Annotated in this window: 53 protein-coding genes and 2 pseudogenes (2 of these 55 only partly in view); 33 read left to right on the top strand and 22 right to left on the bottom strand. The window is 70.0% G+C overall.

The window, feature by feature from the left end:
• Both ACZ6ZD_RS30145 and ACZ6ZD_RS30140 read left to right on the top strand, forming a co-directional pair.
• A protein-coding gene (locus tag ACZ6ZD_RS30145) for a ferredoxin reductase (RefSeq protein WP_465677296.1) crosses the window boundary here: on the top strand, positions 1-583 show its 3' portion. The gene continues 170 nt to the left of window position 1, outside the view; only the last 583 of its 753 coding nucleotides appear in the window; the start codon falls outside the window, past its left edge; its stop codon occupies positions 581-583.
• Positions 580-840 carry a DUF6510 family protein gene (locus ACZ6ZD_RS30140; protein ID WP_171673581.1) on the top strand — a complete coding sequence of 87 codons (261 nt, stop codon included), beginning with the start codon at positions 580-582 and terminating at the stop codon, positions 838-840. Before ACZ6ZD_RS30145 ends, ACZ6ZD_RS30140 begins: the two co-directional genes overlap by 4 nt.
• Here the strand turns inward: ACZ6ZD_RS30140 and ACZ6ZD_RS30135 are convergent.
• Together ACZ6ZD_RS30135 and ACZ6ZD_RS30130 are read right to left on the bottom strand one after the other, a co-directional pair.
• Complete coding sequence (locus ACZ6ZD_RS30135; protein ID WP_465677295.1) at positions 816-1,928, bottom strand: alpha/beta hydrolase family protein; 1,113 nt, start codon at positions 1,926-1,928, stop codon at positions 816-818. The genes ACZ6ZD_RS30140 and ACZ6ZD_RS30135 overlap by 25 nt on opposite strands.
• A gap of 34 nt (positions 1,929-1,962) precedes the next feature.
• Positions 1,963-2,691, bottom strand: a complete 729-nt coding sequence (locus ACZ6ZD_RS30130) for a MerR family transcriptional regulator (RefSeq protein ID WP_465677294.1) — start codon at positions 2,689-2,691, stop codon at positions 1,963-1,965.
• An 88-nt stretch (positions 2,692-2,779) separates the two neighbouring features.
• Here ACZ6ZD_RS30130 and ACZ6ZD_RS30125 point away from each other — a divergent pair, with 88 nt between their 5' ends.
• From ACZ6ZD_RS30125 to ACZ6ZD_RS30105, 5 genes are all read left to right on the top strand, one after another.
• Positions 2,780-3,997 carry an acetyl-CoA C-acetyltransferase gene (locus tag ACZ6ZD_RS30125; RefSeq protein WP_465677293.1) on the top strand — a complete coding sequence of 406 codons (1,218 nt, stop codon included), beginning with the start codon at positions 2,780-2,782 and terminating at the stop codon, positions 3,995-3,997.
• A complete protein-coding gene (locus tag ACZ6ZD_RS30120; protein WP_465677292.1) occupies positions 3,994-6,129 on the top strand; it encodes a 3-hydroxyacyl-CoA dehydrogenase NAD-binding domain-containing protein in 2,136 nt (711 codons plus the stop codon). Before ACZ6ZD_RS30125 ends, ACZ6ZD_RS30120 begins: the two co-directional genes overlap by 4 nt.
• A gap of 262 nt (positions 6,130-6,391) precedes the next feature.
• Positions 6,392-7,675: an ABC transporter substrate-binding protein gene (locus ACZ6ZD_RS30115; protein WP_465677291.1), complete on the top strand. Its 1,284-nt coding sequence runs from the start codon at positions 6,392-6,394 to the stop codon at positions 7,673-7,675.
• The gene (locus tag ACZ6ZD_RS30110) at positions 7,672-8,625 is read left to right on the top strand and encodes a carbohydrate ABC transporter permease (RefSeq protein WP_465677290.1); all 954 of its coding nucleotides are present in this window, start codon (positions 7,672-7,674) and stop codon (positions 8,623-8,625) included. The genes ACZ6ZD_RS30115 and ACZ6ZD_RS30110 overlap by 4 nt, the downstream gene beginning before the upstream one ends.
• Entirely contained in the window at positions 8,625-9,509 is an 885-nt protein-coding gene (locus ACZ6ZD_RS30105) for a carbohydrate ABC transporter permease (protein WP_465677289.1), read from the top strand. The genes ACZ6ZD_RS30110 and ACZ6ZD_RS30105 overlap by 1 nt, the downstream gene beginning before the upstream one ends.
• Before the next feature lie 269 nt (positions 9,510-9,778).
• Here the strand turns inward: ACZ6ZD_RS30105 and ACZ6ZD_RS30100 are convergent, their stop codons facing one another.
• Positions 9,779-10,309, bottom strand: a complete 531-nt coding sequence (locus tag ACZ6ZD_RS30100) for a YbhB/YbcL family Raf kinase inhibitor-like protein (RefSeq protein ID WP_465677288.1) — start codon at positions 10,307-10,309, stop codon at positions 9,779-9,781.
• Positions 10,310-10,602: 293 nt separating this feature from the next.
• Here ACZ6ZD_RS30100 and cobT point away from each other — a divergent pair, with 293 nt between their 5' ends.
• From cobT to ACZ6ZD_RS30085, 3 genes are read left to right on the top strand one after another with little or no spacing between them, the layout of a single operon-like run.
• Positions 10,603-11,643 (top strand): nicotinate-nucleotide--dimethylbenzimidazole phosphoribosyltransferase, encoded by a 1,041-nt coding sequence (gene cobT, locus ACZ6ZD_RS30095; protein ID WP_465677287.1) that lies wholly within the window; start codon positions 10,603-10,605, stop codon positions 11,641-11,643.
• A complete protein-coding gene (cobA, locus tag ACZ6ZD_RS30090) occupies positions 11,640-12,857 on the top strand; it encodes a uroporphyrinogen-III C-methyltransferase (RefSeq protein ID WP_465677286.1) in 1,218 nt (405 codons plus the stop codon). The genes cobT and cobA overlap by 4 nt, the downstream gene beginning before the upstream one ends.
• Positions 12,854-13,663, top strand: a complete 810-nt coding sequence (locus tag ACZ6ZD_RS30085) for a TrmH family RNA methyltransferase (protein ID WP_465677285.1) — start codon at positions 12,854-12,856, stop codon at positions 13,661-13,663. The genes cobA and ACZ6ZD_RS30085 overlap by 4 nt, the downstream gene beginning before the upstream one ends.
• A gap of 75 nt (positions 13,664-13,738) precedes the next feature.
• On the opposite strand, the gene ACZ6ZD_RS30080 is transcribed toward ACZ6ZD_RS30085, so the two are convergent.
• A complete protein-coding gene (locus ACZ6ZD_RS30080) occupies positions 13,739-14,593 on the bottom strand; it encodes an oxidoreductase (RefSeq protein ID WP_465677284.1) in 855 nt (284 codons plus the stop codon).
• Positions 14,594-14,693: 100 nt separating this feature from the next.
• Between ACZ6ZD_RS30080 and ACZ6ZD_RS30075 the strand changes: the two genes are divergently transcribed.
• The 5 genes from ACZ6ZD_RS30075 to ACZ6ZD_RS30055 all read left to right on the top strand — a co-directional run bounded on the left by ACZ6ZD_RS30075 (position 14,694) and on the right by ACZ6ZD_RS30055 (position 20,126).
• Entirely contained in the window at positions 14,694-15,527 is an 834-nt protein-coding gene (locus ACZ6ZD_RS30075) for a helix-turn-helix domain-containing protein (protein WP_465677283.1), read from the top strand.
• A 94-nt stretch (positions 15,528-15,621) separates the two neighbouring features.
• Positions 15,622-17,037 (top strand): aldehyde dehydrogenase family protein, encoded by a 1,416-nt coding sequence (locus tag ACZ6ZD_RS30070; protein ID WP_465677282.1) that lies wholly within the window; start codon positions 15,622-15,624, stop codon positions 17,035-17,037.
• An 8-nt stretch (positions 17,038-17,045) separates the two neighbouring features.
• Complete coding sequence (locus ACZ6ZD_RS30065; protein ID WP_465677281.1) at positions 17,046-18,350, top strand: ABC transporter substrate-binding protein; 1,305 nt, start codon at positions 17,046-17,048, stop codon at positions 18,348-18,350.
• 1 nt (position 18,351) lies between these two features.
• Positions 18,352-19,290, top strand: coding sequence for a carbohydrate ABC transporter permease (locus tag ACZ6ZD_RS30060; RefSeq protein WP_465677280.1), 939 nt, complete (start codon positions 18,352-18,354; stop codon positions 19,288-19,290).
• On the top strand, positions 19,287-20,126 hold the full coding sequence (locus ACZ6ZD_RS30055) for a carbohydrate ABC transporter permease (RefSeq protein WP_465677279.1): 840 nt from the start codon (positions 19,287-19,289) through the stop codon (positions 20,124-20,126). Before ACZ6ZD_RS30060 ends, ACZ6ZD_RS30055 begins: the two co-directional genes overlap by 4 nt.
• On the opposite strand, the gene ACZ6ZD_RS30050 is transcribed toward ACZ6ZD_RS30055, so the two are convergent.
• The 3 genes from ACZ6ZD_RS30050 to ACZ6ZD_RS30040 form a co-directional block, all read right to left on the bottom strand.
• Complete coding sequence (locus ACZ6ZD_RS30050) at positions 20,104-21,159, bottom strand: LacI family DNA-binding transcriptional regulator (protein ID WP_465677278.1); 1,056 nt, start codon at positions 21,157-21,159, stop codon at positions 20,104-20,106. The genes ACZ6ZD_RS30055 and ACZ6ZD_RS30050 overlap by 23 nt on opposite strands.
• Before the next feature lie 51 nt (positions 21,160-21,210).
• The gene (def, locus tag ACZ6ZD_RS30045; protein ID WP_465677277.1) at positions 21,211-21,810 is read right to left on the bottom strand and encodes a peptide deformylase; all 600 of its coding nucleotides are present in this window, start codon (positions 21,808-21,810) and stop codon (positions 21,211-21,213) included.
• 111 nt (positions 21,811-21,921) lie between these two features.
• Positions 21,922-22,737, bottom strand: coding sequence for an LLM class F420-dependent oxidoreductase (locus ACZ6ZD_RS30040; RefSeq protein WP_465677276.1), 816 nt, complete (start codon positions 22,735-22,737; stop codon positions 21,922-21,924).
• 71 nt (positions 22,738-22,808) lie between these two features.
• Here ACZ6ZD_RS30040 and ACZ6ZD_RS30035 point away from each other — a divergent pair, with 71 nt between their 5' ends.
• From ACZ6ZD_RS30035 to ACZ6ZD_RS30010, 6 genes are all read left to right on the top strand, one after another.
• Positions 22,809-24,308, top strand: coding sequence for an AAA family ATPase (locus ACZ6ZD_RS30035; RefSeq protein WP_465677275.1), 1,500 nt, complete (start codon positions 22,809-22,811; stop codon positions 24,306-24,308).
• Positions 24,309-24,403: 95 nt separating this feature from the next.
• Positions 24,404-24,847: an SRPBCC domain-containing protein gene (locus ACZ6ZD_RS30030; RefSeq protein WP_465677274.1), complete on the top strand. Its 444-nt coding sequence runs from the start codon at positions 24,404-24,406 to the stop codon at positions 24,845-24,847.
• Positions 24,844-25,209 (top strand): ArsR/SmtB family transcription factor, encoded by a 366-nt coding sequence (locus ACZ6ZD_RS30025; RefSeq protein WP_465677273.1) that lies wholly within the window; start codon positions 24,844-24,846, stop codon positions 25,207-25,209. Before ACZ6ZD_RS30030 ends, ACZ6ZD_RS30025 begins: the two co-directional genes overlap by 4 nt.
• Positions 25,206-25,979, top strand: coding sequence for a DUF899 family protein (locus ACZ6ZD_RS30020; protein ID WP_465677272.1), 774 nt, complete (start codon positions 25,206-25,208; stop codon positions 25,977-25,979). The genes ACZ6ZD_RS30025 and ACZ6ZD_RS30020 overlap by 4 nt, the downstream gene beginning before the upstream one ends.
• Positions 25,980-26,056: 77 nt before the next feature.
• Positions 26,057-27,001, top strand: coding sequence for an XRE family transcriptional regulator (locus ACZ6ZD_RS30015; RefSeq protein WP_465677271.1), 945 nt, complete (start codon positions 26,057-26,059; stop codon positions 26,999-27,001).
• A 92-nt stretch (positions 27,002-27,093) separates the two neighbouring features.
• Entirely contained in the window at positions 27,094-29,322 is a 2,229-nt protein-coding gene (locus tag ACZ6ZD_RS30010) for a S8 family serine peptidase (protein ID WP_465677270.1), read from the top strand.
• Here the strand turns inward: ACZ6ZD_RS30010 and ACZ6ZD_RS30005 are convergent.
• Positions 29,319-30,149, bottom strand: a complete 831-nt coding sequence (locus ACZ6ZD_RS30005; protein ID WP_465677269.1) for a helix-turn-helix transcriptional regulator — start codon at positions 30,147-30,149, stop codon at positions 29,319-29,321. The genes ACZ6ZD_RS30010 and ACZ6ZD_RS30005 overlap by 4 nt on opposite strands.
• 101 nt (positions 30,150-30,250) lie before the next feature.
• Between ACZ6ZD_RS30005 and ACZ6ZD_RS30000 the strand changes: the two genes are divergently transcribed.
• Positions 30,251-31,702: an MFS transporter gene (locus ACZ6ZD_RS30000; protein ID WP_465677268.1), complete on the top strand. Its 1,452-nt coding sequence runs from the start codon at positions 30,251-30,253 to the stop codon at positions 31,700-31,702.
• On the opposite strand, the gene ACZ6ZD_RS29995 is transcribed toward ACZ6ZD_RS30000, so the two are convergent.
• The 11 genes and pseudogenes from ACZ6ZD_RS29995 to tkt all read right to left on the bottom strand — a co-directional run bounded on the left by ACZ6ZD_RS29995 (position 31,703) and on the right by tkt (position 43,671).
• Positions 31,703-32,263 carry a hypothetical protein gene (locus ACZ6ZD_RS29995; RefSeq protein WP_465677267.1) on the bottom strand — a complete coding sequence of 187 codons (561 nt, stop codon included), beginning with the start codon at positions 32,261-32,263 and terminating at the stop codon, positions 31,703-31,705.
• Between the two features lie 86 nt (positions 32,264-32,349).
• Positions 32,350-33,171, bottom strand: a complete 822-nt coding sequence (locus tag ACZ6ZD_RS29990) for an isocitrate lyase/PEP mutase family protein (RefSeq protein ID WP_465677266.1) — start codon at positions 33,169-33,171, stop codon at positions 32,350-32,352.
• 33 nt (positions 33,172-33,204) lie between these two features.
• A complete protein-coding gene (locus ACZ6ZD_RS29985; protein ID WP_465677487.1) occupies positions 33,205-33,570 on the bottom strand; it encodes a hypothetical protein in 366 nt (121 codons plus the stop codon).
• A pseudogene (locus ACZ6ZD_RS29980) lies at positions 33,544-34,392 on the bottom strand (GTP-binding protein); the annotation flags it as partial. The pseudogene ACZ6ZD_RS29980 and the gene ACZ6ZD_RS29985, both read right to left, overlap by 27 nt.
• A gap of 96 nt (positions 34,393-34,488) precedes the next feature.
• Positions 34,489-35,103: pseudogene (locus ACZ6ZD_RS29975) on the bottom strand (GTP-binding protein); the annotation flags it as partial.
• Positions 35,104-35,294: 191 nt separating this feature from the next.
• A complete protein-coding gene (pgl, locus tag ACZ6ZD_RS29970) occupies positions 35,295-36,056 on the bottom strand; it encodes a 6-phosphogluconolactonase (protein WP_465677265.1) in 762 nt (253 codons plus the stop codon).
• Entirely contained in the window at positions 36,053-37,210 is a 1,158-nt protein-coding gene (locus tag ACZ6ZD_RS29965) for a glucose-6-phosphate dehydrogenase assembly protein OpcA (protein ID WP_465677264.1), read from the bottom strand. The genes pgl and ACZ6ZD_RS29965 overlap by 4 nt, the downstream gene beginning before the upstream one ends.
• The gene (gene zwf / locus ACZ6ZD_RS29960) at positions 37,207-38,757 is read right to left on the bottom strand and encodes a glucose-6-phosphate dehydrogenase (RefSeq protein ID WP_465677263.1); all 1,551 of its coding nucleotides are present in this window, start codon (positions 38,755-38,757) and stop codon (positions 37,207-37,209) included. Before zwf ends, ACZ6ZD_RS29965 begins: the two co-directional genes overlap by 4 nt.
• A gap of 22 nt (positions 38,758-38,779) precedes the next feature.
• Complete coding sequence (locus ACZ6ZD_RS29955) at positions 38,780-40,357, bottom strand: glucose-6-phosphate isomerase (protein WP_465677262.1); 1,578 nt, start codon at positions 40,355-40,357, stop codon at positions 38,780-38,782.
• Positions 40,354-41,463, bottom strand: coding sequence for a transaldolase (tal, locus tag ACZ6ZD_RS29950; RefSeq protein WP_465677261.1), 1,110 nt, complete (start codon positions 41,461-41,463; stop codon positions 40,354-40,356). The genes ACZ6ZD_RS29955 and tal overlap by 4 nt, the downstream gene beginning before the upstream one ends.
• Before the next feature lie 39 nt (positions 41,464-41,502).
• On the bottom strand, positions 41,503-43,671 hold the full coding sequence (tkt, locus tag ACZ6ZD_RS29945) for a transketolase (RefSeq protein WP_465677260.1): 2,169 nt from the start codon (positions 43,669-43,671) through the stop codon (positions 41,503-41,505).
• Between the two features lie 252 nt (positions 43,672-43,923).
• Between tkt and ACZ6ZD_RS29940 the strand changes: the two genes are divergently transcribed.
• Both ACZ6ZD_RS29940 and ACZ6ZD_RS29935 read left to right on the top strand, forming a co-directional pair.
• Positions 43,924-44,853, top strand: coding sequence for a heme o synthase (locus tag ACZ6ZD_RS29940; RefSeq protein WP_465677486.1), 930 nt, complete (start codon positions 43,924-43,926; stop codon positions 44,851-44,853).
• Positions 44,854-45,065: 212 nt separating this feature from the next.
• Positions 45,066-46,067, top strand: a complete 1,002-nt coding sequence (locus ACZ6ZD_RS29935; RefSeq protein ID WP_465677259.1) for a ScyD/ScyE family protein — start codon at positions 45,066-45,068, stop codon at positions 46,065-46,067.
• Here ACZ6ZD_RS29935 and ACZ6ZD_RS29930 read toward each other — a convergent pair.
• From ACZ6ZD_RS29930 to ACZ6ZD_RS29920, 3 genes are read right to left on the bottom strand one after another with little or no spacing between them, the layout of a single operon-like run.
• Complete coding sequence (locus ACZ6ZD_RS29930) at positions 46,060-46,986, bottom strand: COX15/CtaA family protein (RefSeq protein ID WP_465677485.1); 927 nt, start codon at positions 46,984-46,986, stop codon at positions 46,060-46,062. The genes ACZ6ZD_RS29935 and ACZ6ZD_RS29930 overlap by 8 nt on opposite strands.
• 19 nt (positions 46,987-47,005) lie before the next feature.
• Positions 47,006-47,803, bottom strand: a complete 798-nt coding sequence (locus tag ACZ6ZD_RS29925) for an ABC transporter permease (protein WP_465677258.1) — start codon at positions 47,801-47,803, stop codon at positions 47,006-47,008.
• A complete protein-coding gene (locus ACZ6ZD_RS29920; protein ID WP_465677257.1) occupies positions 47,800-48,525 on the bottom strand; it encodes an ABC transporter ATP-binding protein in 726 nt (241 codons plus the stop codon). Before ACZ6ZD_RS29920 ends, ACZ6ZD_RS29925 begins: the two co-directional genes overlap by 4 nt.
• A 127-nt stretch (positions 48,526-48,652) precedes the next feature.
• Between ACZ6ZD_RS29920 and ACZ6ZD_RS29915 the strand changes: the two genes are divergently transcribed.
• The 9 genes in view from ACZ6ZD_RS29915 to ACZ6ZD_RS29875 are tightly spaced (at most 25 nt apart) and all read left to right on the top strand, a layout consistent with a single transcriptional unit that may run on beyond the window.
• Complete coding sequence (locus ACZ6ZD_RS29915) at positions 48,653-49,333, top strand: helix-turn-helix transcriptional regulator (protein ID WP_465677256.1); 681 nt, start codon at positions 48,653-48,655, stop codon at positions 49,331-49,333.
• On the top strand, positions 49,330-50,742 hold the full coding sequence (sufB, locus tag ACZ6ZD_RS29910) for a Fe-S cluster assembly protein SufB (RefSeq protein WP_465677255.1): 1,413 nt from the start codon (positions 49,330-49,332) through the stop codon (positions 50,740-50,742). Before ACZ6ZD_RS29915 ends, sufB begins: the two co-directional genes overlap by 4 nt.
• Positions 50,742-51,941, top strand: a complete 1,200-nt coding sequence (sufD, locus tag ACZ6ZD_RS29905; protein ID WP_465677254.1) for a Fe-S cluster assembly protein SufD — start codon at positions 50,742-50,744, stop codon at positions 51,939-51,941. Before sufB ends, sufD begins: the two co-directional genes overlap by 1 nt.
• Positions 51,938-52,276, top strand: a complete 339-nt coding sequence (locus tag ACZ6ZD_RS29900) for a Rieske 2Fe-2S domain-containing protein (RefSeq protein ID WP_171673532.1) — start codon at positions 51,938-51,940, stop codon at positions 52,274-52,276. Before sufD ends, ACZ6ZD_RS29900 begins: the two co-directional genes overlap by 4 nt.
• 25 nt (positions 52,277-52,301) lie before the next feature.
• Entirely contained in the window at positions 52,302-53,063 is a 762-nt protein-coding gene (sufC, locus tag ACZ6ZD_RS29895; protein ID WP_465677253.1) for a Fe-S cluster assembly ATPase SufC, read from the top strand.
• On the top strand, positions 53,060-54,316 hold the full coding sequence (locus ACZ6ZD_RS29890) for a cysteine desulfurase (protein WP_465677252.1): 1,257 nt from the start codon (positions 53,060-53,062) through the stop codon (positions 54,314-54,316). Before sufC ends, ACZ6ZD_RS29890 begins: the two co-directional genes overlap by 4 nt.
• Position 54,317: 1 nt before the next feature.
• A complete protein-coding gene (gene sufU / locus ACZ6ZD_RS29885; RefSeq protein WP_465677251.1) occupies positions 54,318-54,776 on the top strand; it encodes a Fe-S cluster assembly sulfur transfer protein SufU in 459 nt (152 codons plus the stop codon).
• Complete coding sequence (locus tag ACZ6ZD_RS29880; protein ID WP_465677250.1) at positions 54,769-55,173, top strand: metal-sulfur cluster assembly factor; 405 nt, start codon at positions 54,769-54,771, stop codon at positions 55,171-55,173. The genes sufU and ACZ6ZD_RS29880 overlap by 8 nt, the downstream gene beginning before the upstream one ends.
• Positions 55,170-55,246: the 5' end (the start) of an acVLRF1 family peptidyl-tRNA hydrolase gene (locus tag ACZ6ZD_RS29875; RefSeq protein WP_465677249.1), read on the top strand. It continues 550 nt past the right edge of the window; 77 of the gene's 627 nt are visible here — the first part of the coding sequence; its start codon is at positions 55,170-55,172; its stop codon lies beyond the right edge, outside the window. The genes ACZ6ZD_RS29880 and ACZ6ZD_RS29875 overlap by 4 nt, the downstream gene beginning before the upstream one ends.

Genomic DNA, 55,246 nt, shown 5'->3' with positions numbered 1-55,246 from the left:
CGCCTCCCGGTCGTACTCGATCGCGTCCGCCTGGACGGGCGGCCACATCGAGCTGACCGTCGAAGAGGTCGAGGACGGCGAGGTCTCGCCGTACCTGGTCGAGGTGCTGAGACCCGGTGACCCGCTGGAGCTCCGGGGCCCGGTCGGCGGCTGGTTCGTCTGGAGGCCCGAGCAGGAGGGCCCAGTCCAGCTGATCGGCGGCGGCTCCGGCGTCGTCCCGCTCCGTGCGATGCTGCGCGCCCACGCGGACGCGGCCAGTACGACGCCCGTCCGGCTGCTGTACTCCGTACGCCGTCCGACGTCGGTCATCTACGTGGACGACCTGAAGGAGCTGGCGTCGTCCGACCATGTCGACGTCCGGCTCGTCTACACCCGCGAAGCGCCGGACGGCGAGCCGCGGGTCGGCCGGATCGACGCCGAGCTGATCGACCAGCTCGCCTTCACCCCGGCCGACGCGCCGACGACGTACGTCTGCGGCCCGACCCCGTTCGTCGAGGCCGTGGCCGACCTGCTCGTCGCCGCCGGCCACGACCCGGCGCGCGTCCGTACCGAACGCTTCGGCCCGACTGGAGGCCCGCAATGACCACCTACCTGGACGGCAACGCCGCGGCCGGCAAACTCAGCGAGATCTTCGCCGTCGACATCACCGCCGCGGTCACCCGGTGCGATGGCTGCGGCCAGACCGGCGTCTTCGCCGAAACGCGGCTCTACCTGGATGCACCGGGCATGGTCGCCCGGTGCCCAGGCTGCGATCACGTCCTGCTGCGCGTCGTCACGACGTCTTCCGAGACGTACGTCGACCTCCGCGGCCTCACCTACCTGCGGCTGCCCACGCCCTGATCGACCCGGACGTCGACCGGACCGGGCTTCACCGCGCCGGTCAGCAACGGCATGCCGCTGCGGTCGTTGAGCAGGTACCGCCGGAAGAACGCCGAAACGTACGCCGTCCCCGTCGACCGCTGCTGGGGCTCGGTCAGCCGCCGGTCGCCGCAGTCGGCCGGTGCGTCGTCCTCAGCGCCGACCTGACCGCTGGACGGCGACCACTGCGTGTTGAAGAAGTTGTGGTTCGCGCCGCGGACGTACCACTCGTACAGCGGCGCCTTGTTGTGCGCCTGCAGGTAGTTGTAGACCCGCCCCTGGACGGCGCCGTCGCAGCTGCCGATGATCCCGCCGACCGGGATGTTCGTGATCCGGTACGGGTCCAGCTCCGGGTTGTCCGGGTCCTCGTCGGGGGAGTAGGGCTCGGCCGGCGCGAGCGGGACGACGGCCTTGATCCGGACGCCGGCCGGCCAGTTCTTCTGGTTCTGATCGGCGGCGTAGAGCAGCGTCCCGCGGCCACCGCGCGAGTGACCCATCAGGCCGACGTTCGTCAGATCGGCGTGCCCCTTGAAGCTGACCGGCAGCTTGCCGGCCAGCGGGCCGCGACCGGTGCTCGACAGCTGCTGCCACATCCGCAGGTGCTCGTTGATCAGCGCGGCCCGGGCGGCGTCCTGCTCCTGGCCCATGAAGGCCTTCGAGCCGTTGGCGCTGATCGAGATCACGATCATCCCCTGCGCGGCGAGCTTCGCCCCGAGGTAGTCGTAACCGCGGTAGTTCGGGATCTCGGGCGTGCCGGGCGCGCACGGCCACGCGTCGAGCTTGTCCCAGTCCTCGTCCTGCCAGGCTTTCCGGTCGGCACAGCTGATCCACAGGCCGTGCGAGATCAGGACGACGGGGTAGCGGCGGCCGGTCAGGTCTTTCGGGTAGTGGACGACGGCGGTCAGCTCACCTTTGGCCTTGGTGCCGTCGGCGCCGGGCGGGAGGTCGAAGGCGGCGTCCCCGAGCGAGTAGGCGGCGACGCCGACGCGATGTCCGGTGGATGCTGTTGCCGAGGGCAAACAAACTACGGAGAGCAGGAGGGCGGCCGCGGCGGTCAGAAGTCTTTTCACGCAACGAACGACGCGGGCCTGCCCGGCCCGGTTGTCATCGCCGCTTGCTCTGCGTCCGCCGGATCGTCTCGCGCTGGGTCTCGCCGACCGCGCGCTCGTACGCGATCACCAGGCCCTGGATGGTGACGGGTTTGAACCGCTCGACGAGCTGCTGGATGTGCTCCGGCGTCCCGCCCGAGTCGCGGTAGTGCGGCCAGACCATCGTCCGGAAGACCTCGGTCAGCTCCTCGGCGATGGCGCGGCCGTGCTCGGAGAAGACCCGGCTGACGGCGAGGACGGCGTCCGTCGGCAGGTCCAGGTCGAGCAGCTCGACGCCGAGGCTCAGATGCGCGGTCGCGACCTGGAAGACGTCCTCGTCCGGCGTCGGCTCGACGACGCCGAGCGCGACCAGGGCGACGATGTCGTCGTCGGTCAGCTCGCGCCCGGTCCGGCGGACCAGGGACGCGCGGTCGAGCGTCTCCGGCAGGTCGCGCATCCAGGGCGTCAGCAGCGTGCGGTGCAGGGCGATGTCCTGCGGCGTGGCATCGGCCGGGATGCGGTCCAGGTAGCCCTCGATCGCCGACAGCGTGAACCCGTGCGCCTGCAGCTCGCGGACCAGGTCGAGCCGGGCGATGTGCTCGGGACCGTAGTACCCCACCCGGCCGCGCCGGATCGGCGGCGGGATCAGCCCGCGGCCGGCGTAGAAGCGCAACGTGCGCACTGTCATCCCGACCCGGGCCGAGAGCTCGTCGACGGTCAGGGTCGCCTCGTCGGCTTCGGACATGGCCGAGATCATAGCGAGCCGCTGTTGACGACTATGACACCAACACTGTCACAATGCGGGGGACGACTCGACACCGAACGGGATCATCATGAGCGAAGCCTTTCTGTACGACGCGATCCGGACGCCGCGGGGCAAGGGCAAACCGACCGGGGCGCTGCACGAGGTCAAACCGATCCAGCTGATCACCGGGCTGCTGGACGAGTACCGCACCCGCAACCCGGAGCTGGACCTCGCCGCGATCGATGACGTCGTCCTCGGCGTGGTGACCCCGATCGGCGACCAGGGGATGGACATCGCCCGGACGGCGGTCCTGATGGCGGGCTACCCGAACACGACCGGCGGCGTCCAGCTCAACCGGTTCTGCGCGTCCGGCCTGGAGGCGGTCAACCAGGCCGCGCAGCGGGTCCGCTCCGGCTGGGAGGACTTCATCCTGGCCGGCGGCGTCGAGTCGATGTCCCGGGTCAAGATGGGCTCGGACGGCGGCGCCTGGGCGATGGACCCGGAGACCGCGCTGGCCACCGGCTTCATCCCGCAGGGCATCAGCGCCGACCTGATCGCGACGCTCGACGGCTTCTCCCGCACCGACGTGGACGCGTACGCCGCCGAGTCGCACGCGCGCGCCGCCAAGGCCTGGGCCAACGGTTACTTCGCGCGCTCCGTCGTCCCGGTCGTGGACCGCAACGGCTTGCAGATCCTCGGCCATGACGAGCTGGTCCGGCCCGGTACGACGGTCGACACCCTCGCCGGGCTGCCGGAGTCGTTCGCCGCGATCGGTGAGCACGGCGGTTTCGACGCCGTCGCGCTGGAGGAGTACGTGACCGTCGAGCGGATCAACCACGTGCACCACGCCGGCAACTCGTCAGGCATCGTGGACGGCGCCGCGCTGGTCGCGATCGGCACCGAGAAGGCCGGCGAGGCGCTCGGCCAGGCCCCGCGCGGCCGGGTCGTCGCGGTCGGCGTCAGCGGTGCCGACCCGACGATCATGCTCACCGGTCCCGCACCCGCCGCCCGCAAGGCGCTGGCGAAGGCTGGACTCGACGCGAGCGACATCGACCTGTACGAGATGAACGAGGCCTTCGCGGCCGCCGTCCTGCACTTCATGCGCGACCTCGACGTACCGCACGAGAAGGTGAACGTGAACGGCGGCGCGATCGCGCTCGGGCACCCGCTGGGCGCGACCGGCGCGATGCAGATCGGAACCTTGCTGGACGAGCTGGAGCGTCGTGAGCTCCGCTACGGTCTGGCCACCCTGTGCGTCGGCGGCGGCATGGGCGTCGCGACGATCATCGAGAGGCTTGCGGCATGATCGACTGGAAGAACGACGCCGGTGTCATCACGTTGACGCTCGATGACCCGAACGCGTCGGCCAACACGATGAACGACGCGTACGTCGCGGCGATGGGTAAGACCGTCGAACGGCTGCAGGCCGAGAAGGCCCTGATCAAGGGCGTCATCATCACGTCGGCCAAATCGACCTTCTTCGCCGGTGGCAACCTCGACATGTTGGCGCAGATCCAGCCCGAGCACGCCCAGCAGGTATTCGACACCGTCGAGGAGGTCAAGCGCCAGCTCCGCGCGCTGGAGACCCTCGGCGTCCCGGTGGTCGCCGCGATCAACGGGACGGCGCTCGGCGGTGGGCTCGAGATCGCGCTCGCCTGCCACCACCGTATTGTTGCGGACAGCAACAAGATTGAGCTCGGCGTCCCCGAGGTCACCCTCGGTCTGTTGCCGGGCGGCGGCGGTGTCACGCGGATGGTCCGGATGCTCGGTCTGCAGGACGCGCTGATGAAGGTGCTGCTGCAGGGCCAGCGGATGAAGCCGGCCCACGCCAAGTCGGTCGGCATCGTCGACGAGGTGGTGCCCGCCGACCAGCTCCTCGACGCCGCGCGCGCCTGGATCGCGGCGTACGACGGGGACGCGAAGCAGCCGTGGGACCGCGACGGCTACAAGATCCCCGGCGGGACGCCGTCCACCCCGAAACTGGCCGCGTTCCTGCCCGCCTTCCCGGCGAACCTGCGCAAACAGCTCAAGGGCGCGCCTTACCCGGCGCCGCGGGCGATCATGAGCGCCGCGATCGAGGGGGCGCAGGTCGACTTCGCCACCGCGTCCCGGATCGAGTCCCGGTACTTCGTCTCGCTGGCGACCGGTCAGGTCGCGAAGAACATGATCAAGGCGTTCTTCTTCGACCTCCAGGCCATCAACGCCGGCGCCTCGCGCCCGGACGGCGTCCCGGCGTACCAGGCCCGCAAGGTCGGCGTCCTGGGCGCGGGCATGATGGGCGCCGGGATCGCGTACGAGTGTGCGAAGGCCGGGATGGAGGTCGTGCTCAAGGACGTCTCGCTGGAGGCGGCCGAGAAGGGCAAGGCGTACTCGGAGAAGCTGCTCGCGAAGCAGGTGCAGAAGGGCCGCAAGACCCCGGCGCAGGTCGAGGAGTTCCTCGGCCGGATCACGCCGACCGGCGACCCGAACGACCTGGCTGGCGCCGATCTCGTGATCGAGGCCGTCTTCGAGAGCGAGGAGCTCAAGCAGCAGGTCTTCGCCGAGATCGCCGGGGTGATCGAACCCGACGCGCTGCTCTGCTCGAACACCTCGACACTGCCGATCACCGGGCTGGCCGACGGGATCGACCGGCCGGACGACTTCGTCGGCATGCACTTCTTCTCGCCGGTCGACCGGATGCCGGCCGTCGAGCTGATCGTGGGGGAGAAGACCTCGGACCGGACGCTGGCCAAGGCGTACGACGTCGTCCGGCAGATCAGGAAGACGCCGATCGTGGTCAACGACAGCCGCGGCTTCTTCACCTCGCGTGTCTTCGGCACGCTGGTGATGGAGGGCGCCGCGATGGTCGCCGAGGGCGTCGACCCGGTCACCATCGAGCGGGCCGCGGCCCTGGCCGGCTTCCCGGCGCCGCCGCTGGCGATGCTCGACGAGGTCACGCTGACGCTGCCGCGCAAGATCCGGGACGCCGCGATCGCGGCCGGCGGCAGCGCCGGGCCGTTCGACGACCACCTCGGGATGGAGGTGGTCGGCCGGATGCTCGACGAGTTCGGCCGCAAGGGCAAGTCGACCGGCGCCGGGTTCTACGACTACCCGGCCGACGGCCCGAAGCGCCTGTGGCCGGGGCTGCGCGAGCACTTCACCGGCACTTCGACGGCGACCGTGACCGACCTGCAGGACCGGTTCACGTTCATCATGTCGCTGGAGACCGTGCGCTGCCTCGACGAGGGCGTGCTCCGCTCGGTCGCGGACGCGAACATCGGCTCGATCTTCGGGATCGGCTTCCCGCCGCTGCTCGGCGGCGCGCTGCAGGCGATCAACTCGTACGGCGTTCCGGCGTTCGTCGAGCGGGCCCGTGAGCTGGCGGCGGCGTACGGGAACCGGTTCGCGCCACCGGAGTCGCTGATCCGGATGGCCGCGGACGGCAAAACGTTTAACTGATCACGAGCAGATACCGTACGCGCAACATTCCACACAATCGAACAAAGAACAGCGCGCCCGGTCTTGCGCCGGGCGCGCTTTTGGGTCAGGGTGCCAGATACTTCTTCAACGATTCACCCGGTAACGTCCTCGGGTGGAGGCTGTTGTGATGTTGGATTTAGTTGTACCGTGTGCGAAATCGGAGATGCTTAACGCCGTTAAGTAACTCGGAACTCCGGGCGCCTCTACCCCTGCGGCGCTGCTCTGAGGGAAGGTGGAATTCATGCCTGCTCATGTTCCGAACGCCGGCCTGAACCGGCGGGACCTGCTCAAGCGAGCCGGTGGCCTGGCCGCACTCGCCGCGTTCACCGCGGCCTGCGGCGGCAACACCGGCCGTCCGTCCGGCGGCGGAGGCGGTGGCGGATCCAAGGTCACGCTGGCGCAGTGGTACCACCAGTACGGCGAGACCGGCACCAAGGAGGCCGCGCTCAAGTACGCCAAGGCCTACCCGGACGCGAATATCGCGGTCGAGTGGACGCCGGGCGACTACGGCAGCAAGCTCGCCTCCGGACTGCTGTCCAGCAAGGGCCCCGACGTCTTCGAGAGCCAACTGAACATCGGCATGGTGAAGAGCAACCAGGTGGTGGCGCTCGACGACATCATCGCCGACGTGAAGGACGACTTCGCGCCCGGCGACCTGGCCACCAACACCGTCGACGGCAAGGTCTACGGCATCCGGATGATCGTCGACCCGCAGGTGATCTACTACCGCAAGTCGATGCTCGACAAGGCCGGCATCAAGCCGCCGGAGACTCTCGACGACCTGGTCGCCGCGGCCAAGGAGCTGACCACCGACAAGGTGAAGGGCATCTTCGTCGGCAACGACGGCGGTAACGCGCTGGGCGGCCCGGCGGTGTTCTCCTCCGGCGGCTCGCTGCTCACCGAGGACAACAAGGTCGGCTTCACCGGCGCGCGCTCGGCGCAGGCGCTGAGCAAGCTGCGCCAGATGTACGCCGACAAGTCCGTGCTGCTGGGCGCCCCGACCGACTGGTGGGATCCGGGCGCCATCAACCAGGGCCTGGTCGCGATGCAGTGGATCGGCATGTGGGCGGTGCCGGGGATGCAGAAGGCGCTCGGCGACGACCTCGGCGTCTTCGCGTTCCCGAAGGCCGATGCCGAGGGCAAGGCCGCGGTCTACTCCGGCGGCTGGACGCAGTTCGTCTCGGCGAAGAGCGCGAACGTCGACGCGGCCAAGAAGTTCGTCAAGTGGCTGTGGATCGACCAGGCGGAGTACCAGGAGGACTGGTCACTGAACTACGGCTTCCACATCCCGCCGCGGAAGTCGATCGCCGCGAAGGCGTCGAAACTGCAGAGCGGCGTCGCGGCCGAGACGGTCAAGCTGACCACGGACTTCGGCTACACCGACAACCCGGCCTGGACGCCGAAGATGGGCACCGCGTTCACCGACGTCCTGACCAACGTGATCAAGAAGGGAGCCGACCCCGCCGCCGAGTTCAGTAAGGCCGAGAAGACGGTCAACGGCGAGCTGGCGCGGCTGTTCGGATGAGCGCACCGGTCAAGACGGCCGCGGCGTCCGCTCCTCCTGGTGAGCGACGGAAGCCGCGGCAGAAGGGGATCGCCGGGACGACGCGCTCGTTCTGGCTGTTCGTCGGGCCGTTCGTCATCGGGCTGCTGATCTTCTCCTACCTGCCGATCATCTGGAGCCTGGTCCTCAGCTTCTTCGAGGCCTACAACACGGTCACGCCGTCGAAGTTCGTCGGGCTGCAGAACTACGTCGACATGCTCACCGACAGCAACTTCATGGGCAGCCTCGGCACGTTCACGATCTTCGCGGTCTTCATCGTGCCGCTGACGTTCGTGATGTCGCTGGCGCTCGCGCTGCTGGTCAACCAGGTCAAGATCGCGAAGGCGTTCTTCCGGTCGGTGTTCTTCCTGCCGACCGCCTGCTCGTACGTCGTGGCCTGTGTGATCTGGCGGCTGTCGATCTTCAACGGCGTCCGGTTCGGCCTGGCCAACACCGTGCTCGGCTGGTTCGGGATCGACAACGTCGCCTGGCTGTCGACCGTGGATCCGCCCTGGTACTGGATCCCGATCATCACCGTGCGGCTGTGGCTGCAGCTCGGCTTCTACATGATCTTGTTCATCGCGGGCCTGCAGCGGATCTCGCCGACGCTGTACGAGGCGGCGTACGTCGACGGGGCCAAGCCCGGCTGGCAGGTGTTCCGCTACATCACGCTGCCGCAACTGCGGGCGACGTCGGTCTCGGTCCTGATATTGAATCTGATCGCGGCCTATCAGGCCTTCGATGAGTTCTACAACCTGATCGGCAACGTGAACTACGCGCGGCCGCCGCTGGTCTACCTGTACGGCATCTCCCTCGGCTCGATCCAGGATCTCGGCCACGGCTCGGCCGGGGCGCTGATCCTCGCGGTCATCATCATGCTGGTGACGCTGCTGCAGACCCGGATCTTCGGCTTCGGAAAGGCAGGCGACTGATGGCCACGGCCGAACGTACCTCGGGCACGCTGGAGCCGATCGGCTACACCCGCAGCCCACTCGGCCGGGTCGGCGTCGGCCTGCGCTGGATCGCGCTGTTCATCGCGGTGGTGCTGTTCCTGCTGCCGTTCTACCTGATCCTGCGCAACGCCCTGTCGACCGAGGCCGACATCACCGCGCCGGACTGGACGCTGTTCCCGTCCGACCTGCAGTGGGGCAACGTCGGCGAGCTGTTCAGCAACACCGAGGTCCCGATGGCGCGGGCGATGTACAACTCCGCCGTCGTCGGCATCCTCGGCACGGCCGGTCAGCTGCTGCTCGCCTCGATGGCCGGCTACGGCCTGGCGCGGATCCCGTACCGGCACGCCGACAAGGTCTTCTACTCGATCGTCGCGACGCTGATGATCCCCGGCGCGGTCACCTTCATCCCCAGCTTCATCGTCGTCTCGTCGCTGGGCTGGGTCAGTACGCTGCGCGGCCTGATCATCCCGACGCTGTTCTCGGGATTCGCCGCATTCCTCTTCCGGCAATATTTTCTGAATTTTCCGAAAGAGCTCGAAGAAGCGGCCCGCGTCGACGGCGCCGGCTATTTCGGGGTGTTCTGGCGGATCGTCGTCCCGAACTCCCTGCCCTTCTTCGCGGCCATCGCCGCGATCACCTTCATCGGCAACTGGAACTCGTTCCTCTGGCCGCTGGTGATCGGCCAGGACTCCAGCTCCTGGACCATTCAGGTCGCGATGTCCACCTTCATCACCGCCCAGACCGTCAACATCCATCAACTCTTCATGGCCGTCGCGGTCTCGATCCTCCCGCTCGTCCTGATCTTCGCCTTCCTCCAGCGCTACCTGATCCAAGGCGTCACCCAGTCCGGCATCAAGGACTGACCGCAAGGACACCGCTCCGCGGCGGCTGCCCTCGTGCCACCTCCGGTGGCGTGCTCCGGCGCCGGTCACCCCGTCCACGGCTGAACCACCGTGGACGGGGACCGGCCCGAGCCCGGGCGCCTTACCGACGAACGGGTAGTAGTCAGCGGCGTCCGCCGCCGTCACGCTCACGGTCAGGCTGTTCTGCCGCCGCAAGGCGACCATTACCCGTTCGTCGGTTCGACGCCCCGAACCCACGAGGCTCCAGGACGGTCGCGAGCGAGTCGGGTCTACTCCGCGGTTTGGTAGGTGGGGGTGAGGACGGCGCGGGCGAGGGTGTGGAAGGCGAGGTTGAAGCTGACGACGGCTGGGGTGGCGGTGTCGTCGACGTCGAGGGCCTCGATGTCGAGGGCGTGGACGACGAAGTAGTAGCGGTGGTTCTGGTCGCCGGCGGGCGGGGCGGCGCCGCCGTAGTTCTTGGTGCCGAAGTCGTTGCGGACGTGGAAGGCGCCGTTGGACAGCCGCTCGGTGGTGCCGGCGCCGGCCTCGAGCTCGGTGACGTCGGCGGGCAGGTTGACCAGGACCCAGTGCCAGAAGCCGGACACGATCGGCGCGTCGGGGTCGAAACAGGTGACGACGAAACCCTTCGTCCCGTCCGGGAAGCCGGACCAGGACAGCTGCGGCGAGGTGTTGCCGCCGGCGAACACGTGCGCGTCGGAGAGCTGCTCACCCTCCGTCACGTCGGTGCTCGTGACGGTGAAGCTGCCGACCTGCGGGAGCAGCTCGTACGGATCGGGACTGACGGGCCGGTCGAGCGACATCTGTGATCCTCCGGGATCTGACGACGTGTGGTAATCCCGACACTAGTGCCTCGCCGAGCAGCGTTCGGCACCTCCGGCGACGCCCCAGACGCCCGCTGGCTGCGTTGTTGTCGTCGCGAGATGCTCCGCATCGCGCTCCTCCTCCGCCTTGCCAGCGAACGACTGGACCGCCGCCGAAGGCACCAACGCTACTCGCCGAGACACTTGTCCACGCGATCGCATGCCGTCGCAGGGGATCCGGCCCGGGATGCGAAGATCGGTGCACGAGTGGGCACCACCGAGTGGAGGCATGTGTGGAGGAGTACCTGGCGCGGATCGGGCCGGCCGACGAGGGCGCGATGCGCGCCGCGGCGGAGCGGCAGGGCGGGCTGACCAAGCCGGCCGGGTCACTGGGCGTGCTGGAGGAGCTCTCCGTGCGAGTGGCCGGGATGAGCGGCCAGTGCCCGCCGGAGGTGCCGCTGCCGGCGGTCGTCACGGTCTTCGCCGCCGATCACGGCGTCCACGCGCAGGGGGTGTCGCCGTGGCCGCAGGAGGTGACCGCGGCGATGCTGGCCAACTTCGCCGCCGGCGGCGCCGCGGTCAACGCGTTCGCGGCCAACAACCGGGTCGACGTCCGCGTCGTCGACGTCGGCGTCGCGACCCCGGTCGAGGAGCTCGACATCGTGCACGCGAAGGTCCGCCCGGGCACGCGGGACCTGTCGGCCGGTGCGGCGCTCACGCTCGACGAGGTCTGCGCGGCGGTCGGGGTCGGCTTCAACCTCGCCGACACCCTGGTCAAGGACGGCTACCGCTGCCTGCTCACCGGCGACATGGGGATCGCGAACACCACGGCGTCCGCCGCCCTGATCGCGACCTTCACCGGCTCCACCGCGGACGTCGTCACCGGCCGCGGCACCGGGATCGACGACGCCACGCTCGCCCGCAAGACCGCGATCGTCCAGGCCGCGCTCGACCGGCACGACGTCCCGGCGTCCGACCCGCTCGGCGCCCTGCAGGCCTTCGGCGGTCTCGAGCACGCGGCCCTGGCCGGCTACATCCTCGGCGGCGCCGCGAACCGCGTCCCCGTCGTCCTGGACGGCGTCATCGCGGGCGCCGCGGCGCTCGTCGCACAGGCCTTCCACGCCAGCGCTGTCGACTACTGCGTCGCCGGGCACCGCTCGGCCGAGCCGGGGCACGCGGTCGCGCTGAAGACGCTCGGCCTGCAGCCGCTGGTCGACCTCGACCTCCGCCTCGGCGAGGGGACGGGCGCCGTCCTGGCGTACCCGATCCTGACCTGCGCCGTCCGCGCGCTGAGCGAGATGGCGACGTTCGAGTCCGCGGGGATCGAGTCGTGACCGACCAGTACCTGTCCGGCCTGGTCCTGACCGGGCGGCGCGTCGTCGTGGTCGGCGGCGGGGGAGTGGCCCAGCGGCGGCTGCCGCGGCTGCTCGAGTCCGGCGCGGTGATCGACCTGATCTCGCCGGTGATCACCCCGACCATCGAGGGTCTGCTCGCCAACCCGTCCTTGACCTGGGTCGAGCGCGGTTACCGGTCCGGCGATCTGGACGGCGCCTGGTACGTCGTCGTCGCCACCGACGACGCGGCCGTGAACGACGAGGTCTCCCGCGAGGCCGAAGAGCGGCGGATCTTCTGTGTCCGCTCCGACGACCGCTCCCGCGCGACCGCCTGGACGCCGGCGTCCGGGCAGCACGACAACGTGACCATCGGCGTCCTCGGCGGCGGCGACCACCGCCGTTCGGCCCGCGTCCGTGATGCCATCCTCGAAGGGCTGCGGACGGGTTCGCTCGGCGCCCGCGAGACCGGCTCGAAGCGCGCCGGCGTCTACCTGGTCGGCGGCGGGCCGGGCGATCCGGACCTCATCACCGTCCGCGGCCGCCGGCTGCTCGCCGAAGCCGACGTCGTCGTCGCCGACCGGCTGGCCCCCCAGCAGCTCCTCGACGAACTCTCACCGGACGTCGAGCTCTTCGACGCCGCCAAACTCCCGCGCGGCCGCGCCGCCCAGCAGGAGGAGATCAACCGCATCCTGGTCGATCGCGGTCTGGCGGGGAAGGTCGTCGTCCGGCTGAAGGGCGGCGATCCGTACGTCTTCGGCCGGGGCTTCGAAGAGGCCCTCGCGTGCGCCGAGGCCGGCGTCCCCTGGACCGTCGTCCCGGGGATCACCAGCTCCATCTCGGTCCCAGCCATCGCGGGCATCCCCGTCACCCACCGCGGCGTCACCCACGAGTTCACCGTCGTCTCCGGCCACATCCCGCCGTCCCACCCGGATTCGCTCGTCAACTGGGACGCCCTGGCTCAGCTGTCGGGCACCCTGGTCCTGCTGATGGCCGTCGAGAACCTGCCCGCCATCGCGGACCGCCTGATCGCCGCCGGCCGCCCCGCCGACACCCCCGCCGCCGCGATCGCCGACGGGACCCTCCCCACCCAGCATCTGGTCACCGCGACCCTCGCCGACATCGCCACCGCCATGCGTGACAACGGCGTCGGCGCCCCGGCGATTGTTGTCATCGGCAACGTAGTCGAGGTAGGGACGAGCGGCGGTACCGCGTGAGCTCGCTGGTCGAGGTGAGCGACGCGGGCGACCCGCGGCTGGCGGACTACGTGCAGCTGCGCGAGGTCAGCCTGCGCCGCCTGCTCGAGGAGGAGCACGGCCTCTTCATCGCCGAGGGGGACAAGGTGATCCGGCGAGCGGCCGAGGGCGGCTTCGAGCCGCGCTCGTTCCTCCTCGCCCCCCGCTGGCTGGACTCCTTGCAGGACGTCCTGGCGCGATGGCCCGACACCCCCGTGTACGTCGTCTCCGAGGAGCTCGCCGAGCAGGTCACCGGCTTCCACGTCCACCGCGGCGCCCTGGCGTCGTACCGGCGGACGGCGTCCGCTCCCCTCACCGACCTGCTGACCCCGGCTACCCGGCGGATCGCCATCTTCGACGACATCGTCGACCACACGAACGTCGGCGCCGGCTTCCGCGCCGCGGCCGCCATGGGCATCGACCTCGTCCTCGTCACCCCCACCTGCGCCGACCCGCTCTACCGCCGTTCGATCAAGGTCTCCATGGGCACCGTCTTCCAGGTCCCCTGGACCCGCCTCGACAACTGGCCCGGCGCCCTCGACGTCCTCCGCGACGCCGGCTTCGTCTCCGCCGCCCTCGCCCTCACCGACGACTCCATCACCCTCGACGCCCTGGCCGCCCGCCACGACCCCAAACTCGCCCTCATCTTCGGCACCGAAGGCCACGGCCTCAAACCCCACGTCCTCGACCAGGCCGACCTCACCGTCAAAATCCCCATGGCCGCCAACGTCGACTCCCTCAACGTAGCCAGCTCCGCCGCCGTAGCCTTCTACACCACCCGCCGCTGAGCCGTACCGAGCAACGGGTAGAGGTGGCGGCCGAGCAGGTCGGCCACGCCTGCCCGATCGGCGCCAGCCGTACTACTACCCGTTCGTCTGCGCGCCGATGCGGTTGAGTTCGTCGAGGGCGTCGGTGGGGAGGACGAGGGTGGCGGCGGCCAGGTTTTGGGCTAGGTGGGCGCGGGAGGAGGTGCCGGGGATGACGAGGGTGGTGGGGGAGCGGTGGAGGAGCCAGGCGAGGGCGACCTGTTGTTCGGAGGCGCCCAGGCGGGTGGCGACGGTGGAGAGGGCGGTGGCTTGGAGCGGGCTGAAACCGCCTAGGGGGAAGTAGGGGACGAAGGCGATGCCTTCGGCGGCGCAGAGGTCGACGAGGTCGTCATCGGCGCGGTTGGCCAGGTTGTAGAGGTTCTGGACGCAGACGATCGTCGCCTCCTTGCGTGCTTCGTCGAGCTGGTCGCGGCTCACCTCGCTGACGCCGAGGTGCCGGATGAGACCTTCCTGCTGCAGCTCCGCGAGGACGCCGATCCGTTCCGCTACCGAGCTGTCCTTCGCCTGCATGTTCCGCAGGTTCACCACATCGAGGACGTCGAGCCCCAAACGGCTCAGGTTGTCGTGTACCTGCGCCCGCAGGTCTTCCGGCGAGTCCGCCTGAACCCAGGCCCCATCGTCCGAGCGCAGCGCTCCGACCTTGGTCACGATGTGCAGGCCGTCGGCGTAGGGGTGCAGGGCTTCGCGGATCAGCGAGTTGGTGATGTGCGGTCCGTAGGCGTCGCTGGTGTCGATGTGAGTGACGCCGGCGTCGACGACGGCGCGCAGGACGGCGATGGCCTCGTCGTGGTCCTTCGGCGGGCCCATGACGCCGGGGCCGGCGAGCTGCATGGCGCCGTACCCCATCCGGGTCAGGGTCAGGCCGGGAGCGAGGGTGAGCGAAGTTGTCATGCCGCCAGCTTCCGCGATCAGGACGGCGGCAAGCAGCTACGGCTCATCCTGGTAACAGCCGTACCCCGTTCGGTTCGCCGCCACCAGGCACACTGGACCCGTGGACGGCGAACTCGCGAGTATGCTCCGCGCCTGGCGCGATCGGGTCGACCCGGCCGAGGTCGGTCTGCCGGCCAACGGTCACCGCCGCGCGCCCGGGCTGCGCCGCGAAGAGCTGGCCCTCCTCGCCGGGATCTCGATCGAGTACGTCGTCCGCCTCGAACAGAACCGCACCCGGACGCCGTCCGCCTCGGTATGCGCCGCCCTCGCTCGCGCGCTCCGGCTCACGGACGCCGAGCAGGCGCATCTCTTCCGCCTGGCCGGCCACGCGGACGACCCGGAGCGGATCAGCCGGCAGCTCCCGGCCGGCGTTCGGTGGATGCTCGACCGGCTCCGCGACCGCCCGATCGTCGTCCTGGACGCCATGTTCACGATGATCGCCTGGAACGACCTGTACGCCGCCCTGTACGGCGATCCATCCGCGTGGGACGAGCGTGAGCGCAACACCCTGTGGCGGCACTTCGTCCGCGGCACGGGCCGGCAGCGGCACACGGCCGAGTCGCTGGCCAAGTTCGAGCGGTCGATCGTCGCCGACCTCCGCGCGACCACCAGCCGCTACCCGCGCGATTCCGGCCTGCACCAGCTCGTAGACGAGCTGCTCGCCGCGAGCCCGCGGTTCGCCGAGCACTGGCGGCAGCGGCACGTCGCCGATGTCCAGCCCAGCCGCAAGGTCGTCGACCACCCCGAGGTCGGCATCGTCGAGATCGACTGCGACGCGCTGGCCACCCAGACCGGCGACCTGCGGATCCTGCTGATGACGCCCGCGGACGACGAGTCCCGCAGCCGCCTGGAGCTGCTGGCCACGCTCGGTACCCAGGCGTGGTCAATTTCCTGAACCTCGCCCAGTAGGCCCGATCCACCTCTTGACCGCCGCCTGGGAATGCGCAATCCTGCGGGGAAAGCGCATTCCGACGGTGAGGGTGAGGCGTATGGGATTGCAGGAGTACGAGGCCCAGGTGTGGATCGACGGGTGGGCCGAACCGCCCGCCTCGGACTGGTCGCCGGTCCTGGACAAGGCGGCCGGTACGCCGTTCGCCCGGTACGGGACGGCGTCGTCCGAACAGGTCGACCGGGCGGTCCGGAGCGCGCGCCGGGCGCAGCCGGGCTGGGCCGCGGTGGATGCGAACGCCAAGTGCGACATCCTGCGGGCCTTCGCCCGCGAGCTGGAGAACCGGCACGACGAGCTGATCACGCTGCTCATCCGCGAGACCGGCGGCACCCGGGAGAAGGCGGAGGAGGAGCTCGGGCAGTCGATCAACCAGCTGCTCAACTCGGCCACCCAGCTGACCGAGAACGCGGGCGCGATCCTGCCGCCGTACAAGAACGGCAAGATCTCGCTGTCCCGGGCGGTGCCGCTCGGGGTGATCGGGCTGATCGTGCCGTGGAACTACCCGATGAGCCTCGCGATGCGCGCGCTGGCGCCCGGGCTCGCGTACGGCAACGCGGTCGTGCTGAAGCCGGCCGAGCTGACGCCGATCGCGGGCGGCCAGATCCTCGCCGAGGCGGCGAAGGCGGCCGGCGTCCCGGCGGGTGTGTTCAACGTCGTCCCGGGGGACGGGCCGGAGACGGGCAAGACGCTGTCGGAGCATCCCGATCTCGACCTGATCCACTTCACCGGCAGTTTCGAGGTCGGGCAGCAGATCTCGGCGTACGCCGGGAAGAACTTCCGCGCCGCGGCCACCGAACTCGGCGGCGACAACGCGTTCGTCCTCCTGGATGACGCCGACCTGGACCAAGCGGTCAGCTGCGCGCTCTGGTCGTCGCTGTGGTACCAGGGCCAGACCTGCATCACCGCCGGCCGGCACATCGTGCTGCGGTCGATCGCCGACGACTACACGGACGCCGTCGTCGAACGCGTCGCCAAGCTGCGGGTCGGGGACCCGCTGCGGGACGACGTCGATCTCGGGCCGATCATCACCGAGCAGCAGCTCAAGCGCTTCCACGACGGGCTTGTCGCGCCGTCCGTCGCAGCCGGCGCCAAGCTCGCGACGGGCGGGACGTACGACGGTTTGTTCTACCAGCCGGCCGTCCTGACCGGGGTGACGCCGGACATGCCGGTGTTCACCGAGGAGATCTTCGGACCGGTGATGCCGATCACCGTCGTCGACACCGAGGCCGAGGCGCTCGACCTGGTGAACCGCCATCGCACGTTGATGAACTCCGTCTTCACTCAGGACCCGATGCGCGGGCTCGCCTTCGCCGAACAGGTGAAGAGCAACGAGGTGCATGTGAACGACGGTTACGCCCGGCACGGCGGCGAAGGGCAGCTCGCCGGCTACACCCACCGCCAGTGGATCGGCATCCAGACCACCCCCACCACCTACCCGGCGTGGGCTTCGAAGTGAGGACGAGTATGTACGCACGATTGAGCGCGGGTGTGCTGGTTGCCGCGCTGGCACTGACGGCTTGCTCGGGGAACGACGAGCCGAGTGGCGCGCCGTCGAGTGCGGGGAACGAGAAGGTCGAGTTGACGTTCGTCAACTGGGACGGCGGGATGGACAAGGTCGTCGACGAGTGGAACCAGCTGAACCCGAACATCCAGGTGAAGCTGAGCAAGCCGTCCGGGACCGGGTACACGCTGTACAACAAGCTGATCACCAACAACAAGGCGGGCACCAACCCCGACATCACGCAGGTCGAGTACCAGGCGCTGCCCGCGCTGATCGCGAACCAGGTCGTCGTCCCGCTCGACGACTACGTGAAGGGCCTGGACGCCAAGTACGACAAGGCCTCGCTGTCGCAGGTGCAGTTCGAGGGCAAGACGTACGGCGTCCCGCAGAACGTCTGCCCGATGGTGTTCTTCTACCGCAAGGACGTCTTCGACAAGCTCGGCCTGAAACCGCCCGCGACCTGGGACGAGTACGCGACGACCGCGGCCGCGCTGAAGAAGGCCGACCCGAAGAAGTTCATCGGTAACTTCACCGCCGCCGACCCGGGCTGGTTCGCCGGGCTCGCGCAGCAGGCCGGGGCCAACTGGTGGAAGGCCGACGGCGACACCTGGACGGTCAGCATCAACGACGCGGCGAGCAAGAAGGTCGCGGACTTCTGGGACGGGCTGATCACCAAGGGCCTGGTCAGCCCGCAGCCGAACTGGTCGGCGCAGTGGAACACCGAGATGAACAACGGCACGATCGTCGGCTGGGTCGGCGCGCAGTGGGGCCCGAACCAGCTGCCGTCGATCGCGAAGGACACCGCCGGCAAGTGGGCCGCCGTCCCGCTGCCCGCGTGGACCGCCGGGGACGCCACCGTCGGCATCTGGGGCGGCGAGACCGAGGCCGTCACGGCGAACTCCAAGCACCCGGCGGAGGCCGCGAAGTTCGTCGAGTGGCTGAACTCCTCGGAGGCCGGGATGACATCGCTGATCAAGCACGTCCAGGCCTTCCCGGCCTCGCCGGCCGGTCAGCAGCTGCCCGCGCTGAAGACCCCGCCGCCCTTCATGTCCACGCAGCCCGACTACAACACGCTGATGGCCACCGCCGCCAAGGGCGTCCGGACCTTCGACATCTGGGGCCCGAACGCCAACGTCACCTTCGACGCCTACTCCAACGCCTTCGCCGCCGCGCTGCAGAAGAAGACGCCGCTGTCCGGCGCCCTCGACACCATGCAGGAAGCCACCGTCGCCGACATGAAGAAGCTCGGCTTCCAGGTCGCCGGCTGACATGAGCAGCCGAGCAGACGAACCCGCCGCCGGGTCACCTCCGGCGGCGGCGCGCGGTGCCCGGAACGGGCGGCATGGCGGGCTGCTTCCGGCGGTGCTGGTGTCGCCGGCAGTGGTGTTGCTGTTGGTGTTCACGGTGGCGCCGGCGGTTTATGCGTTGTTCCTGAGCTTTCGGCGGTTGCAGGTCGGGCGGGGGTTGCTCGGGGGCGGGAAGCCGACCGAGGTGTGGACGGGGTTCTCGAACTACACGGCGGCGCTGACGGACGGCGAGTTCTGGGCGAGTCTCGGGCGGATGCTGCTGATCGGGGCGTTCGGCGTCCCGATGACGGTCGTCCTGGCGACGGTGTTCGCGTTGTGCCTGGACGCGAAGCGGGCCCGGCTGACCGGGTTCGCGCGGCTGGCGATCTTCTTGCCGTACGCCGTTCCGGGCGTCGTCGCGAGCCTGTTGTGGGGGTTCCTGTACCTCCCGGCGACGAGCCCGATCGGCGGCGGCACGCTCGACTACTTCGGCAACCGCGGCATCTTCTTCAGCGTCGCGAACGTCGCGGTCTGGGGTGTCGTCGGCTTCAACATGGTCATCCTCTACACGACCGTGCGCAGCCTGCCGCGGGAGTTGTTCGAGGCGGCCGAGCTGGACGGCGCATCGGAGTTCCAGATCGCCGTCCGGGTGAAGCTGCCGTTGATGGCCCCGGCCGTCGCGATGGTCGCGTTGTTCTCGGTGATCGGCGCGCTCCAGCTGTTCAACGAGCCGACCACGCTGAAACCGCTCGCCAACGCGATCTCGTCCACCTGGGTGCCGCTGATGCGCGCGTACACCGACGCCTTCGTCGACAACAGCATCTACGAGGGGGCGGCGACGTCCTTCCTGCTGATCCTGATGACGGTCGCGGCCACCGTGGTCGTCTCCGCGATCGGACGCCGGATCGGGAGGGCCCGATGACGCAACGAACCCGCTGGGTGCCGACGCTGATCCTGCTGATCGGCGCGCTGTACTGCGTGCTGCCGGTGCTCTGGATCGTGATCGCCGCGACCAAGACGAACGACGAGCTGTTCTCGACCGCGCCGTTCGTCCCGGCCTTCAACGGCGGCTTCTGGTCCAACCTGGACGCCCTGTTCGGCTACAACGACGGCATCTTCGGCCGCTGGGTGCTGAACTCGGTCATCTACGCCGTCGGCGGCGGCCTGCTCTCGACGGCGATCGCGGGCGCGGCCGGGTACGCGCTCGGCAAGTACCGCTTCACCGGCAGTATCGTCTTGTTCCGGGCGATCGTGGCCGCGGTGCTGCTCCCGCAGATCCTGCTCGCCGTCCCGCAGTTCCTGCTGCTGGCCAAGGCTGGAATGACCAACAACTACGCGGCCGTGCTGCTGCCGCAGCTGGTCAGCCCGTTCGCGATCTACCTGTGCAAGATCTACGCCGAGGCCTCGGTCCCGGACGAGATCATGGAAGCGGCCCGGATCGACGGCGGCAGCGAGTGGCGGATCTTCCGCTCGGTCGGCGCGCCGCTGATGCTGCCCGCGCTGGTGACGGTGTTCCTGCTGCAGTTCATCGGTATCTGGAACAACTTCCTGCTGCCGTTCGTGATGATCAACGACGATCAGCTGTTCCCGCTGACGCTCGGGCTCTACGGGCTGATGATCATCACCGGCGGGCAGGCCGCGCAGTACTCGATCGTGATCGCCGGCGTGCTGGTGTCGATCGTGCCGCTCGCGATTCTGTTCCTGAGCCTGCAGCGGTACTGGAAACTTGACCTGATCAGCGGTGGCGTGAAGTTGTGACCTGCGGCGTGCTGTCCCGGAGCACCGGATAAGCCGGGACAGTACGCCGTACCAGGTCGGTGTCGGTGGTGGTCGCGCGATAGACGGCCTCCTGCGCGACCGCGTTCAGCGCGACGTGGACGGTCGTCAGCCGCGGTACGACGTCCCGCAGCGTGCTGATGTCGTCGAAGCCGGCCACCCCGACGTCCTCCGGGACGCGCAGCCCGCGTTCGCGCAGGCCGGCCAGCGCGCCGAGCGCCATGTCGTCGGTGACTGCGAAGACCAGGTCGAGTTCGCGGGCTTCGGCGTCCGTGAGGCCGAGGATGTACTCGCGCGCGCCCGCCCAGCTGAACCCAGGCTGATGTACGCGGGTATTGCCGACGCCGGACTCGGTCAGCCCGGCCACGAACCCCTCGACACGCTGCTGCATCGACAGCAGGGGAGTGGCACTGCCGAGCACCAGGCAATTGCGATACCCGAGCGTCGCCAGCTCGCGGGCCAGCTGCCGCGACCCCTCGTGGTTGTCGAAGTCGACGGTCTCGAACGGCAGATCCGAACGACTGATCAGGACGACGCGCCCGCCGGTCTCCTCGTACCGCTGCAGCTCGTCGATCAGCGCCTGCTCGGACGGCGGCTCGACGTACCCGGTCCCCGCGAGGATGATCGCGCGCGGCTGCTGCCCCCGCAGCTCCCGCACGAGGTCGAGCTCGCGCTCGGCGAGCCGCTCGGTGACCGCGATCGACACGTGCAGCCCGATCGCCTCGGCCTGTTTCATGATCTCGGCGGCCATCGCGGAGAAGTACGGATCCGAGATCAGGCTGATCACCAGCGCGATCGTCCGCGAAGTACCCCGGGCCATCGCCTGCGCCGGCAGATTCGGCGTGTACCCGAGCTCACGCGCCGCCGTCAGCACCCGCTCCCGATAACTGGGCGCGACCCGCCGCGAACTCCCGTTCAGCACCCGCGACGCCGTCGGCTGCGAAACCCCCGCCGCCCGCGCCACATCATCCAGCGTCACCGGACGCCGCGGCCCGCCTTCCCCCGATCCGTTCATCGTTAGAGCTTATCGACCCGACCGACCACACGTACGCCCGAACGCCTGCCGTCAGGTGGCGGGGACTTCTTCGTGGTCGTGGTCGACCATGGGGGTGACGGGCCAGTCGGCGGGGTAGTCGGGGGCGAGCTCTTCGGCTTCGGCGAAGAGGCGTTTGCGGTACTTGCGGGAGAGGCGGTCGCCGAAGACGGTGCCCTGGGTGTGGTCGGTCTCGTGCTGGAGGCAGCGGGCGAGGAGGCCGTTGCCTTCGAAGGTGACGGGGTTGCCGTGCTCGTCGACGCCGGTCACTTTGGCGACGTCCGGGCGGGCGCACTTGGTGAAGGCGCCGGGCAGCGACAGGCAGCCCTCGTCACCCTCGTCGAGGCGGCGGTCCTTGCCCTCGGGCAGCTCGAGGACGGGGTTGCAGACGACGCCCTCGACCCGATTGCCGTCCTTGTCGGGGCAGTCGAAGATGAACACCTGCAGGTCGACGCCAACCTGGTTCGCCGCCAGGCCGACGCCTTCGGCGGCGTCCATCGTCGCGAACATGTCCGCGACCAGCGTCTGCAGCTCGGGACCGAAGTCGGTCACCGGCTGGTTGACGTGGTGCATCACCTCCGTACCCCACCGGGTCATCGGACGGACGGAACCACGCGCGTACTTCGAAGCCATGCCCGGAATCCTAACCGGCGGCGCGCCAGGCCATCACAACGCGCACCCTCGCCGCGGCCCGGGCGGGCCGGCGGTTGCGGCGGCGAATTGTGATGGCCTGGGCGGCCGTGGTTACTTGGCGTTGACCTCGTCGCGCCAGGCGACCCACTCGCGGAGCAGGCCGAGGTCGTAGTCGGGGCCGGAGGCCGAGACGGTGAACAGGCGGGTGCCGACGTCGAGGAGGCCCTTGCCGACGGCCTCGGGTGACTTGTCGCCGACGCCGGCCGACCGCTCGATCTCACCGGGGTCGCGGCCGATCGTGCGGCAGTGCTCGTCGAGGACGGCGTGCTTGTGCGCGAGTGTCTCGGCGTCGCCGAAACCGTGCCAGATGTTCGCGTGCTTGGCGACCAGCTTCAGCGTCTTCTTCTCACCGCCGCCGCCGATCAGCACCGGGATGTCCCGGGTCGGGACCGGGTTGAGCTTGGCCCAGCGCTGCTCGATCCGCGGCAGCGCCTCGCCGAGCGCGTCCAGCCGGCCGCCCGCCGTCCCGAATTCGTAGCCGTACTCGTCGTAGTCGCGCTCGAACCAGCCCGAGCCGATGCCGAGGATCAGCCGGCCGTCGCTGATGTGGTCGACCGTTCGGGCCATATCGGCCAGCAGGTCGGCGTTGCGGTAGGAGTTACAGGTGACCAGGGCGCCGATCTCGACCCGCTCGGTCGCCTCGGCCCACGCGGCCAGCATCGTCCAGCACTCGAAGTGCAGCCCGTCCGGCTCGCCGGACAGCGGATAGAAGTGGTCCCAGTTGAACGCGACGTCGACGCCGATCTCCTCGGCCTTCGCGACCGTCCGCCGGATGGCGTCGTACGGCGCGTGCTGGGGCTGGACCTGAAGACCGATCCGTACCGGGAAGGCCGAGTACGGGCGGTCGGTGGACTCGGAATCTGTCATGGTGGTGATCCTATCCCCGTTGCGGAGGACCCTCCGGATCGGCCCGGGGACCGGACAGCGGGAGGTACGGCGTGGAGCCGGACGAGATCGACCAGTTCGCACGGCTGTTCACCGGCTTCCTGGACCGGATGCAGTCGCATCGCGGCGGATCGGACCGGACCAGCCTGCGGGACACGCTGATGGCGCATCTCGGCGTCGAACCCGAGCAGGTGCCCGCCGTCGCGTCGTCGTTCCCGCCGTACGACCTGCCGAACGTCCAGCGTGCGATCGAGAGCTGGTTCGACTCCTTCGAGGTGGTCGGCCTGGCCGGCTCCAACCGCGGCCACCACTCGCTCAGCGAGGTCCTCGAGCTCGCCGTCTACGACCGGTTCGCGCTCGGCGCGGTCGACTACCAGCGCGTCCCGATCGACATCGACGAGGAGATGGACTGCGTCGCCTTCGGCTTCTACCTCGGCGTCCAGGGCGCCGACCGGTACGTCGCGCTGCTGCGCGCGCCGAACCCGCAGTACGGGCGCCGGACGGTCGATCTGGAGGTGCTCGCCGTCGGCGCCGACGGCGCGGGGGACCGCTTCCTGAGCGCACTGCCCGACCTGATCCGCACCCACAACGTCTTCCGCGGCAAGGTGGTCTCCTTCGAGGACGCCGAGTTCGACCAGGGCGTCGGCCCCTTCCGGCTGCACCCACGTCCCGGCATCACCCGGGACGACGTCGTCCTGCCGGACGGCGTCCTGGAGCGGGTCGAACGCGAGGTCGTCGGCATCGCCGACCACCGCGAGACCCTGCTCGCCGCCGGCCAGCACCTCCGCCGCGGCGTCCTGCTCTACGGCCCGCCCGGCACCGGTAAGACCCACACCGTCCGCTACCTGCTGTCGCGCCTGCCCGACTTCACCGTCGTCCTGCTGGCGGGGACGAGCATCCACTACATCTCCCAGGCCTGTGCGCTGGCCCGGATGCTCCAGCCGGCCCTCGTCGTCCTGGAGGACTGCGACCTGGTCGCCGAGGCCCGCGACTTCTCCCACGGCATGGACAACCCGCTGCTCTTCCAGGTCCTGAACGAGATGGACGGTCTCGCCCAGGACGCCGATGTCGCGTTCCTCCTCACGACCAATCGGGCCGACCTCCTCGAGCCCGCGCTGTCCCAGCGCCCCGGCCGCGTCGACATGGCCGTCGAGGTCCCGCTCCCGGACGACGACGGCCGGGCCCGCCTCCTCACCCTCTACGGCCCCGCGCTGGACCTCACGCCGGACGTCGTCGACGAGATCGTCACCCTGACCGAGAACACCACTGCCTCCTTCATGAAGGAACTCGTCCGCCGCACGATCCTCCTCGCCGCCCAAGCCGGCGAGCCACCCGCCGCGGTCCACCTCCGCAGCGCCGCCTGGGAGCTGCTCTCCGCCCAGGACGCCCTCACCCGCCGCCTCCTGGGCGCCGCTCCCGCCGCCGAACCTGCGCCGGCGCCGGCGCCTCATCCCGAGCCCGGCGTGGCCCCACCCAACATCCCCTTCAGCGGCCCGGCCGGGTCGATGCCCGCCGCGTACAGCACCCGGATGGACATCGCCTACGAGGACTGATCCGCCCGGCAATCTGCAACCAAGGGTTGCGAATAGCTCCACGAAAGCGCTACCTTTGGTTGCACATTGAGGATGCCGACGTGGAGGGCTGAACTGTGCCGGACTTGCTGATCGCGGACGAGATCGTCATCGAGGCGCCGATCGAGGTGGTGTGGCGGGTCGTGACGAAGCCGGAGCTGATGACGAAGTGGTTCGCCGACGTCGTCGAGCTGACCATCGAGCCAGGGGCGCGGGGACACCTGCGGTTCGGTGATCAGGGCGGGCCGGTGGTGGTGCGGGAGGTCGAGCCGCCGACGCGGTTCACGTTCGTCTGGAACCATCCCGAAGGCAGCGAGCCGGAGCCGGGCAACTCGATGCTGGTCGAGTTCACGCTGGCGGCGGAAGGGCCGGAGCGGACCCGGCTGCGCGTGGTCGAGAGCGGGCACGAGCTCGCCCCGTGGCCGGCCGACGACAAGCAGCGGTACGCCGACGAGCACCGCGAGGGCTGGGCGGAGTTCCTGGAGCGTCTGGCCGGCGCCGTCCCGACGGACCGGACGTGATCGCGGACGTCGACGAGGAGCTGTGGTCGGCGGTCGGGGACGTGTCCCGGCTGCGGATCATCGACCTGCTCGTCGACAACGGCGAGGTGACGGCCAGCTGGATCGCGGGTCAGGTGCCGATCTCGCGGCAGGCGGTCGTCAAGCATCTGGTGACACTCGAGCAGGTGCGGCTGATCAGCCGGCGCAAACAGGGCCGGGAGGTCCTGTGCCGGATCGACGATGCGCGCCTGGAGCAGGCAGCGCAGGCGATGGCGGCGCGCGCCGCGGGCTGGAACCGGCGCCTGCGCGCCGTCAAACGGCTGGCCGAGGCGATTCACGCCGAAGGCCTGCAAGCAATCGACGACGGGAGTGAGCAGAAATGAACGCAACAGATATCACCAGGACGGCGATCTCCGACGACGCGGCAGCAGCCTTGTGCACGCCGCGGGTGGTGGATCAGGCGACGTACGACGCCGAGCTCGAGCTCCTGCGCGCCCGGGAGAAGGCCCACACCCGCGAGGGCGACGCCATCGCGGCCGCGCGGCGTCGGCTGCCGATGATCGAGGTCGACGCCGGCCTGGAGATCACCGGTCCCGATGGCCCGGTCAGCCTCCTGGAGTCCTTCAAGGGCCGCCGGCAACTCATCGCGTACTACTTCATGTGGCACCACGACCATCCGGCGGCCGACCAGTGCGAGGGTTGCACCTGGTGCGCCGGTCAGGTTCAGGAGCAGGCCTACCTCAACTCCCGCGACATAACCTACTCGGTCTTCTGCCAGGGCCCGTACGAGGAGAGCCTCCGCTACCGGGACTTCATGGGCTGGCAGATGCCCTGGTACTCGGCCCAACCCTCCCGCGACGCCCTACTCGAGACCGCCGGCGGCACCACCAGCCTCATGCGTCTCGTCTGCTACGTCCGCGCGGGCGACCGCGTCTTCCAGACCTACTGGACGTCGAACCGCGGCGTCGAGGTCATGGACTACAACAACGCCCTCATGGACCTGACCCTCTTCGGCCGCCAGGAAACCTGGGAGGACACCCCCGAGAACTGGCCCAAAGCCTGGGCCGACGACCCCACCTGGACCGTCAACGGCCGCCCCCTCACCCACTGGCCCCGCCTGGCCGCCGGCCACCCCGACACCCTCACCCCCTGACACCGCTGAGCGCTGAGGTCTCGCCAACGGGGTTGCGAAGTGTTAGAAGGTGAACACACTTCGTGAGGGAGGTGGGAGTGGTGGAGGCTGAGGCGCGGGTTCGGCGGGAGTTGGGGCAGGCGTTGCGGGGTGGGCCGTTTCCGGCGGCGTTGCATCTGGCGATCGAGGCGAGTGGGTTGACGCTGGAGGAGATTCGCGACTGGCTGGGGGAGCGCGGGGCGCATCTGAGTATCGCGACGTTGAGTTATTGGCGGCGGGGGCGGAGCCGGCCGGAGCGGACGGCGTCGCTGGCGGCTGTGCGGTTGCTGGAGGAGTTGCTCGAGCTGCCGGTGAACTCGCTGTTGTCGTTGCTGGGGCCGCGCCGGGTGCGCGGCCGGTGGATCGGGCATGTGCCGGGGAGCGTGCCGCCGACGATGCTGTTCGCCGACGCGCGGCCCGTCGAGCTGCTGCAGACGGCGGGGGTACCGCACCAAGGGCGGTTGCGGCGGGTGAGCGTGCAGGTGACGGTCGAGCTGGACGCCGAGCGGATGGTCGAGCGGATCCGCGTCCGTGAATTGGTGCGGGCGGCAACGGACCGGGTGTCGCGGCTCGGCGTGCTCTACTTCGCCGAGGAGCGGCCCGATGCGCCGCCCGCGCTCACCTCGGTGCAGAACGCCCGCATCGGCCAGGTCGAGACCGACCGGGACGCCGGTTTGGTCGCGGCCGAGCTGATTCTGGACCGGGTGCTCGGCATCGGCGAGCCGGCGCTGCTGGAGTACGAGTGGCGGTTCACGCCGGGGACGTTGATGGTGAACTACGAGCACCGGTTCATCGAACCGGTCCGGGAGTACGTGCTGCAGACGCGTTTCGCGGCGGGCGTCGTCCCGGCGCACTGCCATCGGTACGACCGGCGTACGGTCGCCGCGCCGGAGGGCAATCACGCCGAGCTGTGGATCGGCGGCGCCGACTCCGCGCTGCTCGCGGAGACCGACGTCCCGTCGGGGATCGTCGGGATGCGCTGGTGCTGGCCTCAACAGAATTGAGCCCCGCTGTGAAAAGCGCGCTTTAACAGCCGTATCCGGGCATCCCGCCCGCTGCCTACCTTCGGTGCGTTCCCCATCGCACAGGAGGAAACATGCGCAGAGCATTACGGCGCGCCGCCATCGCGGCCACGGCGAGCCTCGCCGTCGTCGCGACCGCCCCCGCCGCGTCGGCTCAGGACCGGAAGGTCGTCAACCAGGCCAGCGATCCCGCCCCCGGCAGCTACCTGGTCACGCTCGCCCCACAGCGCAGCGCGGCCAGTACGGCGACGTCCCTCACCGACCGGTACGGCGGTGACGTCAAAAGCGTGCTGACGGCAACGATGCACGGTTTCGTCGTGAAGAATCTGAAGCCGGGCCAGGCCGCCCGGCTCGCCAATGACCCGGCCGTCCAGGAGGTCCGCCAGAGCGGCCGGATGTCGATCGGCGGTCCCGGCGGCACCCAGAGCAACCCGGTCAACTGGGGCCTGGACCGGATCGACCAGCGCGATCGCCCGCTGGACAAGAAGTACACCTACCCGAACGACGGCGCCGGCGCGACGATCTACATCGTCGACACCGGGATCCGCTACACCCACCAGGAGTTCGAGGGCCGGGCCAAGTACGGCGCCGACTTCTTCGCGACGCCGAACCAGGGCAACGACTGCAACAACCACGGCACGCATGTGGCCGGTATCGCGGCCGGCAAGACCCGTGGCGTCGCGAAGAAGGCGAACCTGGTCTCGGTCCGCATCCTCGGCTGCGACGGCCGGGGCGAGGACGTCGACCTGATCACCGCCGCCGAGTGGATCACCAAGAACGCCGTCAAACCCGCGGTGGTCAACCTGAGCGTCTACACCGACGACAAGAACATCGCCGTCAACGCGATCAAGGCATCGATCGACTCCGGCGTCCAGTGGTCGCTGATCACCGGCAACAACGGCGGCAACGCCTGCAACTACGGGCCGGGCGGCCAGACGCCGTCCGCCCTCCAGGTCGCGAACGCGACCAGCAGCGACACCCGCGCCGGCGACTCGAACGCGGGCAGCTGTATGGACCTGTTCGCCCCCGGCTCCGGTATCGACTCCGCGTTCAAGGGCAGCGATTCGGCGTACGGGCAGCTGAGCGGTACGTCGATGGCCGCGCCGCATGTCGCCGGAGCGATGGCGCTGCGGTTGTCGGAGGCACCGAACAGCACACCGGCCCAGCTTCACCAGTGGGTGATGGACAACGCGAGCACCGGCAAGATGTCCGGCCTGTCGTCGGACACCCCCAACAAGCTGCTCTACCTGGGGAACGGGACGACGCCGCCGCCGTCCGGCTGTGAAGACCTGCAGCCCAGCGTCATCGGCGGGACGACGACGTCGGTCTGCAAGTACCCGTTCATCATCTCGCAGCACCGGGCCGGGGGAGCGCGGCCGACCGAGCAGTCGTGCACCGGCAGCGTCGTCGCCAAGCGCGTCGTGCTGATCGCGGCGCACTGCAAGTTCGCGCAGGGCGACAAGTACCTGATCTACGGCCGCGACGACCTGAGCGACACCAGCAAGGGCACCCGGATCGAGATCCAGGAGTACCGCACGCACCCGAGCTACAACGCCAACGACGGCTGGCGCACCGGCTTCGACGTCGCGGTGATCATCACCAAGACCGACATCCCGACCCCGGCCGGGATGGCCTACCCGGCGATCGCCAAGTCCGGCGACTCGCTCCCGATCGGCACCCGCGGCACCGCGGTCGGCTACGGCAAGACCGATTCCGGAGACAACCAGCGCAACACCAAGCTCTACGAGGCCGTCCTGCCGACCGTCGACAAGCAGAACTGCGCCAACATCAACAACCAGTACGACGACCGCTACATGATGTGCAGCGGCTACGGCAACGGCAGCGTCGGCCTGTGCCAGGGCGACAGCGGCGGCCCGTATCTCCACCAGGGCAAGATCTACGGTGTCTTCTCCTGGCTCCGCACCGACTGCGCCTCCTACAACGCCCACGGCAAACTCTGGGGCGTCATGGGCGATTGGGCCAACGAGCAGCTCGGCAACACCGAGCCCCCGCCCGGTGGCTCCGCCCCCACCGCCTCCTTCACCGCCAACTGCGCCAGCTCCCTGAACTGCACCCTGGACGCCGCAGCCTCCTCGGACCCCGACGGCAGCATCGCCGCCTACGCCTGGGACTTCGGCGACGGCACCTCCGGATCCGGCGTGAAACCCACCCACACCTACCCGAGCCGCAACGCCACCTACACCGTCAAACTCACCGTCACCGACAACTCCGGCAAGACCGGCACCACCCAGAAACAGCTCCAGTGCTGGTCCTTCGGCACCGGCCAAGGCTTCTGCTTCTAACGAAGGAGGCGCAGCGCGTCGGCTGAGGCGGCATCGCCTGGGGTGTAGACCTCCAGGCGGTGCCCTGGGCTGTCTGGCTGTAGCCAGACTTGGTAGTCGACGTCGAGGGCGCCAACTGTGGGGTGCTGGAGGTGCATGGTGCCGACGGTGCAGTCGGCGACTTCGCCTTCGGCCCACAGGGTGGCGAAGTCCGTGCTGCCGATGGCCAGCTCGCCGATCAGCTCGGCCAGGTGGGCGTCGGTGGGGTAGCGGCCGGCGGTGAGGCGGAGGTAGGCGACGTGGATGCGCGCGTTCTCGGCCCAGTTGCGGTAGAGGTCGCGGCTGAGTGGGTCGAGGAAGTACATCCGCGGGATGGACGGACGCCGTCGCGGATCGGCCGGGGCGTCGAAGGCGTGATGCCCGGCGAAGAGGGCGTGACCGGCCCGGTTCCAGGCGAGGACGTCGCCGCGCCGGCCGAGCACCAGCGCCGGAGTCGACTCCTGCAGCGACTCGAGTAGTGCGAGCACTCTCGGATGCGGCCGTTCCGGCCGGCTGCGGACGAGTCGGGTGCTGGCCGGTCGCTGGGCCAGGTTGTGCAGGTGCGCGGTCTCGGCCGGATCGAGCCGGAGGACCTGGGAGAGCGCGTCGAGGACCTGCTTGGACGCCGTACCCGCCTGGCCTTGCTCGAGGCGCGTGTAGTAGCCCGGGCTCACCCCGGCCAGATGCGCCAGCTCCTCCCGCCGCAGCCCCGGAACCCGCCGCTGCCCGTACTCCGGCATGCCGACCTCGGACGGCGTGATCCGCGCCCGCCGGGTCCGTAAGAAGGCTCCGAGCCCTTCCAGTTCCATGTCTCGATCGTAGGCGGCCGACGGTCGCGCTGGGTGCACCTGCGAGGGATACCCACGAGCCGGGCTGGTTGGCGGGACGCCGTCCCGGCAGCGTGGAGTCCATGACGATGAAACGGCCGTGGCTCGGCCTGCTGGTGATTCTCGGTCCGGTACTGCTGGTCGCGATGGACGGCTCGATCCTCTTCCTGGTGATGCCGCAGCTGACCGCCGAGCTGCGGCCGACCGCGGACCAGTCCCTGTGGATCCTGGACGGTTACGGCTTCGCGGTCGGCTCCCTCCTGGTCGCCTTCGGCAGCATCGGCGACCGCTACGGGCGGCTGAAGCTCCTGATGGCCGGTGCCACCCTGTTCGGGCTGAGCTCGGCCGCGGCGTCGTTCGCGCAGACGCCCGAGCAGCTGATCGCGCTTCGCGCGCTGATGGGGATCGCGGGTGCGACGCTGCTGCCGTCCGCGCTGGCCGTCCTGGGGGAGCTGTTCCCGGACGCGCGGCAGCGGTCGCGGGCGATCGGCATCTTCGCGGCGTCGTTCGCGGCCGGGTTCGCGATCGGCCCGGTGGTCGCCGGGCAGTTGCTCGACCGCTTCTGGTGGGGCTCGGTCTTCCTGATCAACGTGCCGGTCGTGGCGGTCTTCCTGCTGCTCGCGCCATTCCTGCTGCGTGAGGTCCGCGCGGTCCGCCCAGGTGTGGTCGACGCCTGGAGTGTCGTCGCGTCGGCGTCCGGCCTGCTCCTGACGATGTACGCCGTGAAGCGGCTCGCGGCGGAGGGATTCGCGCTCACACCCGTCGTCGTGGGCGCGGCGGGCCTCGCGATCCTCTGGTGGTTCGTCCGCCGGCAGCGTCACCTCTCCCACCCGCTGGTCGATCTGACGCTGTTCCGCGACCGCCTCTTCACGCTCGCGATCGTCACCGGCCTGATCCCGTTGGCGGCCTGGTCCGCCACGGCCTACCTCGCCGCGATCCACCTGCAATCGGTCCTCGGCCTCCCGGTCCTCCAGGCCGCGCTGCTGGCCGTCCCCGGCGCGGCCGTCCTGACGATCACCTGCATCGTCACTCCGGCCGTCGTCGCCCGCATCGGCGTCCGCGCCGCCCTGATCGCCTGCCACACCTTCATCGCGTCCGGCCTGCTGCTCCTGCTCTTCCTGGACGCCGACGGTGGTATCGCCTGGTACGTCGCCTCGACCGTGATCGCCGGAGTCGGCTACGGCATCTCCTTCAGCGTGGTCGCCGACACGGCTGTCGCCGCGGTACCGGCCGAGCGCGGCGGATCGGCGGCCGCTCTGGCAGAAACCAGCAACGAACTCGGCAACGCCCTCGGCATCGCGCTCCTCGGCTCGCTCGCCGCCCTCATCTTCCGGTTGGCCGGCCCGGACGTGGCGAGCACCCTGACCGAGACCGTCCGGACGGACGGCGTACCGGCCGAGGCGATCGCCGACGCGAAGTCAGCCTTCGTCCTCGGCCTGCACGTCACCGTCGCCGTGACAGCGCTCATTCATGCCGCCCTCGGCGTCCTGGCCGCCCGCTGGACGCGCGAGCGGGCCGATGTGCGGGTCGGGTGATCAGCACATGGTCGGCGCCATGACCTCCTGGGGGCTGTTCCAGGTGGCGCAGCGGTAGCCGGAGTGGCCGTACCAGTCGTGGCCGAATTCGTGCGCGGCGAGGAGGGCGCCGTCGCGGACGCCGCCCAGGTAGAGCGCGATTCGTTGCCCTTGGCCCCAGTTACAGCCGACGATCCGGGCCGAGCCGTTGCAGTCGTTGATGTAGGTGTTGCGGCACTCGACCGGCGTCCCGCTGCCCTCGGTCATGCCGGCCCAGGCGCGCGCCCCGGCGCGGATGGTCGAGGCGTACGGGCGGCACGACGCTTCGAGGTAGTAGCTGCGGCGGCTCGGCACCGACCAGCCTCCCGGCGGCGGCGCGAGCACCTTGGCCCGAGCGGCCGCGGGCTGGTTGGCATCGGCGACCGAGGTGCCGTGCCCGGCCCCGGGCCGGACGTCGTCGGCGTGCGCGGTCTCGATGGCGGTGGACGCGGCTTCGGTGCTGAGTACGGTGGGGACGGCGCTGGTCGTGACGGCGACGGCCACCAGCGCCAACGCACCTGCGGCGACTAGCTTTCTGACCATGCTGGACACCTCCTGTGGGGGCGGAAATATCCCGCCACCGTAGGAAGTCTCGCCGCGCGCGGGCGAGAGCGTTTCAATCCCGCGTTTCAGTTACCGCCCAAGTCTGTGGAACGCGCGAACAGCTCGTTCAGCTCACCCTGCGGGATCTGCTCGGTCGCGAAGCCGGTCGTGCCCTGCGCGGCCAGCTCCTGCGCGCTGCGGCGGATGAACCCGAGCGCGGCCCGCGCGATCGACCCGCCGAGGCTGATCCGCCGGACGCCGGCGTCCAGCAGCGCGGGCACGGTCAACGCCGACGAGCCGAGACCGAGCACGACATTCACCGGCCCGTCGACCTCGCGGACAAGCGTGCGGACGGCGTCCAGGTCGTTGACCCCCGGCACGTAGAGGACGTCGGCGCCCGCGGCCCGGAACCGGTTGGCCCGATCGATCGAGTCAGCGAGCGTGGACGGCGTCCCCAGCAGCTGACCATCGGTCCGCGCGGTGAGCACGAAATCCGGGCCGGCGGCCGCCCGGGCGGCGGCGATCCGCTCGACCGCGAGCTCCAGCTCGTAGAGCTCGCGGCCGTCGTAGTCCTCGATGTTGCCGCCCGCGAGCCCGGCCTCACGGGCCAGCCGGATGGTGTCGGCGACCTGCTCGGGCGCGGCGCCGTACCCGTCCTCGAGATCGCCGCTGACCGGTACGCCGACCGCCGCCGCGATCTCCCGGATCCGGTCGAACATCGCGCTCCGCGAGACAGCGGGCGCGCCGGACGGCAGCGTGTGATCGCCCTTACCCATCGAGAAGGCGATCCCGGCGCTCGTCGTCGCGATCGCCGGGAACCCGGCCGCCGCGAGCAGCACCGCGCTCCCGGCGTCCCAGGCGTTCGGCATCACGAAACCGGTCGAGTGCAGCTCCCGAAATCCGCTCATACCCGGCATCCTGTCAGCGCCCACCGACAGAACTCACCGGGTCTGCAGCCGGAAGAAGGTCGCCCGGTCGTGCGGATCGGGCCCGGGCCGCGGACGCCGGGGCGGCAGGTCGTCGCAGTCGTCGTACCGGTCCGGCGTCGTCTCCAGGATCCCTTCGCCGCTGGTCGCGGCGGGCAGCCCGGAGATCAGCCCGGGCAGCCGGTCCGTCCGGATATCCCCGATCACCGTCGTCCAATCGCCCTGGTCGGTGTAGCCCAGGGCGACCGCGCGATGCGCGCGGAACAGGGCGTTGAGCTCGGGAACGGCCGACCGCGGCGCCTCGATCGAGAACCGCTCGATCGGCGTGCAGACCTGCGTCCCGGCCCGCTGCAGGGCCTCGGCGAGGACGACGGCCGTCAACAGCCGGAAGTCCTTCGCCGTACTCGACATCGACTTGTCGAAGGACCCGTGCGCATGACTCTGCCGCGCCCAGTACCCCGTCCGCGTGATCTCGACGACGGCGTCCGGAATCGCCCACCCGGACAGCCCGTACCGCAGCTGCTCGTGCACCGACTCCTCGATCGCGGTGAAGAACGACCGCGGCATCGACCCGAGCTCGACGTCCAGCTCGATCGTGATCCCGCTCCCGGGCGCCGCCGGGCCGATCCGCAACCCGAGCGTCGCCAGGTACGGATTGTCGCCCTCGGCAATCACCTCGGCCGCCGAACCCGTCCCGAGCACCCGCTCGATACACACCATTCCGGTCGCGCCGAACTCGACCGGTACGCCGTACGTCGCGCTCAGCACCTCCGCGAGCACCTCCTTCTGCACCTCCCCGAGCAGCTCGACCGTCAGCTCGCCGTCCGTGCTGCCGAGCTGGATCATCGGGTCGATCTCCGCCAGCTCGCGCAGCGCGCTTCCGAGCGCCGACTGCTGCGACGCCCGAGCCGGCCGGACCGTCGCATGCATGGTCGCCTTCCGGTTCACCGCCGTCTGCCGGAGCCCGAGCTGACCGATCTCGTCCCCGATCCGCGCCTCGGCCCAGCCGCGCACCCGCGCGATGTCCCCGGCCGCGGCCCGCCGCGCCGGCACGAACCCGTCCGGTGTGGCGACCTGGATGTCCTTCACCCGTTGCGGACGACGCCCGGCCACACTGATCCGATCGCCGACCCGCAGCGCGCCCGACCACAGCCGGACCAGCGCCGACCGCGGGATCCCTGGCTCGGCCTCGACCTTGAAGACGACCGCCGCGAGCTTCTCCTCGGACGCCGTCCGGCGCGGCGCCAGCTGCCGTAACGCCTCGTGCAGCTCGTCGATCCCGGCACCCGACCGCGCGGAACCGCGGACCACCGGCCAGACCCGCGCCCGGCGCGCCTGCTCCCAACCGAGCTCGATCAGCTCAGCCGGAGCCGGTGGCGCACCGGCCAGCCACCGCTGCAACGTCCGGTCGTCCAGATCGGCGACCACTTCGAGCAGGTCGGACGCCGGGTCGAGTAACTGCATCCCGGTCCGAGCGTGCAGGGTCGCGACCGCCCGCGCCGGATCGGTGTCCGGGCGGTCGGTCTTGTTCAGGAAGACGATGGTCGGGATGCCGAGCCGCCGCAGCGCGCGGCCGAGGACGACGGTCTGCGGCTGCACGCCTTCGACGGCCGACACGACCAGGATCGCGACATCGAGGACGAGCAGCGAGCGCTCCACCTCGGCGATGAAATCCGGGTGGCCGGGGGTGTCGAGGACATTGACCTGGACGTCGTCCAGCTGGAAGGACGCGACCGCCGCGCGGACGGTGATCCCGCGCCGGCGCTCGACGTCCATCGTGTCGGTCGCGGTCGTCCCGGCGTCGACACTGCCGAGCCGGGCGCGGGCGCCACCGGCGTACAGCAGGCGTTCGGTGAGGGTGGTCTTACCGGCGTCGACGTGGGCAACGACGCCAATGGTGATCGGCAGAGCCATCGAGAGTGATCCTTGAGCAGCGTGGGGCCGTGATCGCTGGTGGCGCACCCGATCGCCACCGGGTCGGCTGACCGGTGGGCTCACTCAAGGAATGCACGCTGCTCAAGCTGTACGACGCATGCGGGTAACCCTACCTACGCGAAAGCCGCCCGTCGCCCGATTATTCGGCGATGGACGGCTTCGGCGAACGGCTACTGGATCTGCGCGGCGGCGTCCTCGTCGAGGAGCCACAGCGTGCGGTTGCGCCCCTTCGGCCCGGACGCCGGCAGCGTGCTGCTCTCCGTCAGCGCGTCGGCGACCGCCTCGGCCTTGTCCGAGCCGGACACGACGAACCAGACCTCGCGGGACCGGTTCAGCGCCGGGAAGGTCAGCGAGACCCGGGTCGGCGGCGGCTTGGGGGAGTCGTGCACCGCGACCGCGCTCACCTCGGTGACCTCGAGCTGCGGGAAGCCCGGGAACAGCGAGGCCACATGCCCGTCCGGCCCGACGCCCAGCATCAGGACGTCGAAGGCCGGGACCGCGCGGCCCTTGTCGTCGCTCAGCGCCGAGAGCGTCGCGGCCAGCTCGGTCGCGTACGCCTCGGCCGCCACCTCGGCGGTCTGCCCGGTGTCGGCCGGGATCGGGTGCACCCGGGCCGGGTCGACGTCCACCTGGGACAGCAGCGCGTCCCGCGCCTGGGTCTCGTTCCGCTCGGGGTCACCGGGCGGCAGGAACCGCTCGTCACCCCACCAGAACTCGACCCGCCGCCAGTCGATCGTCCGGCTGGCCGGCGACTCCGCGACCGCGCGGTAGACGGCCGCGGCGACGCGACCGCCGGTGAGCACCACCTGCGCGACCCGGCCGTTGCTCTGGGCATCGACCAGCGCCGTCACGAAGCGGGCCGCGACCGCATGCGCCAGCCCGCTCGCGTCGCGGTGGATGAGCAGCTCCGGATCGACCACGCGATCCGTCATGACCGGCCCGCCACGCGCTTGGCCGGGCTCTTCTTGGCCGGCGCCTTCTTCGCGACGGCCTTCTTGGCGCTGGTCTTCTTCGCCGGGGCCTTCTTGGCAGTCTTCCGCACCGGGCGCTTGTCCGCCTTGGCCTCCAGCTCCTCGGACGCCGCCTTACCGCTCACGGCAGCGGCCTTCGCGGCGGCCTTCGCGACCGCGGCCTGCGTCGACCGCCGGTCCTCGGCACGTACCTTCTTCGCGTCGGCCGGCAGCTTGTCCCGCTCGACCATGCAGGCGAGCGTCTTCGCGTACACATCGTCCGGATCGAGGCGCCGCAGCTCCTCGCTCAGCAGCTCGGACGTCGTCCGCCGCTTGAGCGCGACCGGGCGATCCGGGGCGCCGGGAATCGTGAACGTGGCGACCGCGCCGTCCGGCCGGGTCAGCGCGATCGCGCCGGCCGGGGTGAACATCCGGACCGCGGTGATCCCGGGGCCCTTCGAGGTCTTGTGCTCGACCGGGACGCCGAGGCGGCACTGCAGCCACGCGGCCATCAGATCCGCACTCGGGTTGCCCTTGGCCGACACGACCTCGGCGGCCAGCACCTTGGTCGGGTACTGGTCCAGCGCGGCGGCCATCAGCGCGCGCCACGGCGTCAGCCGCGTCCACGCGAAGTCGGTGTCACCCGGCGCGTAGCCCTCGGCGCGCGCGTTGAAGTCGATGGTCGCTCGCCGACCCTGCGCGGCGTCGGTCACCCGGCGACGCGCCAGCCGGCCCAGCGGGTCCTCGGCCGGAACCTTCGGGCCGCCACCCGGCCACCAGACGATGACGGGGGAGTCCGGCAGCAGGAGCGGCGTGATGACCGACTCCGGCACCGAGGCGAGCTCACCGTGCAGCCGGAGCAGCACGGCCTCACCCGGAATGCCTTCCCCGACGCGGACCTCGGCGTCCAGCCCGGAGGCGCCGCGGCCGGGCCGCAGGATCGCGACCAGGACCCGGGACGGGTGCTCGCGCCCGGCCTCGTTGGCCGCCTTCATCGCGTCGTGGTGCGACGCCTCGTCGACGACGACCACGATCGTGCCGACCATGCCCATCGCCGGCGAACCCGCGCTGCGGCGGGCCTTCAGCAGCGCCGACGCGATCCCGCTCGACGTCGTGTCGGTGAGGTCGATGATCATGGCCGCCTCCAGGCGCGTCCGTCGCGGGCGAGCATCTCGTGCGCGGAGTCCGGGCCCCAGTCACCCGAGGCGTACTGCTCGGGCTTGCCGTGCTCGGCCCAGTAGTTGATCACCGGGTCGAGGATCTTCCAGCCCAGCTCGACCTCGGTGTGCTGCGGGAACAGCGGCGGGTCGCCGAGCAGGACGTCCAGGATCAGCCGCTCGTAGGCCTCCGGCGACGACTCGGTGAACGAGCCGCCGTACTGGAAGTCCATGTTCACGTCGCGGATCTCCATCGACGTGCCCGGGACCTTCGCGCCGAACCGCATCGTGATGCCCTCGTCGGGCTGGATCCGCAGGACCAGGGCGTTCTGGCCCAGCTCCTCGGTCTCGGTCTTGGTGAACGGCAGGTGCGGGGCGCGCTTGAACATCACCGCGACCTCGGTCACCCGCCGGCCCAGGCGCTTCCCGGTCCGCAGGTAGAACGGGACGCCGGCCCAGCGCCGGGTGTCGACGTCCACCCGCATCGCGGCGAACGTCTCGGTGGCCGAGTGGTCCGGGATGCCGTCCTCTTGCAGGTAGCCCTTGACCTTCGTGCCGCCCGCCCAGCCGGCGGCGTACTGACCGCGGGCGGTGTGCAGGTCGAGGCGCTCGGGCAGCTTGACCGCGGCGAGCACCTTCTTCTTCTCCTGGCGCAGCGACCAGGCGTCGAAGCTGACCGGCTCCTCCATCGCGACCAGCGCGAGCAGCTGGAGCAGGTGGTTCTGGATGACGTCGCGGGCCGCGCCGATCCCGTCGTAGTACCCGGCCCGGCCGCCGATGCCGATGTCCTCGGCCATCGTGATCTGGACGTGGTCGACGTAGTGGCTGTTCCAGACCGGCTCGAACATCGCGTTCGCGAACCGGAGCGCCAGCATGTTCTGGACGGTTTCCTTGCCCAGGTAGTGGTCGATCCGGAAGACCGCCTCGGGCGGGAAGACCGACTCGACCACCTGGTTCAGCTCACGAGCGCTCTGCAGGTTGTGACCGAACGGCTTCTCGATGACGACCCGCCGCCACGAGCCCGGCTTCTCCTCGGTCAGGCCGTGCTCGGACAGCTGCTGCACGACCTGCGGGAACAGACCCGGCGGGATGGACAGGTAGAACGCGTGGTTCCCGCCCGTCCCGCGGCTGACGTCCAGCTCGTCCACCGTCTCGCGCAGCCGCTTGAACGCCTCGTCGTCGGTCAGATCGCCGGGCACGAACCGGAAGCCCTCGGCCAGCTGCTGCCAGACCTCCTCGCGGAACGGCGTCCGCGCGTGCTCCTTGACCGAGTCGTGCACGATCTGCGCGAAGTCCTGGTTGGTGAAGTCGCGCCGGGCGAAGCCGACCAGGGCGAAACCCGGGGGCAGCAGCCCCCGGTTCGCCAGGTCGTAGACCGCCGGCATCAGCTTCTTGCGCGCCAGGTCGCCGGTGACGCCGAAGATCACCAGGCTGCACGGTCCCGCGATCCGCGGGAGCCGCCGGTCCTGGGGATCCCGCAGCGGGTTCACCGGGCCGACCGGCCCGTCGTCGAGCTCAGCGGTCATCAGCCGCTTCCTCCTGAGTTGCTTACTTGGTGAACAGTGAAAGAAGTTGCCGGACGCCGCTCGCCGGGTCGGTCAGGTGCAGTCGCAGCACCGGCCGGCCGCGCTCGGCGAGCACGTTCGCGTCGCCGGCCGCCTGGGCCGAGATCAACGTACCGAAGGTGAACGGGCGATCCGGGATCTCCACGTCCGCCGGGTGTGCCGCGGTGATCTGGAGGAACACGCCCTCCGGGTGCCCGCCCTTGTGGTACTGGCCGGTCGAGTGCAGGAACCGCGGCCCCCAGCCGAAGGTGACCGGACGGCCGGTCTTCGTGGCGATCGCGGGCCGGACGCCGATCAGGTCGGCGTCCCGCTCGGAGTCCAGGTAGGCCATCACCGCGACGTACCCGACCTCGTCGAGCTGACCGAGCAGCGCGTCGACCGCGCCCTGGAGGGTGTCGACGCCGTCCAGCAGGCCCGCGGAACCGCGAACCTCGACGACGCCGTCGGTGAAGGCGGCCGCCTCCGGCTCGGGCTGCGCGTCGAGCAGGCCGCGAGCAGCCTTCTTCGCGCTCTCGACATCCGGCTGGTCGAACGGGTCGATGCCCAGCAGGTAGCCGGCCACCGCCGTCGCAACCTCCCAGAGCAGGAACTGCCCGCCGAGCGAGCCCGACGTCAGCGCCGTTGGGACGCCGCTGGTCGGCTTGGCCGCGAGCAGGGCGTTGGTCAGGTCGGCCGCCTCGCTGGTGAGCTCGGGCGCGCCGACCTCGACGGCGACCGGCAGGACGCCGGTGCCGAGCTTGCCGGTGCTCTCGGCGATCAGCTGCTCGGCCCAGTCCGGGAAGCCGACGATGTCGGAGCCGTCGGCCGTGATGATCGCCTTGTCGCGACCCTCGGACGCCGCCAGCACCGCACCCAGCCACAGGGCCGGGTTGTCGGTCGAGTCGGCCTGCAGGGCCGGGGCCGCCTCGGCGGCCTGCTCCAGCAGCTCGGCGATGTCCGCGCCGGCCAGGCCGGACGGCACCAGGCCGAACGCCGTCAGCGCGCTGTAGCGGCCGCCGACGTTCGGATCCGCGAGGAACGTCTTGCGGTAGCCCTCGTCGGCCGACAGCTTCTCGAACGGCGAACCCGGGTCGGTCACGACCACGATCCGCGACGCGGCGTCGATGCCGGCGTCCGTGAACGCCTTGACGAACGTCCGCCGGTGGCTGTCGGTCTCGACCGTGCCGCCGGACTTGCTGGAGACGACGACGACCGTCTTCGACAGGTCGCCGGACAGCGCCCGCGCGACGACGCTCGGGTCGGTCGAGTCCAGCACGACGAGGTCGACACCCGCCGTCCGGGTGATCACCTCGGGGGCGAGCGACGAGCCGCCCATCCCGGACAGGACGACGCGGTCGATCCCCTCGGCGCGCAGCGCGGCCTGCAGGGCCTCGATCTCGACCAGCAGCGGCCGCGAGGTCTCGTGCAGGTCCACCCAGCCGAGCCGGATCGAGGCCTCGGCCTCGGCGTCCGGGCCCCAGATCGTCGCGTCCTTGGCGGCGATCCGGGAGGCGATCTTCTCCTCGACGAGCTTGTTGACGACCTCGGTCCAGTCGCCGTTGTGGGTCGTTACGTTCGTCACTTGGCCGCACCCTTCAGGGCCGCGGTGACGGTGTCCTGCAGCTCGGACCAGGAGGCGTCGAACTTCGCGACGCCCTCGTCCTCGAGCAGCTGGACGACCTCGTCGTAGGAGATCCCCAGCTTCTCCAGGTCGGCGATCACCTTGCGGTCCGCGTCGTAGTCGCCGCGGACGGTGTCGCCGGTCACCTCGGAGTGCTCCTCGACGGCCTTGATCGTTGCCTCGGGCATCGTGTTGACGACACCGGCGGTGACCAGCTGGTCGACGTACAGAGTGGGGGAGTACGACGGGTCCTTGACGCCGGTCGAGGCCCACAGCGGGCGCTGCGGCTTCGCGCCGGCGGTCTCGATCTCGCGCCAGCGGTCACTGGCGAAGATCTCCTCGTACGCCTCGAAGGCGAGCCGCGCGTTGGCCACGGCGGCCTTGCCCTTGAGGGCCAGCGCCTCGTCGGTGCCGATGGCAACCAGGCGCTTGTCGATCTCGGTGTCCACCCGGCTGACGAAGAACGATGCCACGCTGGCCAGCTTGGTCACGTCGTGACCGTTCTCGATCGCCTGCTCGAGGCCGCTGAGGAACGCGTCCACGACCGCCTTGTAGCGCTCCAGCGAGAAGATCAGCGTCACGTTCACGCTGATCCCGGCGGCCAGCGTCGCGGTGATCGCGGGCAGGCCCTCCTTGGTCGCGGGGATCTTGATGAACACGTTCTCCCGGCCGACGATCTCCCACAGCTCCTTGGCCTGGTCGATCGTCTTCTGGGTCTCCCGGGCGAAACCAGGCTCGACCTCGATCGAGACCCGGCCGTCCTGGCCGTCGGTGTCGTCGTAGACCGGCTTGAACAGGTCGGCGGCGTCGCGGACGTCGTCGGTGGTGATCACCCGGATCGCCTCGTCGGTCGAGACGCCCTCGGTGGCCAGCCGGCCGACCACCCCGGCGTACGCGTTCGCGTCCGAGATGGCCTTGGCGAAGATGGTCGGGTTCGTCGTCACGCCGACGACGTGCTTGTCCTCGATCAGCGCGCGCAGGCTACCGCTGGCGAGCCGCTGCCGGGACAGGTCGTCGAGCCAGATGGAGACACCCGCGTCGGCGAGTGCTTTCAAGCGATCGTTCATAGCTCCGATGCCTTCTTCCGAATCTTCTGTTGTGCGGTGTCAGTGGGCGTCGGCCGGGCCGACCGGTCCGGACGCCGCGCGCTTCGGGGGGACGCCGGGACCGGAGATACCGGCCGCCGCCGCGATGCTGTCCTTGGCCGCCTGGACGACGGCGGCCGTGGTGACGCCGAACTCGTCGTACAGCTTCTGGTAGTCGGCCGAGGCGCCGTAGTGCTCGATGCTGACCGTGCGGCCGGCGTCGCCGACGACGCCGTGCCAGCTCTGGGCGATCCCGGCCTCGACCGAGACCCGGGCCCGCACCTCGGCCGGAATGACGGACTCGCGGTAGGCGTCGTCCTGCTCGTCGAACCACTCGCGGGAGACCAGCGACACGACACGGGCCTGGATGCCCTCGGCGGCCAGCTGCGCGCGGGCCTCGACGGCGAGCTGCAGCTCCGAGCCGGTGCCGATCAGGACGACGTCCGGCGTGCCCTCGGTGTCGAGCAGGGTGTAGCCGCCCTTGCGGACGTTCTCCGTGGTGGCGTAGCCGTCCGTGCCACGCGGGAAGGTCGGCACGTTCTGCCGGGTGAGCGCGAGGGCCGCCGGGCGGTCGGTGTGCTCGAGGATGGCCTCCCAGGCGGCGGCCGTCTCGTTGGCGTCACCCGGGCGGACGACGTCCAGGCCCGGGATCGCGCGCAGCGCCGACAGGTGCTCGATCGGCTGGTGCGTCGGGCCGTCCTCGCCGAGGCCGATCGAGTCGTGCGTCCAGACGTAGGTGACCGGGAGCTTCATCAGCGCGGCCAGCCGGACCGACGGGCGCATGTAGTCGGAGAAGACCAGGAACGTGCCGCCGTACGGGCGGGTGCCGCCGTGCTGGGCGATGCCGTTCAGGATGGCGCCCATCCCGTGCTCGCGGATGCCGAAGTGCAGCACGCGGCCGTACTCGTCGCCCTGGAAGGACGCCGTCGAGCGCTCCGCCGGGATGAACGACGGCTGACCCTTCGGGGTCGTGTTGTTCGAGCCGGCCAGGTCGGCCGAGCCGCCCCACAGCTCCGGCAGCTCCGGCGCGATCGCGCTCAGCACGTCACCGGACGCCGCACGCGTGGCGACGCCCTTCGCGCTCGCCTCCCAGCTCGGCAGGGCCTTCGCCCAGCCGTCGGGGAGCGTACGGGTCGCGAGCCGGTCGAACAGGGCCGCGGCCTCGGGCTGCGCGGCGCGCCACTTCTCGAAGTCGGCCGTCCAGGCGTCCTGCAGGGCCTGGCCGCGCTGGACCGCCTCGCGGGTGTGCGCGATGACGTCGTCCGCGACCTGGAAGTCCTGCTCCGGGTCCCAGCCGAGGACCTCCTTGGTGGCCTTCACCTCGTCGGCGCCGAGCGCCGAGCCGTGGATCTTGCCGGTGTTCTGCTTGCCGGGCGAGGGCCAGCCGATGATCGTGTGCAGCCGGATGAAGCTCGGCTTGTCGGTGACCGCCTTGGCCGCCTCGATGGCGTCGTACAGGGCCTGGACGCTCTCCTCGTAGCCCGTGCCGCCGTTGGTCCAGTCGACGTCCTGGACGTGCCAGCCGTACGCCGCGTAGCGGGCGTTCACGTCCTCGGAGAAGGCGATGTCGGTGTCGTCCTCGATGGAGATCTTGTTCGCGTCGTAGATCACCGTCAGGTTGCCGAGCTGCTGGTGACCGGCCAGCGAGGAGGCCTCGGCCGAGACGCCCTCCTCGAGGTCGCCGTCGGAGGCGATCACGTAGACGTGGTGGTCGAACAGGCTCTCGCCCTGGGCGGTGTCGCGGTCGAACAGGCCGCGCTCGCGGCGGGCGGCCATCGCCATCCCGACCGCGTTGCCGACGCCCTGGCCGAGCGGGCCGGTCGTCGTCTCGACGCCGGGGGTGTGCCGGTACTCCGGGTGGCCCGGGGTCTTGCTGCCCCAGGTGCGCAGGGCCTTCAGGTCGTCCAGCTCGAGGCCGAAGCCGGCCAGGTACAGCTGGATGTAGAGCGTCAGGCTGGAGTGACCGGCCGACAGCACGAAGCGGTCGCGGCCGGCCCAGTGCGGGTCGGCGGGGTTGTGCCGCATCACCTTCTGGAACAGCAGGTACGCCGCCGGCGCCAGGCTCATCGCCGTCCCGGGGTGGCCGTTGCCGACCTTCTCCACCGCGTCCATCGCGAGGACCCGCACGGTGTCGACCGCGCGCTTGTCGAGGTCGGTCCATTCAAGCTTGGGGCTGGTCTTCTCCGTCACGCCGGCGGCGCTCCTCTCGATGGCTGTCAAACCACGTGCTGGTTCTCGGTCAGGAGCCTACTCGCCACCACGTTTCGGACGTCTCACAGATCAGCAACCCGCACGTGAACGCCGTTGTTCCCGGACTCACCCCCGGGGGGTGGTCAAGACCTCCTACTCCGCGTCGTAGACTGTCGAACCGTCAGCGCCGGAACCGGCGTCAACCCCATCGAGTTCGAGGTGTTCGTGACGGCCGTCGACCCGCGTCCAGCGATGACGTCGTACCCGGCGCCGCAGCCCGACGCCCCCACCGTGGTGTCCGTGCGCGACGTGGTGAAGGCGTACGTCGGTCTGACCAAGCCGCGCATCATCGAGCTGCTGCTGATCACCACCGTGCCGGTGATGTTCCTGGCCGCCGGGGGCGTCCCCGGGCTGGGCGTCGTCGCCGCCACGCTGATCGGCGGCATCCTCGCGTCCGGCAGCGCCAACACGATCAACTGCGTGCTGGACCGCGACATCGACGAGCAGATGCGCCGCACCCGCCGCCGGCCGCTCCCGCGGCACGCGGTCAGCCCGCGCTCCGCGACGATCTTCGGCATCGTCCTGGGCGTCCTGGCCACGATCGAGCTCGGCCTGTTCGTGAACTGGCTCTCCTCGGGCCTGGCCCTGGCCGCGAACCTGTTCTACGTCTTCGGCTACACCATGGTCCTGAAGCGCCGGACCGTGCAGAACATCGTCTGGGGCGGGATCGCCGGCTGTTTCCCGACCCTGATCGGCTGGACGGCCGTCACCAACGAGCTCGCCTGGACGCCGTTCGTCCTGTTCGGCGTCGTCTTCTTCTGGACGCCCCCGCACACCTGGGCCCTGGCCATGCGCTACCGCGAGGACTACGCCAGCGTCGACGTCCCGATGCTCCCCGTCGTAGCCACCCCCGTCCAGACCGCGCGCCAGATCTTCGTCTACTCGATCGTCATGGTCGCCACCTCCCTGGCCCTGTGGCCCGTCGCCGACACCGGCTACGTCTACCCCCTCGCGGCCGCCGTCCTCGGCGTCGTCTTCCTCCGCGAGTCCCGCAACCTCCTCCGCCGCGCCCACACCGGCGCCGAAGGCGCCGCCCTCCGCCCCATGCGCCTCTTCCACTTCTCCAACATCTACCTCGCCCTCCTCTTCATCGCAGCAGCCATCGACCCCCTCCTCCGCTAAAACCACACCGCCTCCGGGCGCGTGTGTGAGCGGGTGGGTGCGGAGGGTTGTGGGGGTGGAGGTCTTGACCTGTTCGCGGGGCGGGGTTGTGATGTTGGGGTCTGTGGAGGGGCTCCGCGTCTGGGGGGACACAGATCTCAGGGGGTAGTGACGTGGGCGCGCGAATACGCACGGCTCTGGTGGGTGTGCTGGGGCTGACGGGGAGTTTGCTGGTGGCAGGGCCGGCGGAGGCTGGTGGGGGACTGCGGCCGGTGGCTTCGGGGCTGGACGGTCCACGGGGTGTGGCGACGTACGGGCACAAGGTGATTTACGGCGTCACGGACGGGTCGGTGTGGGCTACTGACGGCCGCAAGAAGTGGAAGCTGGGGCAGGTGCCGGGTGGGTTCCCGCCGGCGGTGGACACGAACGTGTGGGGGACGACGTACGCGCTGACGGGCGCCGGGGGCGAGCCCGGGCAGCCGATTCCGCCGGGTGGGGCGACGTTGTTCAAGCTGCGGCCGGGGAAGACGCCGGTGGCGGTGGCGAATATCGCGAAGTACCAGGCGAAGGATCCGGACCCGTACAACTTGGGTGATCCGCCGACGGAGTCCAACCCGTACGGCGTGGCCGCGTTGAAGGATGGCACGGTGCTGGTGACCGATGCGGCCGGCAACGATCTGCTGCGGGTCTGGCCGAACGGGAAGATCCGGACGGTCGCCAGGCTCAAGCCACGGGTGGTGAAGGTGCCTGCCGGGCTCGGCGCGGGCGCTCCACCGGCCGGTACGCCGATGCCGAGCGAAGCGGTCGCGACCTCGGTGACCGTCGGCTCCGACGGCTACTGGTACGTCGGCGAACTGCGCGGCTTCCCCGCGACCAAAGGCACCTCGCAGATCTGGCGGATCAAGCCCGGTTCGCTCAACGCGGTCTGCGACCCGGCCAAGCCGTACAAGGGCAACTGCAAGCGGTACGCCGACGGCTACACGTCGATCGTCGACCTGGCCGGCGGCCCACACGGCAACCTCGCCGTCGCGCAGCTCGCCCGGGACAGCTGGCTGAAGTTCGAGCTGGGCGGCTCGCCGATCGGCTCGCTGATCGTGCAGGACAAGCACGGTCACCGCAAAGAGCTTGCCCGGGGCAAGCTCAACCTTCCGGGCGGCGTGGCCTACAACCGGTGGGGCGAGCTGTTCGTGTCGTCGCCGATGTTCGGCCCGGGAGCCGTGTACCGGGTCAGGTAGCCGGCGTCCCGCGTTCGGCGTACACGGCCGTGACGAGCGCGATCAGCAGGGCGGCGAAGAACATGTGAATGAGGACGAGCACCCAGGGCAGGTGGGTGAAGTACTGCGTGAAACCCACCACGCCCTGGAGTAGCTCGGCGGCCAGCAGCCAGGCCGCGAGTTTCCGCAACGTCCGGGACGTCGCGGTGACGCGGGTCGCGATCACGAGCGCGATCGTGATGCCGAGCAACCCGAACACGACGTCCGCGTGCAGCTGGCTGATCAGCTCTTCGTCGAGGCCGTTCCGGCCGGTCTCCGGGTCGCCCGAGTGCGGCCCGGCGCCGGTCACGAGGGTGCCGACGGCAACGGCCAGCCAGACCGCCACCACGGACGCCGTCGCCAGCGCGCGCACCACCGGAGGCGTGTGCGGATAGGGGCTCGTCCGCGATCGGCGCATCATCGAGACGGTCAGCGTGATGATGATCGGCGAGACCAGGAAGTGCGCCGACACGATCCACGGGTTCAGCCCGGTGAGAACACTCACACCGCCGATCACAGCCTGCAGCGGGACGCCGAGCGCCGCGGCCGTCGCCAGGCGACGCAGATCACGCCGGATCGGCCGGTACCGCATCACGGCCAGCCAGGTGCCGATCGCAACGATCGCGACCACGAACCCCAGCATCCGGTTCCCGAACTCGATCGCGCCGTGCATCCCCAGCTCCGGATGCGGCACGTACGACTCGTCCGTACACGACGGCCAGGTCGGGCAGCCCAGCCCCGACCCGGTCAGCCGGACCAGCCCACCGGTCACCACGATGCCGATGTTGACGATCACCGACGCCCAGCCCCAGCGCCGGACCGCATCCAGGCTCGGCTCAGGCACCAGACGCCAGAACCGGCCGACTGGTTCAGTCTCTTGAGGCGGGGTCTCCACGGTCATCACCGGCACACTCTAAAGCTCAGTCCCAACGGAAGGTTCGGGAGACCAGGTAACCGAGCACTCCGGCCCACAGGGCGAGCGAGAGCGCGGCGGCCCAGGGGACGATGCCGTCGACGGTCGAGTTCGACAGGCCGTTCGCGAGGGCGGCGCTCGGCAGCAGGCGGACGACGCCCTGCATGCCGGCCGGGTACTCGTCGACCGGTGTCATCACCGCGCCGCCGACGAGCAGCAGCAGGTAGATCAGGTTGGCCGCGGCCAGTGTCGCCTCGGCTCGCAGGACGCCGGCCATCAGCAGCCCGAGCGACGCGAACGCCGCCGTCCCGCACAGCACGGTCAGGATCACGCCGAACACGGCGGCAGCACCGCCGACCGGTTTCCAGCCCAGGGCGAAACCGGTCCCGATCAGCACCACCAGCTGGATCACCTGGACGGCGAGCACCGCCCCGATCTTCCCGGCGAGCAGACCGGTTCGCGACAGGGGAGAAGCGCCGAGCCGCTTGATCACGCCGTACCGGCGCTCGAAGCCGGTCGCGATCGCCAGCGAGGTGAACGACGACGACAGCACAGCGAGCGCGAGCACGCGCGGTACTGCCTCGTCGACCGGCCGGCCGTCGCCGAGCGGCAGCCGGTGACCGAGCCCGGTCGCCCCGAGCAGCAACAGCAGCCCGACCGGGATGACCAGCGCGAGCAGGAGTTGCTCGCCGTTGCGGATCAGCAGCCGGAACTCCATCCGGGTGTGCGCCAGAACCTTTCGCGACCAGGGCGCACTCCCCGGTTGCGGCGCATACGTCGTGGTCTCCGCGGTGGCGGCGCTCATCCCTGCTCCCTGGCCGGCGGCGCGGTGAGCGCCAGGTAGACGTCTTCGAGGGACTTCGTGCCCTGCTCGGTCAGTGTGTCCGGGGTGCCGGAGGCGATCAGCTTGCCGGCGGCCAGCACGTGGACGTGGTCGGACAGCTGCTCGGCCTCGTCCATCGCGTGCGTGGTCAGGACGACGGTGACGCCGTCGTCGCGCAGGTCGCGGATCAGCTGCCAGATCTCGCGGCGGCCGTGCGGGTCGAGGCCGGTGGTCGGCTCGTCCAGGAACGCGATCTCCGGCCGGCCGACGATGGCGAGCGCGAGCGACAGCCGCTGCTTCTGCCCGCCGGACAGCCGCCGGTACGGCGTCTTCCCGCAGGTCCCGAGGTCGAGCCGGTCGACGAGCGTCGCGACGTCCAGCGGATGCGAGTGCAGCGAGGCGACGTACCGGAGCATCTCCAGCGCGCGGACGCCGGACCACGCGCCGCCCTCCTGGAGCATCACGCCGATCCGCGGCATCAATTCGTCGTGGTCGGCGATCGGGTCCAGCCCGAGCACGCGCACGCTGCCGGAGTCCGGACGCCGGAACCCCTCGCAGCTCTCCACGGTCGTGGTCTTGCCGGCGCCGTTGGGGCCGAGCACGGACGTCACGGAGCCGCCGGTTACGGTGAGACTGAGCCCGTCGACCGCGGCTTTCTCGCCGTACCGCACGACGAGGTTGTCGATCTCCACCGCGACTGGCACAACCGCAGCATAGAGAACGCCTGAACGTGACCCTGCTCACGCCCCGGCCTTTTCCTTCGCGGCGGACCGTGAACCGGTTAGGGGAGCCTTATTTGAAGGGCCCGTCGAATTACGCGACACTGATGTTGTGAAAACTGCCGAGCGGGACGAGTCGACGCGTGACCGGGTCGCGCGCTCGATTCTCACCAACGGCCCGTCCAGCGCCGCGGTGCTCGCCGAGCGCCTCGAGCTGACGCCCGCCGCCGTCCGGCGGCACCTCGACCATCTGCTCGACGAGGGCCTGGTCGAGGCCCGCGAGGAGCGCGTCTACGGCCCCCGCGGCCGCGGCCGCCCCGCGAAGGTCTTCGTGCTGACCGATTCCGGCCGGCACGCGTTCCACCAGGCGTACGACGACCTGGCCGCCACCGCGCTGCAGTTCATCGCGGAGGCCGGCGGGGACGAGGCGGTGGCGGAGTTCGCGCGCCGCCGCGCCGTCGAGGTGGGACAGCGGTACCAGGAGCTGATCGACGCGGCTCCGGAGACCGACAAGGCGGAGGCGCTGGCCCAGGCGCTCACCGGTGACGGCTACGCCGCCTCCACCGCGGTCAAGGGTCAGGGCACCCAGCTCTGTCAGCATCACTGCCCGGTCGCGCACGTGGCCGAGCAGTTCCCCCAGCTGTGTGAGGCCGAGACCGAGGTGTTCGCCACCTTGCTCGGCCGCCACGTCCAGCGGCTGGCCACCATCGCCCACGGCGATGGCGTTTGCACCACCCACATCCCGGGGGCAACTCCGGTTTCCGACGGCGAATCTGCGAGGACTGCACGATGACGCAAACCGCTCACCCCGAACTGGAAGGCCTCGGCAACTACCAGTACGGCTGGTCCGACTCCGACGCCGCCGGCGCGGTCGCCCAGCGCGGCCTGAGTGCTGACGTCGTGGCGGGGATCTCGGCCCTGAAGAGCGAACCCGAGTGGATGCTCGACCTGCGGATGAAGGGCCTCAAGCTCTTCGACCGCAAGCCGATGCCGTCGTGGGGCGCCGACCTGTCCGGGATCGACTTCGACAACATCAAGTACTTCGTCCGGTCGACCGAGAAGCAGGCGTCGTCCTGGGAGGACCTGCCCGAGGACATCAAGAACACCTACGACAAGCTCGGCATCCCGGAGGCGGAGAAGCAGCGCCTGGTCGCCGGCGTCGCCGCGCAGTACGAGTCCGAGGTCGTCTACCACCAGATCCGCGAGGACCTGGAGGAGCAGGGCGTCATCTTCCTCGACACCGACACCGGCCTGAAGGAGCACCCGGAGCTCTTCCAGGAGTACTTCGGCTCCGTCATCCCGGTCGGCGACAACAAGTTCGCCGCGCTGAACACGGCCGTCTGGTCCGGTGGCTCGTTCATCTACGTGCCCAAGGGCGTCAAGGTGGACATCCCGCTGCAGGCCTACTTCCGGATCAACACCGAGAACATGGGCCAGTTCGAGCGGACGCTGATCATCGTCGACGAGGACGCCTACGTCCACTACGTCGAGGGCTGCACCGCGCCGATCTACAAGTCGGACTCGCTGCACTCCGCGGTCGTCGAGATCATCGTGAAGAAGGGCGCCCGCTGCCGCTACACGACGATCCAGAACTGGTCGAACAACGTCTACAACCTGGTCACCAAGCGCGCCACCTGCGAAGAGGGCGCGACGATGGAGTGGATCGACGGCAACATCGGCTCCAAGGTGACGATGAAGTACCCGGCCGTCTACCTGATGGGCGAGCACGCCAAGGGCGAGACCCTGTCGGTCGCGTTCGCGGGCGAGGGCCAGCACCAGGACGCCGGTTCCAAGATGGTGCACAACGCGCCGTACACGTCGAGCTCGATCGTCTCGAAGTCCGTGGCCCGCGGTGGCGGCCGGACGTCGTACCGCGGTCTGGTCGAGGTCGCGCCGGGTTCGCACCACAGCAAGTCCACGGTGCGCTGTGACGCGCTGCTGGTCGACACGATCAGCCGCTCCGACACCTACCCGTACGTCGACGTCCGCGAGGACGACGTCGCGATGGGGCACGAGGCGACCGTCTCCAAGGTCTCCGACGACCAGCTCTTCTACCTGATGAGCCGGGGGATGGCCGAGGACGAGGCGATGGCGATGATCGTCCGCGGCTTCATCGAGCCGATCGCCCGCGAACTCCCGATGGAGTACGCGCTGGAACTCAACCGGCTCATCGAGCTGCAGATGGAAGGGGCCGTCGGCTGATGTCGACCGAGACACTGGTCGCTACTGGAAACAAGGCGCACTCGCACGGGCCGGGTTCGCCGGTCCCGCTGCAGGCGCGCAGTGAGCGGCCGACGTCGTACGACGTCGACGTCTTCCCGGTGCCGAACGGGCGCGAGGAAGAGTGGCGCTTCACGCCGATCAAGGCGCTGAAGGGCCTGTTCGAGGACGCCGACGGCACCGAGGCGCCGAAGCTCGAGGCGACCGGCCCGGAGCGGGTCGAGATCGAGACCGTCGTCGCCGACGCGCTCAAGGTGCTCACCCCGCAGGACCGCCCGGCCGCGATCGCGTGGAAGCGGTCGCCGTCGGCGCTCGCCGTCCGGATCCCGAACGAGGCCGAGCTCACCGAGCCCGTCCACGTCAACGTCGCGAGCCTCGGCGGCCGCGGTTTCACGCACCTGATCGTCGAGGCCGGCCGGCACAGCCGCGGTCTCGTCATCATCGACCACACCGGCGCCGGTGAGCTGAGCAGCAACGTCGAGATCAAGGTCGGCGACGGCGCGGAGCTGCGGGTCGTGAGCATCCAGCAGGGTGACCACGAGTCGATCCACCTCGCCCAGCACGACTCGGTCGTCGGCCGCGACGCCAAGCTCAAGCACGTCGTCGTGACGCTGGGCGGCAAGGTCGTCCGGATCAACGCCAACGTCCGGTACGCCGGTCCGGGCGGCGACGCCGAGTTTCTCGGCGTCTACTTCGCCGAGTCCGGTCAGCACCACGAGCACCGGCTCTTCGTCGACCACGAGGCGACCAACTGCAAGAGCAACGTGCTCTACAAGGGCGCGCTGGCCGGGGACGACGCCCGCTCGGTCTGGATCGGCGACGTGCTGATCCGCGCCGCGGCCGAGGGCACCGACACCTTCGAGCTGAACCGGAACCTGGTCCTGACCGAGGGCGCCCGCGCCGACTCGGTGCCGAACCTGGAGATCGAGACCGGCGAGATCGAGGGCGCGGGTCACGCGTCCGCGACCGGCCGCTTCGACGACGAGCAGCTGTTCTACCTGCAGGCTCGCGGCATCCCCGAGGACGCCGCCCGCCGCCTGGTGGTGGCCGGCTTCTTCAATGACATCATCGGCAAGATCGGCGTCCCCGAGGTCGTCGACCACCTGCACGAGGTGATCGAGACCAAGCTGGCCCGTACCGCCGAGATCAGCGCTTCCGCCAAGGCAGCGCTCGGCCAGTGAGCGACAGCTTCGAGCGCGCCTGCGCCGCCGCCGACGTACCGGACGAGGGAGTCGTCTCGGTGGAGATCGGCGGCGTCGAGGTCGCGGTCGTGAAGAGCGAAGGCCAGTACTTCGCCGTCCGCGACGAGTGCTCGCACGCGCAGATCCAGCTGTCCGAGGGTGACGTCGGCAACTGCGAGATCGAGTGCTGGCTGCACGGATCGCGGTTCGACCTGCGCACCGGCGAGCCGCTCAGCCTGCCCGCCTACGACCCGGTCCCGGTGTACCCGGTCCGCGTCGAGGGCACCGACCTCCTGGTCGACGTCAAGAACCCCCTGAACCAGCAGTCCCTGTAAAACGAACCGGAGACAGAGAAACCTCATGGCGACACTCGAGATTCGCGACCTGCAGGTATCGGTCGACACCGAAGCCGGGCCGAAGCAGATCCTGCGCGGCGTCGACCTGACCATCGCCGGTGGTCAGACGCACGCGATCATGGGCCCGAACGGCTCCGGCAAGTCGACCCTGGCGTACTCGATCGCCGGTCACCCGAAGTACAACATCACCGGCGGCTCGGTGACGCTGGACGGCGAGGACGTGCTGGACATGTCCGTCGACGAGCGCGCCCGGGCCGGCCTGTTCCTGGCCATGCAGTACCCGGTCGAGGTCCCCGGCGTCTCGGTGGCCAACTTCCTCCGGACGGCCAAGACCGCGATCGACGGCGAGGCCCCGAAGCTGCGCACCTGGGTCAAGGACGTCAACACCGCGCTGGCGTCGCTGGAGATGGACCCGGAGTTCGCCACCCGGAACGTGAACGAGGGCTTCTCCGGCGGTGAGAAGAAGCGCCACGAGATCGTCCAGCTGGAGCTGCTCGACCCGAAGATCGCGATCCTGGACGAGACCGACTCCGGCCTCGACATCGACGCGCTGAAGATCGTCTCCACCGGCGTCAACCGGTTCGCCGAGAAGGGTGACAAGGGCGTTCTGCTGATCACCCACTACACCCGGATCCTGCGCTACATCAAGCCGGACTTCGTGCACGTGTTCGTCGACGGCAAGGTCGCCGAAGAGGGCGGCGCCGAGCTGGCCGACGAGCTCGAGGCGAACGGCTACGAGCGCTTCGTCAAGGCCGTCGCCAAGTGACCGACGCCCGGACTTTCAGCAGTCCCCTGGACCTGCAGTCGGTCCGGGCGGACTTCCCCATCCTGAGCCGTGAGCTCGCGGGTGGGCACCCCTTGGTCTACCTGGACTCGGCCAACTCTTCGCAGAAGCCGCGCCAGGTGGTCCAGGCGATCGAGGACCACTACCTGATCCACAACGCGAACGTCGCCCGCGCCATGCACCAGCTCGGCGCGGAGGCGACCGCGGCGTACGAGGGCGGGCGGGACAAGGTCGCGGCCTTCATCGGCGCGACCAACCGCGACGAGATCGTCTTCACCAAGAACGCCTCCGAGGCGCTCAACCTGGCCGCGCACACGCTCGGCGCCGGGCTGAAGCCGGGGGACGTCGTGGTGATCTCCGAGATGGAGCACCACAGCAACATCGTCCCGTGGCAGCTGGCGTGTGAGCGCAGCGGCGCGACGCTGAAGTGGTTCGGCGTCACCGAGGACGGCCGGCTCGACCTGAGCAACATCGACGAGCTGCTGACCGAGCAGACCAAGGTCGTCGCCCTGACCTGGGTCTCGAACGCACTCGGCACGATCAACCCGATCGCGGAGATCGCCGTCAAGGCGAAGGCGGTCGGCGCGACGGTGGTGGTCGACGCGTCGCAGGCCGTCCCGCAGTTCCCGGTCGACGTGTCCACGCTCGGCGTGGACATCCTGGTCTTCACCGGGCACAAGGCGGTCGGCCCGACCGGCATCGGCGTCCTCTGGGGCCGGTACGACCTGCTCGCCGAGCTGCCGCCGTTCCTCGGTGGCGGCGAGATGATCGAGGTCGTCCGGATGACCGGCTCGACGTACGCGCCGCCCCCGGCCCGGTTCGAGGCCGGGACGCCGCCGATCGCCCAGGCCGTCGGTCTCGGCGCCGCCCTGGACTACCTGTCCGGGATCGGCATGGACAAGATCGCCGCACATGAGCACGCGATCGTCGAGTATGCGCTGGAGGGGCTGAAGACCGTCAAGGGTCTCAAGCTGCTCGGCCCGGCCGACGCGACGGACCACGGCGGCGCGATCAGCTTCGAGCTGGCCGGCGTCCATCCGCACGACGTGTCGACCGTGCTGGACACTCGCGGGATCGCCGTCCGCGCCGGGCACCACTGCGCGCGGCCGGTCCACGAGCGGTTCGGAATGCAATCGTCGACCAGAGCGTCTTTCTACCTGTACACGACGCCCGGGGAGATCGACGCGCTCGTCGACGGCCTCGAGTTCGTCCATAGCTTCTTCAAGGTGGACTGATATGCAGCTCGACAGCCTTTACCAGGAGATCATCCTGGATCACTACCGCACCCCGCACCACGCGGGGCTGGCGGACCCGTACGACGTGGAGGTGCACCACGTGAACCCGTCCTGCGGGGACGAGGTCACGCTCCGCGTCGAGCTCGACGGCGACACCGTGAAGGGCGTCACCCATCACAGCGTCGGCTGCTCGATCAGCCAGGCGGCGACGTCCGTCATGTCGGACCTGGTGATCGGCAAACCGGTCGCCGAGGGGATGGCGACCTACGAGAAGTTCCTGGAGCTGATGCAGGGCCGGGGAAACGTCGAGCCGGACGAAGAGATCCTGGAGGACGGCGTCGCCTTCGCGGGTGTCGCGCAGTTCCCCGCCCGCGTGAAGTGCGCCCTGCTGGGCTGGTCCGCCTGGCGCGACGCGACGGCGCAAGCCCTCGCTGCCAACGAAGGAGTTCGCAATGCCTGACCAGACCGACGAGAAGATCGAGCTGCCCGAGGTCGACCTCGAGGCCGCCGCCGCGGCCCAGGCCGCCGGTGCGCAGCCCGGCACCACCCCGCCGCCGGTCGAGGACGTGCTCGAGGCGCTCAAGGACGTCGTCGACCCCGAGCTCGGCATCAACGTCGTCGACCTCGGCCTGATCTACGGCGTCACCGTCGACGACAGCTCGACCGCGATCATCGACATGACGCTGACCTCCGCGGCCTGCCCCCTCACCGACGTCATCGAGGACCAGACCCGGATGTCCCTCGAGGGCCTCGTCAACGACTTCCGCATCAACTGGGTCTGGATGCCCCCGTGGGGCCCCGAGAAGATCACCGACGACGGCCGGGACCAGCTCCGCGCCCTCGGCTTCAACGTGTGACCCGACCGGTCACGGTCGCGCCGGAGCGGTTGGACAAATGGCTGACCGGCTTCGGTGAACGCCACGGCGACGT

The organism is Kribbella sp. NPDC104218 (assembly GCF_055584105.1).
The sequence above is the reverse complement of the archived record's forward strand: the minus strand, read 5'-3'. Positions and strand labels throughout refer to the sequence as shown.

Coding starts and splice junctions, on each gene's coding strand:
- ACZ6ZD_RS29990 (WP_465677266.1), bottom strand. CDS start 33,171: ATGAGCGGATTTCGGGAGCTGCACTCGACCGGTTTCGTGATGCCGAAC.
- ACZ6ZD_RS30100 (WP_465677288.1), bottom strand. CDS start 10,309: ATGTCGCTCGACCGGCCCGTCAGTCCCGATCCGTACGAGCTGCTCCCG.
- ACZ6ZD_RS30005 (WP_465677269.1), bottom strand. CDS start 30,149: ATGGAACTGGAAGGGCTCGGAGCCTTCTTACGGACCCGGCGGGCGCGG.
- ACZ6ZD_RS30040 (WP_465677276.1), bottom strand. CDS start 22,737: ATGACAGATTCCGAGTCCACCGACCGCCCGTACTCGGCCTTCCCGGTA.
- sufC (WP_465677253.1), top strand. CDS start 52,302: ATGGCGACACTCGAGATTCGCGACCTGCAGGTATCGGTCGACACCGAA.
- ACZ6ZD_RS30000 (WP_465677268.1), top strand. CDS start 30,251: ATGACGATGAAACGGCCGTGGCTCGGCCTGCTGGTGATTCTCGGTCCG.
- ACZ6ZD_RS29880 (WP_465677250.1), top strand. CDS start 54,769: ATGCCTGACCAGACCGACGAGAAGATCGAGCTGCCCGAGGTCGACCTC.
- ACZ6ZD_RS30020 (WP_465677272.1), top strand. CDS start 25,206: ATGAACGCAACAGATATCACCAGGACGGCGATCTCCGACGACGCGGCA.
- ACZ6ZD_RS29930 (WP_465677485.1), bottom strand. CDS start 46,986: ATGACCGTGGAGACCCCGCCTCAAGAGACTGAACCAGTCGGCCGGTTC.
- sufD (WP_465677254.1), top strand. CDS start 50,742: ATGTCGACCGAGACACTGGTCGCTACTGGAAACAAGGCGCACTCGCAC.
- ACZ6ZD_RS29925 (WP_465677258.1), bottom strand. CDS start 47,803: ATGAGCGCCGCCACCGCGGAGACCACGACGTATGCGCCGCAACCGGGG.
- ACZ6ZD_RS30010 (WP_465677270.1), top strand. CDS start 27,094: ATGCGCAGAGCATTACGGCGCGCCGCCATCGCGGCCACGGCGAGCCTC.
- ACZ6ZD_RS30115 (WP_465677291.1), top strand. CDS start 6,392: ATGCCTGCTCATGTTCCGAACGCCGGCCTGAACCGGCGGGACCTGCTC.
- def (WP_465677277.1), bottom strand. CDS start 21,810: ATGGCTTCGAAGTACGCGCGTGGTTCCGTCCGTCCGATGACCCGGTGG.
- ACZ6ZD_RS29940 (WP_465677486.1), top strand. CDS start 43,924: ATGACGTCGTACCCGGCGCCGCAGCCCGACGCCCCCACCGTGGTGTCC.
- ACZ6ZD_RS29995 (WP_465677267.1), bottom strand. CDS start 32,263: ATGGTCAGAAAGCTAGTCGCCGCAGGTGCGTTGGCGCTGGTGGCCGTC.
- tal (WP_465677261.1), bottom strand. CDS start 41,463: ATGAACGATCGCTTGAAAGCACTCGCCGACGCGGGTGTCTCCATCTGG.
- sufU (WP_465677251.1), top strand. CDS start 54,318: ATGCAGCTCGACAGCCTTTACCAGGAGATCATCCTGGATCACTACCGC.
- ACZ6ZD_RS30105 (WP_465677289.1), top strand. CDS start 8,625: ATGGCCACGGCCGAACGTACCTCGGGCACGCTGGAGCCGATCGGCTAC.
- ACZ6ZD_RS30120 (WP_465677292.1), top strand. CDS start 3,994: ATGATCGACTGGAAGAACGACGCCGGTGTCATCACGTTGACGCTCGAT.
- ACZ6ZD_RS30070 (WP_465677282.1), top strand. CDS start 15,622: ATGGGATTGCAGGAGTACGAGGCCCAGGTGTGGATCGACGGGTGGGCC.
- sufB (WP_465677255.1), top strand. CDS start 49,330: ATGACGCAAACCGCTCACCCCGAACTGGAAGGCCTCGGCAACTACCAG.
- ACZ6ZD_RS30080 (WP_465677284.1), bottom strand. CDS start 14,593: ATGACAACTTCGCTCACCCTCGCTCCCGGCCTGACCCTGACCCGGATG.
- ACZ6ZD_RS29965 (WP_465677264.1), bottom strand. CDS start 37,210: ATGATCATCGACCTCACCGACACGACGTCGAGCGGGATCGCGTCGGCG.
- ACZ6ZD_RS30130 (WP_465677294.1), bottom strand. CDS start 2,691: ATGTCCGAAGCCGACGAGGCGACCCTGACCGTCGACGAGCTCTCGGCC.
- ACZ6ZD_RS30065 (WP_465677281.1), top strand. CDS start 17,046: ATGTACGCACGATTGAGCGCGGGTGTGCTGGTTGCCGCGCTGGCACTG.
- ACZ6ZD_RS30110 (WP_465677290.1), top strand. CDS start 7,672: ATGAGCGCACCGGTCAAGACGGCCGCGGCGTCCGCTCCTCCTGGTGAG.
- ACZ6ZD_RS30125 (WP_465677293.1), top strand. CDS start 2,780: ATGAGCGAAGCCTTTCTGTACGACGCGATCCGGACGCCGCGGGGCAAG.
- ACZ6ZD_RS30050 (WP_465677278.1), bottom strand. CDS start 21,159: ATGAACGGATCGGGGGAAGGCGGGCCGCGGCGTCCGGTGACGCTGGAT.
- zwf (WP_465677263.1), bottom strand. CDS start 38,757: ATGACCGCTGAGCTCGACGACGGGCCGGTCGGCCCGGTGAACCCGCTG.
- ACZ6ZD_RS30055 (WP_465677279.1), top strand. CDS start 19,287: ATGACGCAACGAACCCGCTGGGTGCCGACGCTGATCCTGCTGATCGGC.
- ACZ6ZD_RS30140 (WP_171673581.1), top strand. CDS start 580: ATGACCACCTACCTGGACGGCAACGCCGCGGCCGGCAAACTCAGCGAG.
- pgl (WP_465677265.1), bottom strand. CDS start 36,056: ATGACGGATCGCGTGGTCGATCCGGAGCTGCTCATCCACCGCGACGCG.
- ACZ6ZD_RS30060 (WP_465677280.1), top strand. CDS start 18,352: ATGAGCAGCCGAGCAGACGAACCCGCCGCCGGGTCACCTCCGGCGGCG.